Genomic DNA, 56,169 nt, shown 5'->3' with positions numbered 1-56,169 from the left:
CGGTATGGCTGACATGGTCGATGACCAGCCCCTGACCGACTATCGCGCTTTCCACATTGAAGGTGGCGTCGTCAAAGCTGCCGTCAAAGGGATAGGTGACCGCCTCCTGCGCGAGGGCCGGGGCGGCGCAGCAGATCAGAGCGGTAAGGATGAGGGGCTTCATGACGAGTCTCCGTTATGCGGGGTCTGGAAAGTGTAGCAGAAAACCGGGGGAAATGGGAAAGGCCAAAGCCCCGGCCGCGAGTTTCAGCCGAAGATTTCTGCGGCGGGCGAGGGTTTGCCGCAGGTTGCGTGAACCGCCGCCAAGGGGCCTTTCGGCCATTCTTCAGATGAACTTTTCAAAGAACACGCGGTTGAAACCATCTTCTGTCTTTCGCTCGGTCTCCCGATAGCCAAGATGCGGGTAGATCGACAGATTTTCTGTCATCTTCTCATTCGTATAGAGCTTGACCGCAGTTGCGTTTGATCGTTTTGCCTCTGCTTCGCAAAAGGCGATCAGGTGTTTTCCAATACCCCGACCCGCTGCGGTTGGGCGCACGGCGACGTTTTCAAGAAGAACCTGCACACCCTCCTGATAAAACACGATAAATCCGAGCAACTCTGCATCCTGCCCGACAGCAACATGCACCACCCCGGCGGCGATCAGGGCGGCAAAATCGGCGACCATCGGGGCGGGCTTCCTGCCCATTGCCGCAACGTAGCGTTCATAGGCACCTTGGGCGCATTCCCTGACAGCCGTTTCATCCGCGGCCTGCGCCTGCCTGATGTCAAAACCCTTGTCCAAACGCGCTCCATATCGGCTTTGTTTTGATGGTACTGCTGGCACGCAGCGATAGGCAAGGAGCGTTCCAAGCGGCATTTGCCATGGCCCCGTTTGGCGCAGCGGCCACATAAAGCCCCCTGCCCGGCGCAAGCCGGGTCAGTCACCGGCCGACTTGAGATATTCGATCACGGCGGTCAGGTCTTCCTGCTTGTTCAGCCCGCGAAAGGACATCCGGGTGCCTTTCATGTAGCTTTTCGGTGCGGCGAGGAAGCTGGAGAGCTCCGCCTCGTTCCAGATCAGACCCTCCCCGGCGGCAGAGGTCATCGCCCGTGAATACTTGAAACCGTCCACGCCAGCGGCGGCGCGGCCAACCACGCCGGTCAGCAGCGGGCCGGATCGGTTCTTGGCCCCCGCACCGATCTGGTGGCAGGATTTGCATTTGCGAAAGACCTTCTCGCCCGCTTTGGCCAGTTCGGGGTCGAATGCGGCGGCGGCGGCTGCCGGCGCTTCCTCTGCCGGTGCTTCCTCTGCCGGTGCCTCTTGCGTCGCGGTGGCTTTTACCACCCCGGCGGATGTTGCCTGCGCCTCTGCGTCCTCGTCCTGCGGCGTCACATCCAGCACCATGGCGCGCATGGTGACCTTGACGGGCGCATCCTTGCAATTCTCCATGCAGGGCTCGCCCTGCCAGAGGGCATATTCAGTCTTGGCCCGGTCATCGACAATGAAACCACCGGCATTGGGCATTTCGACATCCATCAGGTTCTGGTCTGACAGTTCAAATTCACCGTCCACCAGATCGTTGGAATAGAGGATATAGGCGGTGATCGCATAGACTTCGTCATCGGTCAGCGTGCCTGCATTGCCATAGGGCATGGACCGGCGGATGTAGTCGAAAGCCGTCGTCAGATGCGGCCAGTAGGAACCTACGGTCTTGAGCGGATCGTCGCGGTCGAGTGTGCCCCGGCCCCCGGCCAGTTTCGGCCAGTTGCCGATGCCTTCGGCAAAATCGCCATGGCAGGATGCGCATCTTTCGGCAAAGATCTCTTCCCCTTCCATGACGCTGCCAGCGCCTGCCGGCAGGTCCGCGCCGGCGGGGTCGATGTCATGGTTCCAGGCCGCGATCTCTTCGGGCAGGGCGGGACGGCCAAGGCCAAGCCCCTGTGCCAGACCGGGGCCGGCCACGGTGGCGAGCATTGCAACAAGTGTTGCGGACTTAAGAAACCTCGACATTTTCCGCCTCCCCGTTGGCACGCACCAGCCAGGTCTGGATGCCGTTGTTGTGATAGATTGAATTCAGCCCGCGCACCTCGCGCAGTTGGGTCTTGGTCGGCTGGACATAGCCGGTGTCATCCATGGCGCGCGATTGCAGCATCATCTCCTGCCCGTCCCAGGTGGTGTCCAGGTAGAAACGCGTCAGCGCCATCTTTTCGCCGGGCCTCGCCAGACGCGCGGTTTCCCATGTCATGCCCCCGTCCTTTGAGACGTCCACACGGGTGATCGCACCGCGCCCGGACCAGGCGAGGCCGGTGATCACCAGCGGGCCCGCGCCATGGGCAATCGGGGCCTGCGGGCTGGGGGAGGTGACAACGGATTTCGCATCCATCGCCCATGTCCATTTGCGGCTGGTGCCGTCTTCCAGCGTGTCGGTGTACTTGCTGGTTTCCTCGCGGCTTTCGACGGGGCCATCCGTGACCTCGATCCGGCGGATCCATTTGACCCACATGTTGCCTTCCCACCCCGGCACCACGAGGCGCACGGGATACCCGTGTTCCTTGCGCAGAGCCTCGCCATTGGCCTTGAAGGCCACCAGCACATCGTCCAGCGCCTTTTCCATCGGAATCGACCGCCCGTTGGAGGAGGCATCGGCGCCTTCGACAAAGACCCATTTGTCCTTGAGGTCACCAGCGGCATCCAACCCCGCTTCCTCAAGCAGGCTGCGCAGCGGCACGCCGGTATATTCCATGTTGTGGATCATGCCATGGGTGAATTGCGCGCCGTTAAGCTGTGCGCCGGCCCATTCCATGCCGGAATTGGCCGCGCATTCGCAGAAATAGACGTGATTTTCGCGCGGGAAGCGTTCGAGATCGGCATAGGTGAAGACCAGCGGCTGATCGACCAGACCGTTGATCATCAGGCGATAGTCTTCCTTGCGCAGCTCGATCGCGCCCGAGTGGTGCCGTTCAAAGGCGCAGCCCTGCGGGGTGATCGTGCCGTCCAGCGCGTGGATCGGGGTGAAGTTGATGGAGCTGACGGTATCGGCGGTCAGCCATTCGACATTGCGCCGGATCACGTCACCCTCGAACCGGATCGGCAGGCCATAGGGGGTTGCATCCACACCATCGCCGAATTCCTGCGCCCAGGGCTGGACTTCGGTGATCAGCGGATCGGCCGATTGCGCCCGAGCCGTGCCTGCGATGGAGGCTGCTGCCCCTGCCGCAAAGCCATGCTTCAAAAACGCTCTGCGCGATGTGCGATCTGTCATCATCGTCTCCGTTAGCTTCGTATTCCGGCCCTTGCCCGCGCCTTTCAGGGGCGGATGTAGGCGTAGTTGTCTTCCTGCAGTTCGATCAGCCGCACCACGCCCGAGGGCACGACATTGGCTTCGTCCATCACGGAGATCTCATGGCCCGCATTCTTGCTCATGGCGCGCAGGGTGTTGCCGCAGGCTGCGAATGTCAGGTTTTCCAGTTCCAGCGACATGGCGGAAATGCGGTTTTCCACCGGGCTTTTGCCGGGGATCAGCATGTTCAGGCCGGGGCCATAGGCGACCACTTCGACCACCACGCTGTCACCCTGGGATTCGTAATAGCTGGCGACATTGGCGACATTGTTCAGCGCCATGTTCATCACCTGCGGATCGTTCTCATCCACATGTATGGCGACGTAATGCGTCTTGCCTTCGGCCCATGCGCCGGTGGCGATCGTGGCGGCCAGTGCCGCTGCTGTCATCAGTTTCTTCATTGCCGTATCTCCTTGATCAAGGGTTACGTGCCTGCGACGGTCACGCTGGTATTCGGGTTCAGACTGATGGTGCCCTGTTTGGCGATATGCGCCTCGACCACATCCCAGATCGGCGGGCCTTCGGTGCCTTCGTTGACAGAGGCCCAGCCGGCGACCTGATAGGTCCTGGCCGGGTCGATCAACTCTCCGGTTTTCAGGAGGGTCATTTCGGTGATCCGTTCGCCCTGCGGTTTGGTCACGTCGATGCGGTAGCCCAGCCCGCCGGTACGGACCATGTCGCCGCCCTGCTGGTAATAGGGATCGGGATTGAACAGGTTGTCGGCCACGTCTTCCAGCACCACATGCAGGAATTCGCCGGTCATTTCGGTGCGATAGGCCTGCGGATAGGTCATCGAGGTCACGTTCCAGATGTCCTCGCGGGTGATGTCCTGCCCGGGCAGGATCGACGGGCCCCAGCGCACGCCGGGGCTGAGCGCGATTTCGGCCTCGCGTTCGGACAGGAGCGCATCGCAGATCAGATCGTCCCAGGTGCCGTTGAAATTGCCGCGCCGGTAGAGGGTCTGATCCTCTGCCGTTTGCCCGATCACCTCTGACATTGCGTCCAGATAGGGCGCGCGCTGTTCGTCGATCAATGCGGTCATGGGCGCATCCGGGGTGATCACGTCGGAAAAGATCGGGATCAGCTTGTGGCGGAAGCCCATCATGCGCCCGTCGCGCACATCCAGATCGACGCGGGACACGAATTTGCCGTTGGAACCGGAGGCGATGATGATCGTCTCCCCCACAAGGACCGGTTCGGGCAGGGCGTCATGGGTGTGGCCCGACAGGATCACGTCGATGCCGGTGACCTTGCCCGCCATCTGCTTGTCCACGTCGAACCCGTTATGCGACAGGCAGACCACCAGTTCGGCCCCTTCGGCGCGGACCTCGTCCACCATTTCCTGCATGCGTTCGTCGCGGATCCCAAAGGAGTATTCCGGGAACATCCAGCCGGGGTTGGCGATGGGCATATAGGGAAAGGCCTGGCCGATCACGGCGATCTTCACACCGCCGCGCTCAAAGAACTTGTAGGGCGGGAACAATTCGGCCGGTTCGTCCCATTCGGCGTCAAAGATGTTCTGGCCCAGGGCGGCAAAGGGCAGCCCCTCGACAATCTCGGCCACGCGGTCGGCACCCAGGGTGAATTCCCAGTGGAAGGTCATCGCATCGGGTTTCAGCGCGTTCATGACGTTGACCATGTCCTGGCCTTCGGTCTGATAACAGGTGTAGCTGCCGTGCCAGGTATCGCCGCCATCCAGCAGCAGCGCATCGGGGCGGTCGGCGCGGATGGCATTGACCACGGTCGCCACACGGTCCAGCCCGCCGACCCGCCCATATGCCCGCCCGAGTGCTGCGAAGTCATCACAGGTCAGCGCATAGGCCGAAGGGCTGCCATCGTCGATGCCATAGAGTCTGCGGAAATCGGCGCCGGTGACATGGGGCACGGCCCCCTTGTTGCCGCCCACGCCGATATTGACCTCCGGTTCCCGGAAATAGAGTGGTTTGAGCTGCGCGTGGATGTCCGTGACGTGGATCAGCGACACATTGCCGAAGGTATCGAACTCCAGCAGCCTGTCCTGCGTCAGCAATTGCTGGGCGGCCAGCCGGGACCAGTTGCCAAAGCCGGAAGCGCCATAGATCGACGCCGCAGCCATGGAAGTCTGTAGGAAGTCGCGACGCGAAATCATGGGGGGCTCCTTCATGCAGATATATATGCGCATCTATGAATTTGTCTGGGGCGAAAAACCCCGTGCGGCGCGGCACACGGGGGTCTTCAGTTTTCAGTTGCGGACAGAGGGGCCTTCGACCGAAAGGCCATTGCCCCGCGAGGCCACGTAAAGCTCAAGTGCCACGAATTCCGGGCTGCCCGGCGCATAGGTTTCCGCGCGGGTGTCGCGGATACAGCCCTTGAAGCGGGAATGCGATCCGTTCAGCTTGGTGTTCTTCAGGCGGTAGACCGGAAAACCGTTGATCTGGCCCTGGCTGAGGTGGTCGGCGCGGATCATCCGGCCGAAGTTGTCCTCATGGCAATTGGCGCAGGACAGTTCCAGCTGGCCAGTGCGGGTGTAGTACAGCTCCCTGCCCTGTTCCCAGGTGGATTGCGCCGGACCGTCGATGGCCACGTTGACCGGCAGGCCGCGCGACACGGATGCAAGCGCCGCTTCCATGTTGATCGCGTCGCCCTTGTCGTATTTCCAGGCTTCCGCGCCCATCCGGTTGGTGCGGCAGTCATTGACCTGCATCTGCAGCGTGCGCACCTCGCCCGCGGCCTCGTTCCATTTCGGATAGGTCGCCTTGACGCCTGCCATGCTTTCGATGTCATTGTGGCAGGAGGAACAGGACTTGCCTTCGGTGCCGTCCGCTGTCTCCCAGGCTTCAAGCGCCTGTTCGACAAAGATCATGCCGGGATTGTCGAAATCGTCGGCCTGCATGATCCGGGTTTCGTCACCCCGGAACAGCCATCCCGACAGGATCTCGTCAAACCTGTCCGAAAGATGGGCGGGTGCCGCCGTGCGCGTCACCATTTCCGTTTCATCGTTGAGGATCAGCGTATCGTCAACCGGGTCGGCCTGCGCCGACATTCCCATTGCGATCAGCGCACCCACGCCGGCCATTTTTGCCAGTCTTTTCATTATCCGTCCCTCCCTGAAACGTGTCGTTCAGCCGATCGCGATGGCCTTGGTTTCCTCGTAGACCGAACCGTCGTCGTCATACCAGGTGAACTTGAACTCACCTTCTTCCGGCACGATGGCCTCGAATTCGAAGTAGGGGTTCGTGGAAATCGCCGGCTCCATCTTGACGTCGATCACGTTCTCACCGTTGAAGTCGCAGACAAAGCGGTTGATGATCGAACGCGGAATGGCGTTGCCGTCATCATCCTTGCGCTGGCCGCTTTCCATCTGGTGGCTGATCAAGGTCTTGATCGTGATCGCCTCTCCGGCAGCCGCTTTTTTCGGGACTTTGACGCGCGGTTTTACACCTGATGCCATGATAATTCTCCTTGAATGCCTTAGCCGCCGCAGCCGCCAATTGTGACCTTGACCGTTTTCGACGCCTTGGCGAAGGACCCATCGGCCATCTTGGCGATGGCGACAACCTCCTGCGTCCCGGCGAGGCGAATGCGGGTTGAGGCCTGCTGGGATGCGGCCAGCTTGCCGAATTTGAAGGTGGCCACGGGCGGGGTCGGGTTGCCCATTGCCAGCACCATGATCTCTGTCGCGCCTTCGGCAGAGACTTCGATTGGCACGGTATTGCCGTTTTCCGCGATTTCGGGCGCGGTCAGTTCAATGCCGCCTTCGCCCAGATCGGCACCACCGGTGAAGGCCGCGATTTCCTCTTCGCCCTTGGCGAAACCCCTGATGGGCAGCCCGGCAAGGACAAGGGCCCCTGCCCCGACCGCCAGCGCGTTGCGTCGTGTAAATTCCATTCCGATCTCCTATCGTTCAGGCCGCGCCGGGCGCGGTTCGTTCCGTGAGCGTGCCGCCTGTCGTGCGGCTCAATCCTTGAGCGTCGCGAGGTAGGCGACGACATCTTCGATCTGCTGGGCGGTCAGGATGGGACCAAAGGTGTCATCCGCCGCCTCCCCCGTATAGGCATTGCCCGGACGGATAAATCCTTCGGTCTTGTAGAAGGAGGGCATCATGCTGTCCTCGAACATCACCTTGGCATTGGCGACGATGCCGCGCAGCTCTGCCTCGCTCCAGCGGTCGCCGGCCCCGTCCAGCATCGGCCCGATTTCACCGTGGAAGGGGATCTCAGCCAGATCGCTGACCTGATGGCAGGCAACGCAATTGCCCTTTTTCTTGTTACCAACGATATCGCGCCCCTCGGCAGGGTCGCCGGGCGTTCCTGTCAGGGATGTGGCAATGGCCCCGTCCTCAAAGCTGACATTGGTCGGCTCGATGATTTCCGCCACCGCCACGGATGCCAGCAAGGCCGCGATGCCCGCAGCTGTTCCTAGAATTTTCATGGTTCCTCCCTCGCCCTTCGGCTTTTGCCTTAACGTAGCCCACAGCTTTGTGAACAGGCAACAACAAATTCAAAAAATCGAATGAATATAGGTTTTGATCCTCAAAACCCCTTTGTTCCCAGCCTATTGGCTTTGCTCGGCAAATTTGCGGGCGTGATATTTCTGAAAGCTCTCGTCGCCGTCATAGCCCTTTTCGACCACCCAGTTGAACATGTTGAAGGTGGTATGACGCCCAAAGGCCCCAGGCATGACTGTCACAGCGGCCTGCGCCGCCGTGGCATCCTCCGCCACCGTTTCGGGCATGAAAAGCACGGTGGGGGTGAACAGGACACCCCATTTGCGCACCATCTCCTTTTCGGGCAGGGCTTCACCATCGAAATCGGTCACTTCGATGTCGCCGAACATGTTGATCTGCACGACAAAGAAGTTCTCTTCGATGTAATCGGCGATTTCGGGGATCGGATAGACTTCTTCGTGCATCTTGCTGCAATAGATGCAGCCGCGCTGTTCGACCATGATCGCCATGCGCTTGCCTTCGCTGTTGGCCTCGGCCAGATCCTCCGACAGGTCCTTGAAGGTATCGCGCATCCAGGGGGCCTTGTGCAGCCCGTCGTCGCCCAGGTCCGCGAGGGCCGCCTGTGTCATTGTGATCAGGGCCGCAAGGGCCAGTGCGATTGGTCGCATGTCGTTCCTCCGCTTAGCGCAACGTGCCGATGTCCGGCGCGATCTCCAGCATCCATTGCGCGATATAGTTGATGGTGTTTGTGGCTATCAATATCCCGAACAGGATCAGCATCACACCCATGAGCTTTTCGATCAGGCCAAGGTGGCGGCGGAACCGGGCCATCCAGCGCATGAACGGGCCGATGAACAGCGCGGCGAGGACAAAGGGCGCGGTCATGCCCAGCCCGTAGACGAACAGCAGCAGCGCGCCGCTGCCCGCGGTATCTGCCCCGGCTGCGGTGAACAGGATCGCCGCCAGCACCGGCCCCACGCAGGGTGTCCAGCCAAAGGCGAAGGCCAGACCGATGACATAGGCCCCCAGCAGGCTGACGTTGGAGGTATCGCCCGCATCGGCGCGGAATTGTCTGTAAAGCAGGCCGATCCGGATCACGCCCAGGAAATGCAGCCCCATCGCGATGATGATCGCCGCCGCGATCCAGCGCAGGATATCGAAATATTCGCGCACGATCTGGCCGAATGCCGTGGCCGCCGCCCCCAGCCCCATGAAGATCGTGATCACCCCTGCCGCGAACATGCAGGCCGCCAGCACCGCGCGCCGCCGCACCGCGCTGTCTACGGGAGCATCCGCCGATATCTGGTTCATGCCCACGCCGGCCAGGTAGCTGAGGTAAAACGGCACGATCGGAAGGATACAGGGCGACAGAAAGGACAATAATCCGGCAATCAGCGCGCCAGCGAGGGTGATATCCATCATGTTCCGGGGTCCGTGCTTGAGTAATTCACATATTCATATTAAGTGTTATTTAACGGAAAGGTCAAACCGACATGTTGCTGCGCGCGCTGTTACTGCCTGCCTTTGTTGTCGCCGGATGGGTGCAGGTCGCCTCTGCGGAGCTTGCGCTTGTGATGGTCGAGGAAAAGGGCTGCATCTGGTGTGCCAGGTGGGACCGCGAAATCGCGCCCAAGTACCCCAAGACAGCCGAGGGGCGCGCCGCCCCGTTGCGGCGCTATGACATTGATACGCCGGTGCCGACGGACCTTGCCTTCACAGGTCCGCTGCGCTTCACGCCGACCTTTGTCCTGGTCGAGGACGGGCGCGAATTGTCGCGGATCGAAGGCTATCCGGGCGAAGATTTCTTTTGGGGTTTGCTGGGTGCAATGATCACCCGCGCCGATCCCGGGATCAAAATGAACTGACGGTCCGACTGGCCGCGCCCATGCAGGCGCTGTCCGGTCCGAAACAACGAAGGAAGCAGGTTGATGGGGTTGCCGGTTTTTCACGACGACATGTGTGCGGAAGATATGGACAGGATGGCCGCCAGCGCGGTGCAGGCCTCCAATTTTCTCAAGGCGATCAGCCACGAAGGGCGGCTGATGATCCTGTGCCATCTCACCACCGGAGAGAAATCAGTGACCGAGCTGGAAGAATTGCTGTCTGCCCGACAGGCCGCAGTATCGCAGCAATTGTCCCGGCTGCGGCTGGAAGGGCTGGTCACCCCCCGGCGCGATGGCAAGACGATCTATTACAGCCTCGCCGACGACCGCCCGCGGAAAATCATGGAAGTGGTCTATGACCTGTTCTGCCAGGAGAAATAACTGAGCCTTTTCGATATCCAATGCGTGAAGGGAGCGGTCACGTGCTGAATTATCTGACAGAGCCGCAGGCGGTTGCGCTGATCGGCGGGCTTGGCGGCCTGTTGCTGGGCCTTGCCGCGCGGATCGGAAGGTTTTGCACGCTGGGCGCCATCGAAGACATCTATTACGGCAACTCCAGCCTGCGGCTGCGCATGTGGGGCGTTGCCATCGGGGTGGCGGTGATGGGCACCTTCGGGCTGGCGGCATCGGGGCTGCTCGACCTCGGGCAGACCCTCTATCTTGGGCGCGGCTGGACCCCGCTCGCCTGTGTGGTCGGCGGACTGACCTTTGGCTATGGCATGGCGCTGGCGGGGAACTGCGGCTATGGGGCGCTGGCCCGTCTGGGCGGCGGTGATCTGCGCTCTTTCGTCATCGTGCTGGTGATGGGGTTGGCGGCCTATATGACCCTGGGCGGTCCGCTGTCGGGATTGCGGCTGTGGCTGTTCGATGCCGCCGACACCCCCGGCCCGATGCCGGGGTTTGCAGATGCGCTGTCAGCCCTGACCGGCCTGCCGGTTCATGCCACGGGCATGTTGATCGGGGCGCTGATCCTGCTGCTCACGCTTTTGCACAGGCCGATGCGCCGGGCCTATGCGCATGTGTTCTGGGGGGCGGTTGTCGGTCTCGCGATCGTTTCGGGATGGGCAGGCACACAATGGGTGGCCAATGTCGGTTTTGATGCCACGCCGGTTGTGAGCCATACGTTCTCAGCACCTCTGGGGGAAACCATGCTTTACGCGATGACCTCTTCGGGCAATACCATCAGCTTTGGCACCGGGTCGGTCCTGGGGGTGCTGCTGGGCGCCTTTGCGGGCAGTCTTTTCAAGGGTCATTTCCGCTGGGAGGCCTGTGACGACCCGCGCGAGCTGGGCCGTCAGATCCTGGGGGCCGCGCTGATGGGGTTCGGCGCCGTGATCACCGTCGGCTGCAGCGTGGGCCAGGGGCTTTCCGCATTTTCGGTACTGGCCTACAGCGCGCCGCTGACATTGGCCTGCATCATGGCCGGTGCCGCGGTTGGATTGCGCCAGCTGATCCTGGGATTCGCGCCGGGAGTCTAGGCCGCTGGCCTGCTGCACCGGGGCCGCCAACCTCTACCTTCGTGATCACACCTTGACCATTCATAACCTGCTTTGCGCAAAAAGCCACCGTCGGGCCCGGATCGGATCACCGGATATTGCCAGCGCGGACCGAATATGGGAGTAGTTCGCGCGGTATTAATTGGAAGAAAATTAATGAAAATTGCTGTTTTTGGAATTGGGTACGTGGGTTTGTCGAACGCAGTCCTGCTGGCCCAGCACAACACTGTCACGGCGGTGGATTTGTCGGCGGAGCGCGTGGCGCAATTGAATGCCCGGACCTCGCCGATCGAAGATGTGGAACTGGAACAATGGCTGGCCACGAAGGAACTGGACCTGACGGCCACCATCGACGGCGCGGCCGCCTGCCGGGAAGCGCGTTTCATCGTGATCGCGACGCCGACGGATTACGACCCCGAAACCAACTTCTTCAATACCTCCTCGGTGGAAGCGGTGATCAAACTGGCGCTTGAGGTCAATCCGACCGCGACCATCGTGGTCAAATCGACCGTGCCCGTCGGCTTTACCGACCGGGTGCGCAAACTGTTCGGGAGCGAGGACATCATCTTTTGTCCCGAATTCCTGCGCGAGGGTCAGGCGCTGCATGACAACCTCTATCCCTCGCGGATCGTGGTCGGGTCGCGCCGGGAAGAGGCAAAGGTCTTTGCCGATTTGCTGGTGCAGGGGGCCTTGGCCAAGGATGTGCCGGTGCTTTACACCGGACCGGCAGAGGCGGAATCGATCAAGCTTTTTGCCAATACCTACCTGGCGCTGAGGGTGGCTTTCTTCAACGAGCTGGACAGCTATGCCCTGGCCGAAGACATGAACGCGCGTGAAATCATCGAAGGTGTCGGCCTCGATCCGCGCATCGGCACCCATTACAACAACCCCTCCTTCGGCTATGGCGGCTATTGCCTGCCCAAAGATACCAAGCAGTTGCTCGCCAATTTCTCGGCGGTGCCGCAGAACCTGATGCGCGCGGTGGTGGATGCGAACCGCACCCGCAAGGATTTCATCGCCGAACGGGTCCTGGCGCGCAAACCTCAGGTGGTGGGGATTCACCGTCTGGTGATGAAGGCCGGGTCGGACAATTTCCGGCAAAGTTCCGTGCAGGGCGTGATCCGTCGCATCCTGGCCGAGGGGATCAAGGTGGTCATCTACGAACCGGCCTACGCGCAGGAGAGCTTTCTCAACTGCACGGTTGTGCGCGACCTGGAAACCTTCAAGCAGCAAAGCGACGTGATCGTGGCCAACCGGGCGTCCGATGATCTTTCCGATGTGGAAGACAAGGTCTTTACCCGGGACATCTTTGGCCTGAGCTGAGACCCAACAGGCGTTGCGGGACCGGCAGCGCCCGTGGCAGGTAGCGCCATTCAAACTGACGAGGGACCATGGCAGACAATCACCGCGCCTTCCTGTCCGGGCTGTTCGACGCGGCGGTTGCTGCCGCCGATCCGCTGAATGCCCTGGGCAGCAATCTGCCGGAAGCGCCACGCGGCCGCACCGTGGTGATCGGTGCCGGCAAGGGGGCGGCGCAGCTGGCGCAGGCCTTTGAGGGGCTGTGGGATGCGCCCTTTGAAGGGGTCGTGGTCACCCGCTACGGCTATGGCGCGCCCTGTCACACCATCCGGGTCATGGAAGCGGCGCATCCGGTGCCGGACGCCGCCGGGCTGGCGGCCGCACAGGCGCTGAAATCGGCTGTCAGCGGGCTGGGGCCGGATGATCTGGTCATCGCGCTGATCTGCGGCGGAGGGTCATCGCTGTTGCCCGATCCGCCCGCGGGGCTGACCCTGACCGATCTGCAGGAACTGAATGCCGCCCTGCTGGAATCAGGCGCGCCGATCTCGGTCATGAATGCGATCCGCAAGCGGTTCAGCGGGATCAACGGCGGGCGGCTTGCGGAACTGGCCGGGGGCGCGCGCATCTGCAACCTGATCGTGTCCGATGTGCCCGGTGACGACCCCGGTGCCGTCGCCTCCGGACCCACGGTGCCGGGACGGCCAGGCGCGGCAGAGGTCGCGGCCCTGATCGAGGCGCGGGGGCTGGCGCTGCCGCAGGCCTGCATGGATCATCTGCGCCAGCAGCCGGAAGACGGGGCGGCACCGCACCCCGATGTGACGACAAGGATCATCGCTTCTGCCGCGCAGTCGCTTGAGGCCGCCGCCTGCCGTGCCAGCGCCGAGGGCGTGACGCCCTGGGTTCTGTCCGACCGGATCGAAGGGGAGGCCCGCGAGGTGGCCCTGGTCCATGCGGCCCTCGCGCGGCAGGCCGCAACCGCAGGCACGCCCTATCCTGCGCCGGTGGTCCTGCTGTCGGGCGGAGAGACGACAGTAACGCTGCGCCACAGGGGCAAGGGCGGACGCAACAGCGCCTTTCAGCTTTCCCTCGCCCTGGCGCTGGAGGGGGAGCCGTGGTTTCACGCCCTTGCGGCCGATACGGATGGGATCGACGGCTCCGAAGACAATGCGGGGGCCTGGGTGGACGGGACAACGGCGGCGCGGATCCGTGCTGCGGGTCTCGATCCGTTGCAGTCGCTGCAGCGTGACGATTCCTATTCGGCGCTCAAGGCGGTAAACGGGTTGTTCATGACCGGGCCGACGGGGACCAACGTCAATGATTTTCGGGCCATCCTGATCGGAACGCCCAGAGGCTGATGGCCGGAACGCCCGCGCCCCTGGGCGGGGACGGGCAGCACCGGCTTCCGGACCCTTGAATCACCCCGGCGGCCCGGTGGATTCGCGCGACGCGGGGGTTAGGGCGGACTGCGATCTGCCGCTTTTGCCAAGTATCAACACAAATGAAGACATGTCATTTTTGACATGTCAAAAATGACATGTCTTCATTTGTGCCAGGTTTGGCGTTTGTCAGGAGCGGCGCTCTTGCTGGCGATCTGGATTGCATCTGGTCTGCACGTTCACACCTCGACACGCACCCTGAGTGTCAGGTGCTGCCTGACCTGCAAGTTCCGGTGCGGGATGCCGGTCCGGCCAGACCGGCCTCAATCATCCGGCAAGAGCCAGGCCATATCCGCGACCCGACGCTCCCGGTACGTCCTGATCTGCGCGGCATGTTGCAGCGTCAGGTCGATGTCATCCCAGCCCCGGATCAGCTTTTCCCGCCACATCTCGTCCAGCGCAAAGGCAAAGACCTGTCCCGCCGCGTGGATTTCGCAATTGCCCAGGTCGATGGAAACGCGTGCATCGCCGCCGCCCAATGCGCCCGCAAGTGCCGTAATCTCTCGCTCCTCCAGCCTTGCGGGCAACAGGCCGTTGTTGACCGCATTGGCGGCAAAGATATCGCCAAAGCCGGGCGCGATCACGGCGCGGAATCCGGCGTCGACCAGGGCGTAAACCGCAGCCTCCCGCGAGGAACCGGTGCCAAAGTTCCGGCCCGCGATCAGGATGCTGGCAGGCTCCACCCCATTCAAGGGGAACTCCGGGCGCAGCACCCCTGCCGCATCCCGCCGCATGTCATGCAGCAGGAATTCGCCATAGCCCTGCACACGGGGCGTCGACATGAACCGCGCCGGGATCAACTGGTCGGTGTCCACATTGTCCTGCGGCAGATGGACGGCCCTGCCCTCATGCCTGGTCCATCCCGCCATCAGGTCCTCTCCTGCGTGACTTCGCGCACGTCTGACAGCGCGCCGGTCACCGCTGCCGCCGCGACCATGGCGGGCGACATCAGATGCGTGCGCGCCCCGCGCCCCTGGCGCCCCCGGAAATTCCGGTTGGTCGATGAGGCGCAGCGCTTGCCCGGCGCCACCAGATCCCCATTCATGCCGACGCACATCGAACAGCCCGATGCAGCCCATTCCAGCCCTGCGTCCCGGAACACCTTGTCCAGCCCCTCGGCCTCCGCCTGTTGCTTGACCAGCGCCGAACCGGGTGAAACCAGCCCCGGCACCCGCGCCTTGCGGCCCCGCAGGACCGCCGCCGCCGCGCGCAGGTCCTCGATCCGCCCGTTGGTGCAAGAGCCGAGAAAGACCTGATCCACCGGCGTGCCCTTGATCGGCTGCCCCGGTGTCAGCCCCATGTAGTCATAGGCGGCGCGCGCCGCTGCGGCCTTGCCTGCGCCAAGGCTTTCGGGCGCGGGCAGGACCGCGTCGATGCCGATGGCTTGTTCGGGGCTGGTGCCCCAGGTCAGGGTCGGCGCAATCTCGGCGGCGTCAATGACCACCTCGCGGGCGAAATCCGCCCCCGCATCCGTGCGCAGGGCACGCCAGCCGGTCAGGGCCGCCTCCCAATCGCCGGGCCCGGGCGCATAGGGGCGGCCCTTGATATAGGCGAATGTCACCGCGTCGGGGGCCACCATGCCAAAGCGGGCGCCGCCCTCGATCGACAGGTTGCACAGGGTCATGCGCCCTTCCATGCTCAGCGCTTCGACCGCCGGGCCTGCGTATTCCACCGCATGTCCCTGCGCCCCGCCGGCACCCAGCCGGGCGATCCAGCCCAGCGCCATGTCCTTGGCGGTGACCCCCGGTGCCAAGGCCCCCTCAAAGGTGATCCGCATGGCAGCCGGTTTGCGTTGCCAGACTGTCTGGGTTGCCAGCACATGGGCCACTTCCGTCGCTCCGATGCCAAAGGCCAGCGCGCCGAAGGCGCCGTGGGTCGATGTGTGGCTGTCACCGCAGTTGATCTGCAGCCCCGGCAGGGTCAGCCCCTGTTCCGGCCCGATCACATGCACGATGCCCTGACGCGGGTCGCGCAGCCCGAAGATCTCCAGCCCATGGGTGCGCGCGTTGCCCTCCAGCGTCTCAATCATGCGGGCGATGTCGGGGGCCGTGATCCTGTCGCGCTGCCGGGTCGGGGCATAATGGTCGGTGACGGCAAAGGTCAGGCGCGGCTCTGCCACCGGCTGTCCCCGCGCGGCCAGCTTCGCGAAGGCGTGATGCGACCCTTCATGCACCAGATGCCGGTCCACCCAAAGCAGCGAAGTGCCATCTTCGCGGCGCAGGATTTCATGCGCGCCCCAGAGTTTGTCCAGCAGGGTGCTTGGCTTTTTCATGAAAATGCACATAAATGTCCCAAGGCCCAAATGCAACAGAATGTCCCGCCGCGGCAGCACCCTGTCCGGCGGAGATGGTAACCCGAAGGGGGTGTCGTGCCGGTTGTCGAAATTCACCTGACCGACGGAGTTCCGGCTGTGGTGAACGCCAGCCCCGTCGGACCTGCCGTCAATCCGCGCCACCGCCGCGGCAAGGTCCATGACATCGCCAGGGGGCGCAGAAGACAAGAGGCAGGCCATGGCCGAGATTGACCCGATCACCCTCGCCGTGCTGGCGGGACGGATGGAACAGATCGCCGATGAGATGGACGCGACCCTGTTCCGCGCGGCCTTCAACCCGATCATTGCAGAGGCGCATGACGCCAGCCATGGCCTTTATCACGCATCCACGGGTGACACGCTGGTGCAGGGCAAATCCGGGCTGCCGATCTTTGTCGGGGTCATGGCATTTGCGGTCAGGGCGGTCATCGACAAGGCCGCCGCCGATGGCGATCTGGCCGACGGGGACATCTATATTTTCAACGATGCTCATATCGGCGGCACACATCTGAGCGACATGCGGCTGGTGCGGCCCTATTATCGCGATGGCAAGCTGTTCTGTTACCTCGCCTCGGTCGGGCATTGGCATGATGTGGGGGGCGCGGTGCCGGGCAATTACAACCCGGCGGCGACGGATGTGTTTCAGGAGGCCTTCAACCTGCCCCCGGTCAAGCTGGCCCGCGCGGGCGAGATCAACCAGGACATCATCGACATCCTGCTGCGCAACACCCGCCTGCCGCAATCGGCAATGGGCGATCTGAACGGCCAGCTGGGCGCGCTGGATCTTGGCATCCGGCGGATGGATGAACTGCTGGACGCCTATGGCGCCGACACGGTGCGCGCGGCACTGGATGCCCTGGGCGACCGGGCCGAGGCGCTGATGCGCGCCGAGTTGGAGGGGCTGCCCGATGGCCGCTGGGAGGCCATGGATTACCTCGACAATGACGGTATCACCGATGAACCGCTGGCCATCCGGGTCGCGCTGGAAATCAAGGGCGATGAAATGGTGCTGGATTTTGCAGGCTCCGCCCCGCAATGCGCGGGGCCGGTGAACATCGCCCTGCCCACCACCGTGGCTGCCGCCTATGTGGCGATCAAACATGTCTTTCCGATGCTGCCCGCCAATGCGGGCGTGATGCGCCCCATCGAGGTGCGGGTGCCGGAAGGGTCGATGCTGGCCGCGCAGTTTCCTGCGCCCACCGGCGGCTATACGGAGACGATCCTGCGGATGATCGACGTGATATTCTCTGCTGCCGCACAGGCGGCGCCGGACCGGATCGTCGCCAATGCCTATGGCACGATCAACGCGCTGTCGATTGCGGGCAAGCGCAGTGACGGGCGGCCCTGGGTCATGTTCAGCTTTTACGGCGGCGGGCACGGCGCATCGCTGGAGGGTGACGGGCTGAACCACGGCAATGCGCCGATCTCCACCGCCACCATTCCGCCGTTGGAGATCCTCGAAAGCGTCTATCCCGTGATGTTCCGGCAATGGGCCCTGCGCCCGAACAGTGCAGGCGATGGCAAGCATCGCGGCGGGCTGGGGGCCATCTATGAAATTGAGGTCCTGGAAGAGAATGGCGCGGAAGCCTTCCTGTTTGGTGAACGCGGGCGGTTCGCGCCCAAGGGGATCGCGGGCGGGGCGAACGCGGCATTGAACGTGTTCTCCTATGCGACCGACGAAGGTTTCGCGCATCCGCCGCTGGTCTCGAAGATGCGGGGCATCAAGCTGCGGCAGGGGCAATCGGTGCGGCTGGAAACACCCGGCGGCGGCGGCTATGGCCCTGCCGCCGACCGTGCCGCCGCCGCCGTGGCGCGTGACGTGGCGCGCGGATTGATGTCTGCCGAACATGCGGATGAAGCCTATGGTTTGGCCTGGCGGGAGGTCACCATATGAAGATCGTCGGCGTCGATGTGGGCGGCACCTTTACGGATGTCTTTGTCCTGAACGAAGCGGACGGCACCGCTGCGGTCGCCAAGGTTCCCACCACGCGCCCGGATCAATCGGGCGGTTTCCTGACCGGGATCGGCGAACAGGTGGAAGACCTTTCCGATATTTCGGTCGTGGTGCATGGCACGACGGCGGGCACCAATGCCCTGCTGGAACGCAAGGGTGCGAAGATCGGCGTGATCACCACCATGGGGCTGCGCGACGTGCTGGAAATGCGCCGCCGGGACCGGCCCCGCACCTGGGGCCTGCGCGGTGATTTCGAACCGGTCGTGGACCGGCGGTATCGTCTGGAAGTGCCGGAACGCACCCTGGCGGATGGCACGATCCGCACGCCCGTCGATCTGGACGCCGTGCGCGCAGCGGCAACCACGCTTGCCGGTCAGGGCTGCGCCGCCATCGCCATCCTCTTTGCCAATTCCTATGCCAACCCCGCGAACGAAGCGCTGGCGGTTCAGGCCGTGCGTGCCATCTGGCCCAATGAACATGTCTCCTGCTCCTCGGAAATCCTGCCGGAAATCCGCGAGTTCGAACGTTTCTCCACCACCGCGCTGAACGCCTATCTGCAGCCGGAAGTCTCGGGCTATCTCGACCGGCTGGAAACCGCGCTGAAGCAGGGCGGGTTCGGCGGTGAATTCATGATCGTGCAGTCCAATGGCGGGGTGATGGCTGTCGATACCGCCTGCAAGGTGCCGGTGCGCACCGCATTGTCAGGGCCTGCGGCGGGGGTGATTGCGGCGGGCCATATCGCCTCCACCGCAGGCTTTCCCGATGTGATCACCGGCGACATGGGCGGCACATCCTTCGATGTGTCGCTGATTGCGGGCGGGCAATCCATGCTGTCCCCGCAAACCTCCATCGACTTCGGCATGGTGGTACGTACCCCGATGATCGAGATCACCACCATCGGTGCCGGCGGTGGCTCCATCGCCTGGGTGGACAAGGGCGGGCTGCTGAACATCGGCCCCGAAAGCGCGGGGTCAAATCCCGGACCGGTGGCCTATGGGCTGGGCAATGACCGGCCCACCGTGACCGACGCCAATGTGGTGCTGGGCCGGATCGACCCGGACAATCCCATCGGCGGCAAGCTGACACGGCTGGATGTGGAAGCGGCAGCACGGGCCATCGATGCCCATGTGGGCGCGCCGCTGAAGCTCGACACCCATCAGGCGGCAGAGGCGATCCTGCGCGTCGCCAACAGCCGCATGGCGGGGGCGATCCGCCTGGTCAGCATCGAACGCGGGTTTGACCCGAAACGCTTTGCCTTCATGCCCTTTGGCGGCGGCGGTGCGCTGCATGCGGGTGCCATGCTGGCCGAGGTCGGCATCGCCCGCGCCATCGTGCCGCGGTATCCGGGGGTGACATCCGCCATGGGCTGCGTGATCGCGGACATGCGGCAGGACTTTGTCCAGACAATCAACGCGCTGGTCGATCAGCTGGATACAGCGGTGCTTACCGGTTTCATGCAGGATCACGTCGACCGGGGCATGGCGTTGCTGCGGGCGGCACAAACCACCTTCGAGGCGCGAAAGGTCAGCTTCGAACTGGACATGGCCTATATCGGTCAGACCCATACGGTTGCCGTCCCGCTGGAAGTAACAGTCGGCGATGGCATCGTGCAGCCCCCTGCCAGGGCACAGATCGAGGCCGCATTCGACGCCGCCTATACCGCGACATTCGGGCGGCTCTTGAAGAACGGCGTGCGGCGCGTCCTGAACCTGCGCTCGGCCGTCACGGGCATCCGGCCAAAGTTCGATCTGGAAACGCTGGCCCCCAAGGGCACCAGGATACCTGCCCGCAGGGCCACGCGCCGCGTTCATTTCGGCGATACCTGGCGCGACACGGCGATCTACGACCGGCTTGCCCTGCCTGTCGGCGCCGAAATCACAGGCCCCGCGATCCTGGAACAACCCGATACCACGGTGCTGATCGAACCGGGGCTGAAAGGCCGGGTGGATCGCTTTGGCAACACCATCATCACAGGTGACAGATGACAAAGGCGAAGATGACATGAGCCATCCCGAAACATGGGACCTGACCAGAACGGCCCTGCTGACAATCGACCTGCAAAACGACTTCATCCATCCCGATGGTGCCTATGGCCGCGCCGGTCTGGGCGCAGACAACATCGCCGCCTTGCCCGCCCGCATCGCCCCGCTGGTTCGGGCGCTGCGGGCGCGGGGCGGCACCTATATCTCGGCCCAGTTCACCCTGGTGCCCGGGCCGCAGGGTGTGCCGCTGATCGCACCCCATCTGAAACAGCTGCGCCCCTTCCTGACCAAAGGTGATTTTGCCCCCGGCAGCTTTGGCCACAGGATCGTCGATATTTTGCACCCGGCGGATTACGTGGTGGAAAAGGTGGCCTATTCCGCCTTCTACCAGACCCGGCTGGAATTCATCATGCGCGCCCTTGGCCTGGAGCATCTGATCGTGGGGGGCATCGTCACGAACGGCGGCGTCGCCTCCACCCTGCGGGACGCGCATCTGCGCGATATTGAAACCTGCATGCTGAGTGACGGCTGCGCCGCCTTCCGCGACGATGTGCATGAGGCAACGCTGCTGTCGCTGGGCACGGTGACGCACCAGATGACCTGCGCCGAGGCGCTGAAACTGTTGGAGGACGCATGACCCTGAAATCGCGGCTCGGCACCGGCAAGATCCTTGTCGCCCCCGGCGTCTATGACGGGCTCACCGCCGCCATCGCCCAGGCGGCGGGGTTCGAGGCGCTGTATCTGTCGGGTGCGGCCCTGGCCTATACAAGGCTCGGGCGGCCCGACATCGGGCTGACCTCGGCGACCGAAATGGCCGATACCATGGCGCTGATCGCCGACCGTGTTGAACTGCCGGTGATCATCGACGCCGATACAGGCTTCGGCAATGCGCTGAACGCCCAGCGCACGATGCGGCAATATGAACGCGCAGGCGCGGCGGCACTGCAGATCGAGGATCAGACCTATCCCAAGCGCTGCGGGCATCTGAAGGACAAGACATTGATCAGCGCTGCGGAAATGGCCGGGAAAATCCGCGCCATGACCGACGCCCGCCGCTCCGAGGATACGCTGATCGTGGCCCGGACCGATGCCATCGCGGTCGAAGGGTTCGGGGCGGCGACAGACCGGGCGGAAGCCTATCTGGAAGCCGGTGCTGACGTTCTGTTCATCGAAGCGCCCCAGACCCGCGCGCAGTTGCAGGAGATCACGGCACAGTTCAAGGGCCGCGTGCCGCTGCTGGCCAATATGGTCGAAGGCGGCGCAACCCCGATGCATGGTGCCGGTGACCTGGAAACCCTCGGCTTTTCACTGGTGATCTTTCCCGGCGGCATCGTGCGCGCACTGGCCCGGACGGCGCAGGACTATTACGCCAGCCTCGCGACCCACGGAACCAACGCGCCTTTCGCCGGACGGATGCATGATTTCGACGGGTTGAACGAGGTGATCGGCACCACCGAGATGCTCGCGCGCGGCAAAACCTATGAAGGCTGAGATCCCTGGCAGGCCAGGCCGGGGGCGCTGCCCCCGACGCCGCAAGCGGCGTCTCCCCCGGTATATTTGGGGAACAATGAAACGGACAATGGCGCATCGTGCCACATTCATTGTTCCGTAAATACACGGGGTTTGGGGCAAAGCCCCAAGATTCTTTGGATCGAATGCGGCGCAGCCGCTCCTTATGGCAGCAGCTGAATGTTGCGGAAGGCCGCGTCGCAATTGACGATATCCACCCTTTTGTTGGCGATCCTGAGCGATCCGTCGACCAGCGCGAGGTCGTGTTTCGCGGTCAGCGCCAGCAATTGCTGTTCGTCCAGCCGCGTCTCGACGTAATGCATGAAGGTGGTGGTGACGAAGCTGTCGCCATTCATCTCGTCCACGAAGGGGCGCTGGAGCACGTGGTGGCAGCGGCTTTTGGGTTTCTGGCTGAAGGTGCGCGCGCCGTTGAGGCGCTCCACCCGCAGTTTCAGCATGAAGAGATCCTCATACATCAGCGACGTGACGTTCAGCGGGTCGGTCTGCTGATAATCCAGCGGCATCCAGTAATGGCCGTCGGTCAGCCAGAGCGCCAGCCATTCGGTATAGCGGCCCTCGTCCAGCATCCGTGCCTCATCATAGATGAAGTCGATCACCTGTTCCCTGGTCACGCTCATTCCGCCGCCTCCCGCGCGGGGGTATCCCAGGTCATGAACCGCGCCCATGCGTCGAACTGGTTGCGCATCTGACGCTCGGTCGTGCCGTTCTCCACCACCTCTTCGGAAAAATCCTCTTCGCCCGTCCGCAGCCGCTGGATGTTGACCCATTCCAGGCCGTCGGCCTCCAGCCCCTCCTGCGCGCGTTCGTACATCTCAAGGTCATCATGGCCGACGATGGAGGTGGGCGCGTTGATCATGCGGTTGTACATCGCCGTGCGGGCAGTCAGTTCATCGGGCGCATCGACCAGCCGGTAGATATAGCTTTCCACCAGCGTCTTGTTCGCCGCCAGCGGGATGAAGATGCGCAACTGCTGGATCGGGCCCTTGATCATGATGTTGGGGAAATAGACCGTGTTGTGGCGGTTCTCGTCCAGGATCGCCTTTGCCTTTTCCTCGCCATAGCTTTCCACCATCTTTTCGAAATAACCGGGGATCCGGGAATAATTGGAGTGGATCGAGTGATTCACACCCGTGTGCCCGTGCCCGTTGGGCCAGGTGCGGATGCCCATGTTCTCGAAGAATTCGTAAGGGCTCATGAAGGGCGCGATGATTTCCATCGCCGGGGGTTTGGGCGCGTCTTCGGGCAGGTTCAGTTCTTCGTAGAGCTTTACCGCCGTGCCTGCGGAGGATTCATGGGCCACCATCGGGTGGCAGGTGTCGGTCTGGTTCTCCACCAGCATTTTCCAGTTGCAATGGTGCATGTAGCGCAGCGGCGGGCCTGCGACCTCAAGCCGTCCGGCGGGGGAACGGTCCACCATGTTGTCGAGCGATGACAGGCTGTCGCCGAAGAAATCTTCGAATGAAATGCCCTCTTCGGCCAGACGGGCAAAGATGAAACCGCGGTAGTTGCGCACCGCGCCCACGGCCTTCATGCCCCTGGCGCTCTCCGTCTGGTCAAGGCCTGTGTCGGCGTAGCCTTTCTTCAACGGGATCGCCAACAGGCACCCGTCGGTCTTGAAGGACCAGGCGTGATAGGGGCAGCGAAAGAACTTGCCGGTGTTGCCCTGTCGGTCGATGACGATCTTGGTGCCCTTGTGCGGACAGCGGTTGTAGAGAACATGGATGTCACCCGTTGAATGGCGCACCTGGATCACCGGTCGGTCGCCGATCGAGGTCGCGAAATAGTCACCCTTTTGTGGCGTCTGGCTTTCGTGGCCGACAAAGACCCAGGCATTGGCAAAGACATGTTTCATCTCAAGCCGGAACACCTCCGGGTCGATATAGACATCGCGGTGGACCTGATGGCCCTCGAACAATGCAGCGGCGGCTGCGGGGTTACCGGAATACTTGCCCATCGGGTGCTCCTTCAGATGTCCCGTTTCAGCCGGGCGGATCTGGCCCGGATGACGCAGATATGCGTGACCCTGCCGCTGGCGCTGGCGCATGCCGCCCCGGACAGGTCCAGGGTATCACCGATCTGCGCCGCGATGCGAAATTTGTCGATGCGGCCGGTCAGCGGGGCAACATCGACGATCCTGCTGAACATGGTCTCCATCGGCTGTTCTCTCATGTCAACTAGCATGAAAAATCATATAATAGCCGTCAAGCCCTTTATGTGATCCCTGTGCTCCGCTACATTGTTCCAGGCAGGTTGCTGCTGAACCAGAGTGGCAGACAGGAAGGAATTTTAAGGATGCAGGCACCGCGCGACGAAACCGGCTCAGAGGCGGCACCCGGCTTTGTTTCGGACTATCTGCTGTACCTGCTGGCCGCTGCCAGCGAAGCGGCGAGCGCCCAGTTCCACCAGACCGTCCGCGCGGCGGGTCTTCGGGTCCCTGAATGGCGGGTGCTGGCCTGCCTGCTGGACGAAGACGGCGCGATGGTCACGCAACTGGCGACAGTTGCCCTGGCCGAACAGTCGCGGCTGACCCGGATCATCCTGCAAATGGAAAAGCGCGATCTTGTCGTCCGTCGCGGCGACGCCGCCGACAAGCGGCGGGTCCGGGTGCATCTGACGCCCGAAGGCCGGCGCCTGGCCACCAGGCTGGTCGCCGAAGCCAAGGTGCACGAGGCGGAACTGATCCGGACACTTTCCGGCGGCGACGGCGCGCGGCTGAAACCTGCGTTGCGATCCCTGCTGGCAGCGCTTGAACCGGGAACTTCCGAAACGGCACGGCGCGGGACAGGTCAGAAAACGGGTTCACAAGTCAAAGAAAATATGGATTAATGAAAATGCATATAAATTTCACGACGGGTGAGTCCGGCTTTGTCGGCGACCGCCTGCGTGAAGGAAAAGGGAGTGAGACATGGGAAAGTTTACCAAATTCTTGACCGGCACGGCGCTGGTTCTCAGCATGGCAACCACGGCACAGGCGGCTGAAACCATCACGATCTCAAGCTGGCTGCCGCCCAGCCATCCGATCAACACAGGGATGCTGCAAGGCCTGATCGACATGATGGAATCCGCGACGGGGGGCGAAGTCACCGGCGAGATCAAGATGGGCCTTGCCCCGCCACCGGCCCAGATGGACCTGGTGATGGATGGCGCGGCGGATATGACGATCATCTTCCACGGCTATCAGCCGGGCCGTTTCGTCGGATCGAAGCTGATCGAAGTGCCCGGATACGAAGGCAGCGCCGAAGCTGCCTCGGTGGCCTATTGGCGGGTGCAGAAGGAATACCTCGATGCGCTGGACGAACACCGTGGCACCAAGCTGGTGGCGCTGACAACCCATGGTCCCGGGCAGATCCACTCCAACAAGGAGGTCAAGACATTGGCCGATCTGCAGGGGCTGAAAACCCGTCTGGGCGGCGGGGTGTCGGCCGATGTCGGGGCGGAACTGGGGCTTGTGGGCATTCAGGTGCCGGCGCCGAAAGTCTATGAGACGCTGGATTCCGGGGCCGCTGACGCCGTGGCCATGAACATGGGCGAGCGGATCAGCTTCAAGCTGAACGAGGTCGCCAAGAACGTCTATGAAATGCCCGGCGGCTTTTATCGCGGGTCTTTCGCGGTGATCATGAGTCAGGATAAATTCGACAGCCTGCCCGAGAACCTGCAGGCCGCGCTGGACGAACAGGTCTTTGGTGAAACGGCAAGCCGGATGATGGGTCAGGTCTGGGACGAAAGCGACGCAGAGGCGCGGGCACAGACCGAAGCGGCGGCAGACAATACCATCGTGACGGCCAGCGCAGAAGACCAGGCCACCTTTGCCGAAATGGGGCAACGGGTGCGTGACAAGGTTCTGGCGGAGCTTGAGGCCGCAGGTGTCGATGCGCAGGCGGCCTATGAGATGGTCGTGGCAGAGATGGCCAAAGAAACCAAATGACCGGTTCGGGCAGGGGTTATCCCTGCCCTTCCCTCACCCCTTGAGGTTCTATGCAACAGGTGATCAGATTCGCCCGCCTTGCTGCGGCCCTTCCGATGGCGGTGGCATCGCTCGCCCTGTTTGCGCTGATGGTGCTGACGTTCTGTGACGTGGTGCTGCGGTCGGCGCTGAATGCGCCGATCGAGGCCGCGACCGAATTGACCCGGATCGCCATCGCGATTGTGGTGTTTTCCGCCCTGCCGATCCTGTCGGCCCGCGAAGAGCATATTGCCGTCGATCTTGCCGATGGCCTCTTTGACCGGCTGCACATCGCGCGGCTCAGGGATGGATTTGTCAATCTGATCTGTGGCGTGATGCTGTACTGGCCGGCGCAAAGGGTCGTGGTGCTGGCCGAACGGGGTCGCAGCTATGGCGACATGACAGAATACCTTTCTATCCCCACATTTTACGTGGAATATTTCATCGCCATCATGACCTTTCTGTCGGCGCTGGTGCTGATCATCAAGGGGCTGTTGCACTGGTTTGCGCCCCGCGCGCTGGAGACCCTGCATGATTGAATCCTGCATCGGCTTTGCCGCCGTCTTCCTGCTGGTCCTGTGCCGCATTCCCATCGCCTTTGCGATGGGGCTGGTGGGCATGATCGGCTTTACCTATCAGACCAACTTCACCGCCTCGATCTCGATGGTGTCACGGTTGCTGATCGACACCTCGCAGGACTATGGGCTGTCGGTTGTGCCCTTGTTCATCCTGATGGGCCTGTTCGTGAACAAGGGCGGGATCAGCCGCGAGCTTTATGCCGTCTCCAATGCCTTTCTCGGGCATTTCCGGGGCGGGCTGGCGATGGCGACCATCGTGGCCTGCGGCGGGTTTGCGGCGATCTGCGGATCATCGCTGGCCACTGCCGCAACCATGTCCAAGGTCGCCATGCCCGAGATGCGCAAGTTCCGATATGCCGACAGCCTTTCGACCGCCTCCATCGCGGCGGGCGGCACGCTGGGCATCCTGATCCCGCCCTCGGTCATTCTGGTGATCTATGGGCTGCTGACGGAAACCTCCATCGGGCAGCTTTTCATCGCGGGGATCATTCCCGGCGCGCTTGGCATCCTGCTGTATCTGGTGGCGGTCCGCTATACCGTGGCGCGCAATCCCGGTGCCGGGCCCGCCGGACCACGGGCGGGATGGGGGGAGCGTCTGGCTGCAGTCAAAGGCGTCTGGGCGGTTCTGCTGCTCTTCGGCCTTGTCATCGGCGGACTTTACGGGGCGCTTGATTTCTGGCCGATCCACCTGGCCTTTTCGCCGACCGAAGCGGCGGGCATGGGGGCCGCAGGGGCGTTTCTGATTGCCCTGGCGCGGGGCGGGCTGAACTGGGCCGGCCTGCGCGATGTGTTGCAGGAAACCACGCTGACCACCGCCAGCCTCTTTGCCGTGCTGATCGGGGCCTGGATCTTTTCCAACTTCGTCAACCTCGCGGGCTTGCCCGAGGCCCTGCGCGCGGCTGTCAGCGCCTATGACGTGTCGCCCTGGGTGGTCATGGCGATGATCATCGCGATCTATATCGTTTTGGGCTGCATCTTTGAATCGATGTCGATGCTGCTGCTGACAGTCCCGATCTTCTTTCCCCTGGTGACCGGCCTTGGCTTTGACCCGGTGTGGTTCGGGATCATCGTGGTGGTGGTCACGGAAATCAGCCTGATCACCCCTCCCGTGGGCCTCAACGTCTTTGTGCTGAAGGGTGTGGTGGGCGATGTGTCCACAGGCACCATCTTTCGCGGGGTGACACCCTTCTGGATGGTCGACATCATCCGGCTGATCCTGCTGCTGGCCTTTCCCGCGCTGGTGCTGTTCCTGCCCTCACAAATGTAACGGAGCGCCATCCGAGGGATGACGTCGAAGTGTCCGACCAAGTGACCGGGGTACGCCTGCCCCATCCCAAGTGGCTTTGACCCTGCGGCGGGGCGGGGAAAAACTTTTTGAAAAGTTTTGCCCGGAATTTTCGAAAATTCCGGCCCCCTTGGCGGTCTATTCGCCCAGGTTCGGCAGCCAGAGCGCAATCTGGGGGAAGATGATCAACAGCACCACCAGCAGAATCGCGCAGCCCATGTAAGGCAAGGCCGCCATGTAGATGTCGCGCATTGTGGTGTCAGGTGGTGCCACCCCCTTCATCACGAAGAGCAGCAACCCGAAGGGTGGCGTGGTAAAGCTGATCTCTAGCGCCATCAGGATGATCACCCCGAACCAGATCAGGTCAAAGCCCAGCGTCTGCGCCAGCGGGAAAAAGATCGGCACCGTCAGCAGCATCATGGAAAGCTGGTCCATGAACATGCCCAGCACCAGCAGGATGCAGAACATGATGACCAGCATCACAATGGGGTCGAATTCGAATTGTGTCGCCCAGCGGATCAGCCCCGAGGACGCCCCTGAAAACGCCAGCAAGGCCGAGAAGGTCGCGGAACCGAAGATGATCAGCAGCGCCATGGTCGTCACCCGCAGCGCACCGGTGACGGAGGCCACGAAGCTGGCCCAGGTCAGCTTGCGGTAAACGATGGCCAGCAGCAGCACGCCGACACAGCCGAAGGCGGCGGATTCCGACGGGGTCGCCCAGCCGTTCATGATCAGCAGGATCACCCCGACCACGATCGACATCATCGGCATGATGTCAAAGAACAGCAGCCGCATCTTTTCCGAAAACGCGGTCGGCTCCACCTCGTAGACCGGAGCGGCTGTCGGATCCCACAGGCAGAGGCCCAGGATCAGGATCACATAGAAACAGGCCAGCATCAGCCCCGGCACCACGCCTGCAAGCAGCAGGTCGCCCACATCCAGCGTTGCCAGTGTTGCCAGCAGAACCGCCAGCGCCGAGGGCGGAATCAGCATCGCCAGCCCCCCGGTGCCGAGGATCGGACCGATGGCCATGTGCTTCTTGTAGCCCTTCGCTTCCATCTCGGGCACCATGAGCGAGCCGAGCAATGCAGTGGAGCCCAGCGAGGATCCCGACAGGGTGGCAAAGGCCGTCCCCCCTGCGACGGTGACAAAGGAGAGGCGGCCGGGAATGCGGCCCATCAGTTTCTCGACCGCCGCGAACATCTTGTTGCCAAGGCCGGTGTGAAAGAAAATCTCGCCCATCAGCAGGAACATCGGCACCGGCATCAGGTTGAAGGTGGTCACCGTCGGCAGGGCGTTGTTGACCAATTGCCCGATCCCCCGCGACATCTGCCGCAGCAGGTCACCGTTGCCACCCATGAAATAGGTCGCACCAATCATGTTGGCGGCGATAAAGGCCAGGGCCACGGGGATGCCCATGAACATCAGGAACAGGATCATCCCCAGAAGGAACGACAACGCGTAATACCATTCCATCAGAACGGGCCTTTCGAGTTATTCATGAACGCCCGCCTGCCCGGAATGCAAGGTTTCCGCTCCAAAGACGAAGCGCAGGAAATTCAGGGCCATCAGGCCAAAGCAGACCGGCATGGAGATCAGCAGCATCCATTTCGGCATGTCGAGCGACCGCATGTCCGCATCGCCAAAGTGATAGGCCCGCAGCGTGGTCGCGCCCGAATACCAGACCAGCACGAGGCAGATCAGCACGCAAAGGAGCGCGACAAAGCGTGAAAACGGTTTGCTCACCGCAGCCGGCAGCGCGGCGGTCAGCAATTCGATGAACACATGCCCCTTCAGCCGGACCAGCCAGGGGGAGGCCGCCATGACGATATACAGCAGCCCGTATTCGGAGAAGGTAAAGATGTGTGACGAGCCGGAATGGTTGAAAGACCGTGCCGTCGCCTGGAAGACGATGCCGAACATGATCGCCACCAGATAGGTCCCGGCAAGGATCGCAAGCAGATTACAGATGGCGTCGAGCAGTTTCAGCACAAGCGGCCTCCGACACGAAGAAGGGCGCGAAGATTACGCTCCGCGCCGCTTCGTTGATCTTATTCAGGGTGATAGAGCTTGCGCATGGTCTCGTAGCTGCTGCCATCGTCGCCCATTTCCTGCAACCGGGTCTCCATCCGGCCCCAAGCGGCGTCTTCGGCCAGCTTGAGATAGGCCGCAGCACCTTCATCGGACATGGCCACGAACTGCATCCCGCGTTTCTCCAGCTCGGCGCGATCAGCTTTCACGGTCTCCTGCCGGTCGTTGTAGGATTTCTCTTCCCATTCGATCACGACCTGTTCGATCAGCTCCTGGCTTTCAGGCGTCAGCGCGTCCCAGCTTTCCTTGTTGAAGATCACGCCGATGTCGGTGTTGTAGAAGGGCGGCTCCACCGCGTATTTCATAAATTCGTCCCACTTGAGGTCCATCAGGCCGATCTCTGTCCATGCGGCAGCGTCGACAACGCCCTTTTCCAGCGCGGCGTAAACTTCCGTCGCGGGCATGGAGGCCGTGGTGGCGTTCAGCGCCTCGAAGAAGGCGTGATAGATCGGGTTGTCGCGCAGTTTGACCCCGGTCAGGTCCAGCACGCCGTTTTCGTCGAACTTGGGTTCGGTGGAGGTGTAGATGTGGAACTTTACCCCGCCGTCGATCCAGCCCAGGTGCCGCACGCCAAAGCGTTCCTGGTGTGCCATGTCCATCGCTGCCGCACCGCCATTCGCGCGGGCCTCCAGCGGTGTGACAGTCGCGGCAACCATTGCGTCGATCTCCGGCACGGAGGCGCCGTAGAAGGAACCGGGAATATGGACCATGTCCACCACGCCATCCCGCACGGCGGCGGGTTGCTGGAACATGCCGATCGCCTCGGGGCCGCCGCGCACGTCAATCTGGACGATCCCCTTACCGCGCTCGTTGATGTCATCCACCATGGCGAGGAAAGTCTTTGTATAGACAAGGAATGTCGGGAAAGCATGGGTTGCCGACACCCGATCCTCTGCAAAAGCGGCGGTCGCGGTCAGTGCAAGTGCCGCCACAGCTGTCGTGGCCCTGAAGGCCAACCTGTTGAACATTGTCATTTCAGTACTCCCAGTTGGTCTCGTTTTTATTCTTCCAATATATGCATTTTCATGCAACTAAGACAACGGAAATCGCGAAAGCATATCTGCTTTCAACCGCAGAGCATGTGTTTGCACATAAATTGAAGCCTATCACAAACCATGTGAACAGGAAGGGAGCAAAATATGGAAATTGCAGTTCTTGGAGGCGGCAACGGGTCCGCAGCGGCAGCATTGGACTTTTCTGCCGAAGGACACCGGGTCCGGTACTGGCGGCGCAACGCCGAAGGTGTGGCCGACCTTAACAAGCGCAACAACACCCTGACGCTCAAGGATCACACCGGTGAGAAAGAGGTGCAGATCGCGGTCGTCACGGCCGATATCGAAGAGGCGGTCTCTGGTGCTGCGCTGATCGTCTGCCCCACCCCGGCCACCGCTCAGCCCGATATTGCACGGGCGATGGCCCCGTTCCTGAAAGACGGGCAGGTCATCTATCTGCCGCCGGGCACATTCGGCAGCGTCCTGATGGCGCAGATCATCCGGGACGCGGGCAACAGGGCTGACATCACCCTGGCCGAGGCGGGCACCCTGCCCTACCTGACCCGCAAGCACGGGGCGGATACGGTCGCGGTGACCACCCGCGCGACACGCCTGCCATCGGGCATCTTCCCGCGCCGCAATGCGGAACATGCCCTCAAGGTCATCGCGCAGGCCTACCCCTCGGTCGAGGATTGCGGCGATGGCCTGTCGGGCGCGCTGATGAATGCAGGCCCGATCATCCACCCGCCGCTGATCCTGATGAACGCAGGCCCCATCGAACATTTCGACCATTGGGACATCCACAACGAAGGCACACAGCCCGCGATCCGGCGCGTCACGACACGGCTTGACGGCGAGCGGATGGCGCTGCGCGAGGCCCTTGGCTATGGCGCGCCGCATTTTCCGCTGGCGGACCACTATGACCCCGATGGCGAAGAATGGATGTATGGCAATGCCGCGCATGAAAAGCTGACGGATTCAGGGGACTGGCGCGAAAACCTGGTGCTGACCGAACACCGCTACATGCGGGAGGACGTGGCCTGCGGCCTCGCTTTCCTGGTCTCGGTGGGCGATTGGGCCGGTGTGCCGGTGCCGACCGCGCGGGGCCTGCTGGCCGTGGCCTCGGCCATCTGTGACACGGATTTCGAACAGACCGGGCGAACGCTGGGGTCCATGGGCCTTGCAGACCTGAGCCGCGCGCAAATGAAGGCGTTGTTGCAGGAGGGCCTGTGATGGCACAGCGCGAGGTGATCGCTGCTGTCGGCGCGGGGCGGATGGGCCGTGGCATGGCCATCGCCTTTGCCTATGCCGGGCATGAGGTTGTCCTGATCGACGCAAAGCACCGGGACAGCACCGGATTCGACGCGCTCTGCGCGCAGGTCGACGCGGAATTGCGCGGCACGCTCGGCATGCTCTCGGGGTTCGGCATGTTGAGCGAGACGGAGATTGACAGCGTCCTCGCGCGCATCCGCACGGTTGCCCTGGGCGATTGCGCCTCGGCCCTGGCCGGGGCGGCGGTGATCTTTGAAGGGGTGCCCGAGGTCATGGAGGCAAAGCGCGATGCATTTGCGATGATCTCCGAACATGCCTCGGCGGAGGCGATTGTCGCCTCCACCACCTCCACCATCCTTTCCAATGATCTGCAGGGGTTCGTCACCCACCCGGAACGGTTTCTGAACGCGCATTGGCTGAACCCGGCCTTCCTAGTACCGCTGGTCGAACTGTCGCCCGGCGAAAAGACCGATCCGGCGGTGACCGCGCGGCTGAAGGCGCTGCTGGAACGCATCGGCAAGGTGCCGGTGGTCTGTGCCGCCAGCCCCGGCTACATCGTGCCGCGTATCCAGGCGCTGGCGATGAACGAGGCCGCCCGGCTGGTGGAAGAAGGTGTCGCCTCGGCCGAGGATATCGACAAGGCGACGAAATACGGTTTCGGTTTCAGGTTTGCGATCCTGGGCCTGCTGGAGTTCATCGACTGGGGCGGCGGGGATATCCTCTACCATGCCAGCAATTACATGGCCGGTGCCACGGGCGAAGACCGCTTTGCCGCCCCCCAGATCGTCAGGGACAACATGGCGCAGAACCGCCGCGGCCTGCGCGATGGGCAGGGGTTTCTGGATTACGAAGGGCTGGATGTGCCTGCCTATCAGAACGACAGGCTCAGCGCCTTTGTCGCGATGTTGCGGCATATGGACAAGATGCCGCCCAAGGGCTGAGGTGGACCGCCTGTGCCCGAAAGCTCGGCGGCGGCGCCGCTTGCGCGCGGCGCGCCGGGTATTTTGGGCTTAAGAATGCGGGGGGCCCCGGGGTCAGGCCGGGCCTTCCATGAAGTTCCGGGCGCTTTGCAGCAGAAGGTCGTTCTGATCGGGCGTGCCGAGCGAGAACCGAAGCCAGTCTTCCAGCCCCGCCTCGCGGGTACGGCTGACAATGATCCCGGCGTCGTCAAAGAAATGCACCACCAGCGCCTCTGCTGCCTCGGCGCCTTTGCCGTCGATGCGGACCAGCAGGAAATTCGTTCCCGACGGCAGCGCCGTGATCCCCATATCGGCCAGCGCGGCAGCGACGCGGCGGCGTTCAGCCACGATTTCATCCACACGCGCCTTGACCACCGCCAGATCGGCCAAGGCGGCTGTCGCCGCGGCCTGGGCGAGGCGGTTGACGCTGCCCATGCCCCGCGCGGCGTAGAGGCTGGGCATCATCGCGGCAGGCGCATGGGCCCAGCCGCAGCGCAGGCCCGCCAGACCATAGGCCTTGGAAAAGGTCCGGGTCACGATGACATTCTCGCGTCCCTCCGCCAGCGCATGCACCTCGGCGCAATGATCAAATCCGGTGAATTCGCCGTAAGCGAGGTCCAGCACCACCACCACGTCGGACGGCATCCCCTCGACCAGACGTTTGAGTTCCGACACCGGCAGCACCGTGCCGGTGGGATTGTTCGGATTGGCAAGGAACACCAGCCTGGTGCGCGGCGTCACCGCCCCCAGCAGCGCATCCACGTCCGATGTGAAATCCGCCTCCGCTGCCTTGACCAGGGTCGCGCCCTGTCTGGCGGCAACCATTTCAAACTGGATATAGCCATAGGCCGAGATCAGCACCTCATCCCCGGGCCGCACGAAATTGCGCGCGATGACATCCAATAGTTCCTCTGACCCGTTGCCGCAGATGATCTGATCGGCATCCAGCCCGTTGGCCTGCGCCAGCGCCGCGCGCAGCCCGTCGCAGAGCGGCGTGCCATAGGAGGCGACCTGCGCCGATGCTTCGGCCACGGCAGCCGCAACTTTCGGGCTGGGGCCATAGGGCAGTTCATTGAAGCCCAGGTTGACCAGCGGCAGCCCTTTTGGCTGAGGCTTTGAGATACGCCCACGCAGGTTGAGGGGCTCCAGGTAGGACCGTGGTCCTGATGTGATGCTGTCTGCCATGTCACGCCGCTCCGCTTACATGTTTCTTGATCAGGTCCTTGTACATGCCCTGTATCGTCCGGGTCACGGGCCGGTCCCCGTTGCCGATGGTCTTGCCGTCGATGGAGGCAACGGGTGTCTGCGCGCCGAAGGTGCCGGTCAGAAATGCCTCGTCCGCGCCATAGGCCTCGTAGAGAGAGAAGTTCTTCTGATGCACAGGGATGCCGTTTTCAAGGCAGAGGTCGATGACCTTGGCCCGGGTCACGCCGTTCATGCAATAGTCCCCGGTCGAGGTCCAGACCTCGCCCCGGCGCACGATGAAGAAGTTGCAGGCATTGGTCGTGTTCACGAATCCATGCGGGTCCAGCATCAGCGCCTCGTCGGCACCGGCGGCTTCGGCCTGCAGGCAGGCGATGATGCAGTTCAGCTTGGAATGGCTGTTCAGCTTTGGATCCTGCGCATGCGGCAACCCGCGCACCTGCGGCACCGATGCCAGCCGGATGCCCGCCGATTGCAGGCGGTCGACCGGTTTGGAATGTTCCATGATGATCACCAGCGTCGGGCCGGAGGTGCTGAGGCCGGGATGCTGGAACGGCTTGTCCTTGATCCCGCGGGTCAGCATCAGCCGGCAATGCACGTCATCACTCATCCCGTTCGCCTCTGCCGTGCGGCGCAGCGCCTCGGCGATGCCTGCCTTGTCGGTCCCGACATCCAGGTCGATGGCCTTGCAGGAATTGAAGAAGCGGTCCATGTGTTCGTCAAAGAACGCCCAGGTCCCCTGATAGAGCCGCATCCCTTCCCAGATGCCATCGCCCAGCATGAAGCCCGCGTCATAGACCGATACCTTGGCCTCGTCCCGGTGCACGATATCGCCGTTCACATAAATGCGGATATCGCGGTTGCGGCTGTCTTCGTCCGCCTCATGTGTGGTTTGGGCCATCGCCTGTTCCTTTGTTGTCCCGGCGTAGTGTTAACAGGTTTGCAGCCCTGCACCAGACACGCCGGATAGATGTCGCAATTGGCGTATCATCCCCCCTGAGGCCCCCTATTCTGGATGCAGCAGCAACGCGGAGGCTCTCATGGCGCAAGGCTTGCCAGACCACATCGACCATTTCATCCGCAACCAGCGGACCGAAGAGATACCGCAGGCGGTTCTGGACCATGTGGCGCTGTTATTGCTGGACACATTGGGCATCGCAATTGCCGCCGCCCCGATGCAGGCGGGGCAGATCGCCCGCGAAACCGCGCGGCGCCTTTACGGGTCGGGCAACCGGGACGATACCGCCTGGATGATGTTCGACGGACGCGCGGCCAGCCTGGCCGGGGCGGCCTTTGCAACGGCAAGTCAGATCGACAACCTGGACGGGCATGATGGATACAACCCGACCAAGGGGCATACCGGGGTGGCGGTGGTCCCGGCGCTGGTCTCCCTTGCGCAGCACCTGCCGGATCTGTCGGGGCGTGACGCGCTTGCGGCACTGGTCACGGGATACGAAGTGGCAGGGCGGGCCGCCATCGCGCTGCATGCTTCGGTCAGCGATTACCATACATCGGGGGCCTGGAATGCCCTTGGCGTCACCGCACTGGGGGCGCGGTTGCGGGGCAGTTCGGCGGCACAATTGCGCGAGGCGCTGGGTATCGCGGAATATCACGGGCCGCGCAGCCAGATGATGCGCGAAATTGCGACCCCCACGATGCTGCACGACGGGTCCGGGATGGGCGCGCTGGTGGGGGTCTCCGCCCTGATCATGGCCGAGATGGGATTTACCGGTGCGCCCGCGATCACCGTCGAGGCTGCGGAGGCGCAGGAACATTGGGCGGACCTGGGCCGGTTCTGGCAGGTGCTGCACCAATATATCAAACCCTACCCGATCTGCCGCTGGGCGCATGCCAGCATAGATGCCGTGCGTGAAATCTGCCTTGCGCATGATGTCTCGGCAGAGCAGGTCGCCGCCATCGACATCCGCAGCTTTCACAACGCGGTACAGCTTTTTCCCGGCGTCCCTGAGACGACCTCTCAGGCGCAATATTCGCTGCCCTTTGCCGTGGCGGTCATGATCGCCCGGGGCGACATCCGGCTGGAGCATATCGCGGGCGCGGGGCTGCAGGACCCGGTGGCCGCGCAACTGGTGGCGATGACAAAGATGCGCGTGGGGCCGGAGCATGAGGCACGTTATCCCGCCGGGCGATGGGCCGATGTCACCCTCACGCTGAAAGACGGGCGAATCCTGTCCTCGGGCGAGGTCCATGCGCGCGGCGGGCCGGAACGTCCTTTCGCAGCACTGGACATCACCGACAAGTTCATGCGCTTCGCCGCGCCTGTGATCGGACAACACAGGGCAGAGGCGATCATGGCAGCCTGTCTGGTGCTGCCACGGGCGGGCACATCCTTTGCCAGCCTGCTTGATCTGCTGCAGGCACCGCCCGAGCATCCGGCGTAATCCGTCCGGACCCGTGCTGCTGCCGAAAGCGCCCCGCCTTGAACTTGAATCGCCGATACCGGATGTATCAGGTTAAAGGCGGGACGCTGTAAAGGCGGGGCCACCACCTGCACCTTTGGAAAAATACCTTGAAACGCCCTATCCTCCGGCGCGCCTGCAGGCTATGACGCGGACCATGTCTCAGCTGCCGGAAAGACTGCCATGACCTTTGACCGCTCCGTGAAAATCGCCCCCTCCATCCTCGCCGCCGATTTCGCCAACTTCGGGGCGGAATGCGCCGCGGTGGAAGCGCAGGGCGCGGATTGGATTCATGTTGACGTGATGGACGGGCATTTCGTGCCGAACATCAGCTTCGGCCCGACCACATGCGCCGCGATCCGGCCCCATATCAAGGGGGTGATGGACGTGCATCTGATGATCGCGCCGGTCGACCCCTATATCGACGCTTTTGCCAATGCCGGTGCCGACATCATCACCGCCCATGTGGAGGCGGGGCCGCACATCCACCGCACCCTGCAGGCGATCCGGGGTGCCGGGTGCAAGGCCGGTGTGGCGCTGAACCCGGGCACCCCGGCCAGCGCGGTGGAATACCTGCTGGATGATGCCGACCTGGTCTGCGTGATGACGGTGAACCCCGGCTTTGGCGGGCAGAAGTTCATCCCCCTTGCCCACAAGATCGCAACCCTGCGCAACATGATCGGCGACCGTCCCGTGCATATCGAGATTGACGGTGGCGTGACCGTCGATACCGCCCCCGAATGCGTGAAGGCGGGCGCGGATGTGCTGGTGGCGGGATCGGCGGTGTTCAAGGGCGGCTCGGCCGGTAACCCCGCGCCTTACGGCGAGAACATCCGCGCCATCCGGCAGGCGGCTGTCGGCACTTACGTCTGATTTCTGCCGATCAGTCCCTGATCTGATCGGCAAAGGCGTCGAGCAGCCGGTGCTTGAGGATCTTGCCCGTCGGCGCCGCAGGCAGGCTGGTGCCGACGATGATCTGGCTGGGCCGTTTGTAGCCCGCCAGCCGTTCCTTGACAAAGGCGCGCAGTTCCTCCGCATCGGGGATGTCGCCCTCGGCCACCTGCACGAAGGCAAGAACCTCCTCGTCGCCATCCTTCATCCGGCCGATCACCGCAGACTGGATCACCTGCGGATGGTCGTTCAGCGCCGCCTCCACCTCGGGCGGATAGACGTTGAACCCGCCATGGATGATCAGCTCCTTCGACCGTCCCAGGATGTGCAGACGCCCCTCGGCGTCGATCTTGCCCAGATCGCCGGTGTGCAGCCAGCCGTCCGCATCCACCGCCTTGGCGGTTTCTGCGGGGTTGCGGTAGTAGCCCTTCATCACATGGGGGCCACGGATCAGCACCTCGCCCTGCCCTTCGCCGCCGCCGGGCACGGTTTCGTCGATCATCGCTTCGGTGCCGGGGGTAACGGGCCCCACCGAGGTATCGGGCGAGCCGATCGCATTCACCGTGGCCGAGGCGCCGGAGGTCGTCTCGGTCATGCCGAACCCGTTCTGCAGGGGCAGTTCGTAAAAGGCTTCTGCCTTGCGCTTCCAGGCCGGGTCCAGCGGCGCGCCGCCGGAAGAGACATAGCGCAGGCTGGGTGAGCCCAGCCGATCCAGCCCCTTTTCCTTGGTATATTGCATCACCAGCGCATGCATCTGCGGCACCGCCGGGATGATGGTGACCCCGTCATGCGCCGCCTCGAACAGCTTTTGCGCGGAAAACCGTGCCTCAAGCCGCACATGGGTGCCCGCAAAACAGGCCGCCGTGATGACAGAGACAAGGCCGAAGACATGGCTCATCGGCAGCGCGCCATAGATCACATCGTCATGGGTCATGCTGCGCAGTGCGGCGGAGGCCTGTCCGCCAAACCGCATCCCCGAATGGGTCAGCATCACACCCTTGGGATCGCCTGTGGTGCCGGTGGTATAAAGCAGCACCGCAACGTCGTGGAGGTCGTCATCAGGGTTGCTGGGTCCGGGCGTGGCGATGTGGACAGTACCGAACATCCCGGTAATCTCGCGCGCTTCCATCCGTTCGGCGTGTCGGGCGGCATCCCCGGACACCGCGCTGGTCATCAGCACGGCGGCGGGGGTGGCGTGATTGAGGATCTTCTGTACCTCGCCCTCGGTCTGGCGGGCGTTGAAGGGGATGATCACCGCGCCCAGCTTCCAGGCCGCATGCAGGGCGGCAACGGCGGCGGCACAATTTTCGGCCAGCAGCAGCACCCGGTCGTTGGCCTGCACGCCGGCGTCCTGAAGCTCTGCCGCCAGAACATCGCTGGCCGCGTCCAGATCGGCGAAGGTCCAGACGACTCCCGTGCTGTCGCTGAGCGCCGTGGACAGGGGCGCGCGCGCCACCTGATCGGCGAGAAATTTCTCCACCCGTGCCATTGTCACTCCTCCCCCCGAAACCGCTCAGCGATAGACGGGTTTGCGTTTTTCCAAGAAGGCCGCAATCCCTTCGGCGGCCTCGTCCTTGCCTGACGCCGCTGCCATTGCGTTGCGTTCGGCATCCAGTTGCTCCGCCTCGGTCGCTTCATAGGCGTCGGCAACCAGACCCCGGATCGTGCTTTGCGCGTCGCGCGGGCCATCGGCCAGCGTGTCTGCCAGCATCATGGCCTCTTCCAGTGCCTTGTCGGGTTTGCTGATGCGGTTGACCGCGCCAAGTTCGGCAAAGCGAAGGGCATTCACCGGTCGGCCCATCAGGCACATCTCCATCGCCAGGGGGCGTGGCAGCATCCGTGCCATGGCAGAGGTCAGCCCGCCATCCGGCACCAGCCCCGCCTTGACATAGGCGGCGGTAAAGCGCGCCTCCTCGGAGGCGACGATCAGGTCGCAGGCCAGCGCGAGGGACAGGCCGGCACCCGCCGCACCACCCTCCACCGCAGCGATGACCGGGACCGGGCAGGACCGTATCGCGCGGATCAGATCGTGCAGCCCGTCAATTTTTTCGCGGCGTTCCGCCTCGGGCAGGCCGCGCCGTTCGATCAGGACGTTCAGATCCCCCCCGGCGCAGAAAAACGGACCTTCGGAGGTGAGGATAACCGTGCGAATGCGCCGGTCATGCGCCTGTTTCACCGCCTCAAGGATACAGTCGTAAAGCTCAGGGCTGAGCGCCCCGCGTTTGGCGGTGTTGCCATTCCAGACAATCAGGCGGTCGCCCTTGTCCTCCAGCCGTGCGCTCATTTCAGTTTCTCCTTGGGAACCCGTTTGAAGACCCCCGATGCGGTGGCGATCAGACGGTCGTTTTCATCCACCATATCGGCAGCGATGAACAGCGTGCTGCGCCCGCCGCCCACGACACGGCCCGTGGCGGTGACACGGGTGCCTGCCCGCGCCGGTGCGACGAACTGCACGTTCATGGAAATCGTCAGGAACGGCGCCTTGCCGGTGGCATCGACCGTCAGTGATCCGGTGGTCCCGCAGGCATTGTCCAGCACCGCCGTGGCGATGCCCCCGTGCAGCACATTGTGCCGGTTGGTGTGCTGCGGTCCGATGTCCAGCCAGACCCGCCCCCGACCGTCCGGGTCGCTGACATCGACGACATAGCCGATCAATGTCTGCGTCCCGGTCTCGTTCTCGATCAGATGTGCGGTCTCAGGCAGCGGAGAGGGCAATGAACCGCTCCAGATGGTGGTCGGTGTCGCCAAAGCGGTGGTCCGCCATGACGATCCGCTTGGCGATATGGGCCAGCTCATATTCCTGGGTCATGGCAATACCGCCGTGCATCTGGATCGAATCCTCTGCCACCAGACGGCCCGCCCGGCCCATCAGGTTCTTGGCCGCCGAGACATGGCTTTCGCGAACCGAACGGTCCGATTCCAGATGCCCCGCCGCGTTGATCACGGCAGAGCGCGCCTGCTCCATCTCGATCAGCAGGTCGGACATGCGGTGCGCCAGCGCCTGAAAGGTGCCAATGGGGCGGCCGAATTGCTTGCGCGTTCCCAGGTAATCCTTGGTCAGCCGGGTCGCGGTCTCCATCGCGCCCAGGGTTTCGGCGACCTGTGCCACGGATGCCGCTGCCACCCGCGCCTCGATGGCGTCAAAGGCCTTGCCGGCCGCGCCGAGACGGGCAGAGACAGGGATTTTCACATTGTCCAGCATCACCTCGGCGGCGCGGCCCCCGGCCAGCAGGGCATAGCCCTGAATGGTGACACCCTTGGTATCCGCAGGGACCAGAAACAACGAGATGCCTTCGTTGTCGCCCGGCTCCCCGCTTTCGCGGGCCGAAACGACCAGCATGTCGGCCGCTTCGGCATTCACCACGACAGCCTTGTGACCGTTCAGCACGATGTCGTCGCCATCGGGTTTTGCCGTGGTTTGCACGCGGTTCAGGTCATAGCGGCTGGTCGGTTCGCCATGGGCGAAGGCCAGTTGCAGGCTGCCCGCGATGATCTCTTCCACATGAGCCTGCTGGTCGTCGTTGCCCAGATCGGCGATCAGGCCACCGGCCAGCACGGCGGTATCCAGAAAGGGTTCGACCACGCCCGCGCGGCCCAGTTCCTCGAACACCGTGGTGAGGTCGAAACCCTTGCCGCCGAAACCGCCCTGCTCTTCGGTGAAAAGCGCACCGATCACACCAAGCTCGGCCAGTTCCGCCCAGATCGCGGCACTGTAGCCCGTGTCACTTTCAATGATCTTGTTGCGCGTGGCAGTGTCGTATTTCTCGCGCAGGTAGCGGCGCAGGGTGTCCTGCAGCATCTGGCGTTCTTCAGTCAGCTCGAAATTCATCTGTTATCCTCCCATCGTGACCTTGGCGATGATGCCACGCTGGATTTCGTTGGAGCCGCCAAAGATCGACAGCTTGCGGTTGTTGAAATACTGCGCGGCCACAGGGCCCGCGGACAGCGGATCGGGCAGGCCCGCGTTGGAGCCTTCGATCGCTTCGGAGGCGAAGGGCATCGCATAGGCCCCGGCGGCGCGCCGCGCGAGGTCGTTGATCTCCTGCCGGATGATCGTGCCCTTGACCTTGAGCATGGAGGATTCCACCCCCGGCGCCGTGCCCGCCGCCGCCTTGGAGATGATGCGCAGGTTGGTGGTGGACATGGCCTGCAGGTCGATTTCCACCTGAGCCAGACGCGCCGCGAAATGCGGGTTCTGGATCAGGGGCTTGCCGCCTGCCATCTCGGCCTTGGCGAGGCGCTTGACCGCTGTGAGGCCGGCCTGCGAGAAACCGACGCCCGCGATATTCGTCCGCTCGTGGGTCAGCAGGTACTTGGCATAGGTCCAGCCCTTGTTCTCTTCTCCCACCAGGTTTTCAACAGGCACTTTCACATCCGTGAACCAGACCTCGTTCACCTCGGCCCCGCCGTCCAGCAGCACAATCGGGCGCACTTCGATACCCGGCGTGTCCATGTCGATCAGCAGGAACGAGATGCCTTCCTGCTGCTTGACCTCCTTGTTCGTGCGCACAAGGCAGAAGATCATGTTGGCGTGCTGGCCCAGCGTGGTCCAGGTTTTCTGGCCGTTGACGATGTAGTGGTCGCCGTCGCGGACCGCCGTGGTCTTGAGCGAGGCGAGGTCGGACCCGGCGCCCGGCTCGGAATAGCCCTGACACCACCAGTCATCGCCGTTCAGGATGCGCGGCAGCCAATGGTCCTGCTGTTCCTTCGATCCGAACTTCTGCAGCACGGGCGCCAGCATCGACAGGCCAAAGGGCACGATGCGGGGCGCGTGGTGGGCGGCGGCCTCTTCCTCGAAAATGTGGCGCTGCACGGCGTTCCATTCGGCCCCGCCGAACTTCTTGGGCCAGTTCGGTGCCAGCCAGCCCTGTTCGTTCAGGATGGCATGCCAGCGTTCGATGTCGGCCTTGCCCAGCTCACCGCCATAGCGCACCTTGTCGCTCAGCTCCTTGGGCAGTTTGTCTTTCAAAAACGTGCGGACTTCCTCGCGGAAGGCTTTCTCTTCTTCGGAATAGCTCAGATCCATGTCGGTGCTCCTATCGTGAATTCGCCTGGTGCATGGGGGTCAGTTGGCCTTGTTCAGGTCGTCGAATGTACGGCCCTCGGCCACAAGTTCCTGTAGCAGCGGTGCGGGTTGCCAGAACCACGCATCCTCCTGCGCATAGCCTTCGATGTCGGCCAGCACCTTGTCCAGCCCCTGAATATCCGCCCATTTCATCGGTCCCCCCCAATAGCGTGGAAAGCCGTAGCCGAAGAGCAGAACCATATCGACGTCCAGAGGACGACGCGCGATGCCTTCGCCAACAACCTTGGCCGCTTCGTTCACCATGGCACACATGTAGCGCCGCACAATCTCTTCGTCGGTGAAGTCACGTGGCGTAATTCCGCGCTCCGCCTGTTCCTCGGCGACCAGTGCAGCGATCTTGGGGTTCGGCGTGCCGCCGCGCTTGCCCTTTTCGTAGATGTAATAGCCTTCGCCGGTCTTCTGGCCGAAATGACCCTCTTCGCAGAGCCGGTCGATATAGGTCGGCACACGTTCCGCCGGGTGGCGGTGCGGCGCCTTGCGCTTGCGCGTGGCCCAGCCGATGTCGAGCCCGGCAAGGTCGGCTACGGCAAAGGGGCCCATGGCAAAGCCGAAGTCGGTCAGTGCCTTGTCGATCTGGTAGGGCGATGCGCCGTCCAGCACCATATGGTCCGCGGCGGTGCGGTAGACCGCCAGAATACGGTTGCCGATGAAACCGTCGCAGACGCCCGCGCGCACGCTGATCTTGCCCAGTGCCTTGCCCAGCGCAAAACCGGTGGCAACGACATCCGGCGCGGTCTTTTCCGCCACCACGACCTCAAGCAGTTTCATGACATGTGCGGGCGAGAAGAAATGCAGGCCGATCACGTCTTCGGGCCGCGAGGTGGCGGCGGCGATTTCGTCCACATCCAGATAGGAGGTGTTGGAGGCCAGCACGCAGCCCGGCTTGCACACGGCGTCGAGCTTGCCGAAAACCTCGCGTTTCACGCCCATGTCCTCGAACACTGCCTCGACCACCAGATCGACGTCGCGCAGGCTGTCGTAGTTGATCGACACCTCCAGCCCGGTGGTCATCATCGCATCGTATTTGTTCTGGGAAATCTTGCCGCGTTTCAGCGCGCCCTGAAGATTGCCGCCGATGCGGTCCCGCGCGGCATCCGCTGCCTCCTGCTTCATCTCGATCAGGATGACATTGAGGCCGGCCAACAGGGCAGCAGTGGCAATGCCTGCCCCCATCGTCCCACCGCCGATGACACCAATGGATTGCAGGGCGCGCGGCTCCACGCCCTTGAGTTCCGGCAGGTTGCCCACGGCGCGTTCGTTGAAAAAGGCATGAATCATGCCCTTGCGCTGGTCGGTTTGCATCAGGTCCATGAAATGCGCCCGCTCGCGTTTCATTCCTTCGGCAAAGGGTTGCTCGGCGCTGTCCTGCACCGCGCGCACGGCGGTGGCAGGGCTGATCTGGCCCCGGCCCTTTTTCAGCACCGCGTCATAGGTGGCATCCCAGTCGATGGGGTCCGGGCCGGGCAGTTCGCTGACCGGGCGGCGCGGTGCATTGGCACCGAGAAGCTCTTGCACATAGGCAAGGCCCACCGCTTCGGGATCACCTTCGGCCACTCGGTCGATCAGGCCCATTTCCTGCGCCTCTGCCGCCTTGATCTGACGACCGGAGGTGATCATCTCGATCGCCTTTTCCGCCCCTGTCAGACGCGGCACGCGCTGGGTCCCGCCCGCGCCGGGGATCAGGCCCAGATGCACCTCGGGCAGGCCCACCCGCGCGTCGGGCTGGGCGATGCGGTAATGCGCGCCCAACGCCACCTCAAGCCCGCCGCCCAGCGACACCCCGTGCATGGAGGCCACCACCAGCAGCGGCGATCCTTCGATCCTTGTGCAGAGGTCCGGCAGGAAGGGTTCCTGCGGGGGTTTGCCGAATTCGGTGATGTCGGCACCCGCGATGAAGGCGCGCCCCTCACCCACGATCAGGACCGCTCTGACACCTTCCTCGGCCTCGGCCCGGTCCATGGCGTCGGACAGCCCCTGGCGCACGGCCTGTGACAGCGCGTTGACAGGGGGATTCCGGATGCGCAGGACGGCGATGTCGTCGTGGCGGGAATAGTCGATCTTGTCGGTCATTTCAGGTCTCCTTGAAGTCTCAACCGCGCCGTATCAGCGCAGCAGCATGTCCGGTGTTCTGCTCAAGCGCGCGCACGGTATCGCGCAGGGCGGGGCCGACCTCTGCCAGCATGCGGTGCGTCGGCAGGTCAGCAGGTGATGCGCCACAGGTAAAGGCAACGGATTCACCAAATTCATTCGCAAAATAGGGTACGCTCACCGCGTTGACGGTACCTGTGTAGCGCAGGTCGCGCGGGGTGATGACAAATCCCTGCCCCAGCAGCTGGTCGTAGCCCTGCCTGCGAAAGGACACCAGGGTGTCGGCGTTATCAAGCCCCGCGAACCTGTCGTCATCCATCGAGGCCAGCACTGCCATGCCGGAGGAGGAGCCGTACATCGGAATGCGGTAACCCGGATCCAGCCAGATGGTCGATTTTCCTTCGGGCCGCCAGGTTTTTGCCAGCAGCATCCGCGCACCGTCGCGCACGGCTATCAGCGCCAGCGTGCCGGTCCGGTCCGCGAGCGCCTGCATCTGTTCCGAGGCATGATCGACAAAGCCGACGGAAAGCCCCGCAACAGACCCAAGGGCCACGGCGGCAGGGCCAAGGCGGAACCGGTCGTTGCGCCCGCCATGGACGAGATAGCCCAGTTCGCACAGCGTATAGGTCAGCCGCGAAATCGTCGGCTTGGGCAATCCGGTACGTTTGGCGATTTCTGCATGGGTCAGCCCGTTGTCGCTGGCACGAAAGGCCCGCAACACGCCAAGGCCCCGGGCAAGCGTGTTGGCAAACTTGCGGTCGGTGGTCCCGGATTCTGTCTGACCGGATGTCATTTGCACGGACATGCCCCCACGCTGATGCGAGATGGCCGCAGGCAGGCAACGGCAACGGCGACCAAGCGGGTCACCCCCGGCCTGCGCGGTCTCAGCGGTGCGGGCAATTCCGGCAAAGCAATCCTCCCCATTGCTGTTTCGCATTGCAAAACACTGTTTCGCAAAATTCATCGGAACATAGGTTCACGGTTTCAAAGGCACAAGACCAAAAACAAAGGGATGGGCAAGGACGGGGCGTCATCCTGGGTCTGCCCATGCCGGGACCCTGGGGCCCTGCCTCTGAGCGGGTCAGATTGTGGCCCACCCTTTCAGATGCCGGGCAAGCCGGTTTGTGTCAGAGTGCTGTCGCCAGGCGGGGATGTTTTGGGGCATTGGCATCGCCAAACGGAACGGCGGGAAAGCTCCGGTTCAGGTCGGAAACACCTGGCAGTTGGTGTCGCTTCGCCTCTCCGCATCACAGAGAAGATACAGAAAACCCGTCGCACCGAATGAAACATGCGCGGCTTTCGACCCGCTGTGATGACATGTCATTTTTGACATGTCATCACAGGAGGGTCTTCTGGATGCACGGTCCCATTGGCCCCATCGGCCGCATTGGCGACACTGGCAACATCGGCGACATGTATACGACTGGCGGGGATCATCCTTACCGCAAGTAAATCGACACCGGAACAGGTCCTGTTTTGGATCAACGGCCTTACGCCGGACCGGGGAGCAGCCAGCCCCTAGCCGTAGATGAAACACCGCCCCGGCACCGCCTCAGGCGGCAATTCCTGCTCCTGCAAACGCTCGAAATACATCCGGTCCGATGACACCATCAGGCCACCCGGCGCCAGAAGCGGCTCGATCAGGGGCGAGACAAGCCGCGCGAAAGCATCGTTCTTGGACAGGTTGTGGCCGCCCAGATCGGCATGAATCAGCGCCACCGTCGGCCCGAACCGCGCAAGCGCCTCAACCAGCGTTTCGCGCACATCGCCCAGAATCAGCATCTCGTCGGCCGGTGTGCTGTCAGGATGGGCGGCAACGGCCCGCTCAAACACAAAGATGTCGCGGCCCGGCATCGTCTCGCGCATGTGGTGATAGGTGCGGCCATTGCCCAGCCCCAGTTCGAACACCGGTCCGGGGAAGTCGGCAGTCCGCGCGGCGGCGTGATCCAGACAGGCGCGCTGCGACACCATCCGGTTGATAAAGACATCTAGGCGGCTCATGCGGTACTCCTGTAACATTTCCGGCCCTACATGGCGCAGGTGCAGCACAAAGTGAAGCATTGACGCCTGACGCCGCGCGCCTCTGGACCTGTGGCGCGGAATAGGCTTCACTTCAAGTTCTGTACTCTTGGCCCCGACAGGAACCCGATGACCTCACTGCTCGATGTTGACGCACTTACGATCGGCTTTGGCATGGCCCCGCCGGTGGTCAGCAACGTGAGCTTTTCGGTACACGCGGGCGAGACACTTGCGCTGGTCGGCGAAAGCGGATCGGGCAAGACGCTTTCCTGCCGCGCGATCCTGCGCATCCTGCCGGAGACGGCGCAGGTCCGGGGCGGCGGGATCACCTTCAATCAGCCTGACGGGGCGACCGACCTGCTGACCTGTTCCAGCAGGCAAATGAGGCGCATCCGGGGCAACCGGATCGCGATGATCTTTCAGGAGCCGATGCGCTCGCTGTCACCGCTGCACCGGCTGGGCAATCAGGTTGGCGAGGTGCTGCGGATTCACCGCAATCTCGGCGGCGCCGAGACAAAGCGCCGGGTCCTGGCCCAATTCGAGAAAGTCGGCTTTGCAGATCCTGAACGGGCATGGCGGAGCTATCCCTTCGAGATGTCGGGCGGGATGCGTCAGCGCGCCATGATCGCCATGGCCATGGTTGCCGAACCGGAGCTGTTGATCGCGGATGAACCCACCACCGCGCTGGACGTCACGACGCAGGCGCAGGTTCTGGGGCTGATCCGCAGTTTGCAGAAGGATACCGGCATGGCCGTCATCCTGGTGACCCATGATCTGGGCGTGGTGGCCAATATGGCGCAGCAGGTCGTGGTCATGAACAAGGGCCGTGTCATGGAAAGCGGCGGCGCCAGCGGCATTCTGGGGGCGCCTGCACATGGCTACACGAAAAAGCTGTTTGCCGCCGCGCCGATGATCCCGGAGGTCGCGCAACCCGCGCGGGCACTGGATCGCAAGGACATCATTCTCGACCTCAGGAACGTGTCCAAGACCTATACCATGCGGGCCGGAGGCTGGCGCAAACCGGTACAGATCGCGGCCTGCCGGGACGTGAACCTGCAGGTGGTGCGCGGCAAAACACTGGCCGTGGTGGGCGAAAGCGGCTCGGGCAAGACGACCTGCGCGCGCATCGCCCTTGGCGCGGAACGCCCCGATCCCGGCGGAGAGGTGCTGTTTGCCCCGGACCGGGACGATGCGCCGCTGCCCGTGCACGACATGACGCGCGCCCAGCGCACCGCCTTTCAGCGTCAGGCGCAGATGGTGTTCCAGGATCCCTATTCCTCCCTTTCCCCCCGGATGCGGGTGCAAAGCGCGATGATCGAGCCGATGCAGATCCACAACATCGGCAGCCGCGCGGAGCAGCTTGAAAAGGCGGCGGAAATGCTGCGCTGGGTCGGGCTGGACCCGGACATGCTGCGCCGCTATCCGCATGCGTTTTCCGGTGGTCAGCGACAGCGCCTGTCAATCGCCCGGGCGCTGACCCTCGATCCCAGGCTGCTGATCTGTGACGAGCCGACCTCGGCGCTGGATGTTTCCGTGCAGGATCAGATCCTGACCCTGCTCGAAGACATCCGCGACCGTGCCGCGCTGAGCTATCTGTTCATCAGCCACGATCTGGCCGTGGTCGCACGGATCGCCGATGAGGTCGCGGTGATGCGCGCCGGGGTGATCGTGGAACAGGCGCCGCCCGAAACGCTGTTCTACAACCCCTGCCACCCCTACACCCGGGCCCTGATCGCCGCCCAGCCGGAACCGGACCTTTCGCGCCCCATCGACCTTGCCCTGGTCGCAAAAGGCGCCGGATCACCGGCAAGCTGGCCGGACCGGTTCCGCTTTGAAGGCGCTGACGCACCCATCCTGCGCGAGCTGGATCCCGGACATCTGGTGAGGTGCCATGTTTAGGTGCATCGCCCTCTGCCTCGCCCTGATCACGGGCCTCTCCGCATCTGCCCAAGAGATGCCGGCGCCTCAGGAAAGCTCCTTCTGGCAGATGGAGATCAACCAGGGCCACCTGCCCCCGATTGCAGAGCGTTTGCCGGAAACGCCGCTGATCGTCGATCTGCCCGCCAAGGGGCGCAGCTTTGGCAGGCAGGGTGGCACCCTGCGCACCATGGTCTCGCGTGCCAAGGACGTGCGCCAGATGGTGGTGTATGGCTATGCCCGCCTGGTCGGCTATGACACCAACTACGAACTTTACCCCGACATCCTGCGCGACATCGAGATCGAGGAAGACCGCAGGTTCACCATGCATCTGCGCCCCGGCCACCGCTGGTCCGACGGCGCGCCCTTCACGTCGGAAGATTTCCGCTATTGGTGGGAATATGTCGTGAATAATGAAAAGATCACGCCAACCGGGCCGCCGGAGTTCATGTATGTCGACGGCGTCCTGGGCAGCGTGACCTTTCCCGATGCCTATACGGTGGTATTCGAATGGCCCACCGCCAATGCAAACTTCCTGCCGTTGCTGGCACAGGCGGCCCCGCCGTTCATCTATCGGCCCGCACACTACCTCAGACAGTTTCACGGCGACCTCGCGGATCCCGCCGCGCTGAAACTGGAAACCCGCAAGGCGCGGGTCAAGAGCTGGGCCGCGCTGCACAACCGTCGTGACAGCATGTACAAGTTCGACAACCCGCAGCAGCCGACCCTGCAGCCCTGGATCAACGCCAGCGGCACCACCTCGCGGCAGGTTTTCGTGCGCAACCCCTATTATCACAGGATCGACGCCCGGGGGGTCCAGTTGCCCTATATCGACATTGTCGAGATGAGCATCGTGGGCGGCGGGCTGGTTGCGGCCAAGGCCAACGCGGGCGAGGCAGACCTTCAGGCGCGCGGCCTCGATTTCCCGGACATCTCGATCCTCAAGAAGGGCGAATCCGACGGCGGCAACTACCGCACGCTGCTCTGGGGCAACGGGGCTGCCAGCCAGATCGCGATCTACCCCAACCTCAACTTCAACGATCCCGTCTGGCGCGAGGTGATGCGCGATGTGCGGTTCCGCCGGGCCCTCAGCATGGGCATCGACCGGCATATGATCAACCGCGCCCTCTATTTCGGCCTGGCGCTGGAGGGCGGCATGACCGCCCTGTCATCCAGCCCCCTGTTCAACCGCGCCGATCTGTCGATGTGGGCCACCATGGACATCGACGCGGCCAATGCCCTGCTGGACGAGATGGGCCTGACCGACCGCACTCCGGACGGGCTGCGCAGACTACCGGACGGGCGGCCAATGGAGTTCATCGTGGAAACGGCAGGCGAACGGCAAGAGGTCGAGAATGCCCTGGCCATCGTCACGGACACCTGGCGCGACCTCGGGATCAAACTGGTGATGCGCCCGCTTGACCGCGACATCCTGCGCAACCGTGTTTATGCCGGTGTGTCGATGTCGGCGGTCTGGTTTGGCTGGGACAACGGGCTGCCCTCCGCCTCGACCTCGCCGATGTATCTTGCCCCCACCAACCAGGAATTCTTTGCCTGGCCGAAGTGGGGCCAGTACTTCCAGTCGGGGGGTGAGGTCGGCGAAGCCCCGGATCTGCCAGAGGCGAAACGCCTGCTGGCGCTGTCGGACCAATGGAACCATACCTTCGACCGGGATGAACGCCGCGCCATCTGGGCTGAGATGCTGGACATCCACGCAGAGCAGCAATTCGCGATTGGCATCCTGTCCGAAGCCCCGCAGCCCGTGGTGGTCAACAAGCGGCTGCGCAACGTGCCCGAGACGGCGATCTGGGCGTTTGAGCCCGGCGCGCATTTCGGCGTCCACCGCATCGACGAATTCTACTTTGAAGATGCCCTGCAACAGGTGACGCAATGACCTTTCTCAAATACGCGGTCTATCGCTTTTTCACCATGCTGCTGACGCTCTGGATCGTGTCGATCCTTGTCTTCACCATCATCAACCTGCCGCCCGGCGATTACCTGTCCAACCAGATTGCCGAGCTGCGTGCCACCGGTCAGGCCGAAGGTGTGGCCAAGGCCGAATTCCTGCGCACCGAATATGCGCTGGACCGGCCGATCTGGGAGCAATACCTGATCTGGGTCGGCTTTGCCCCCGGTCCGAACGGGTTTTCCGGGCTGATCCAGGGTGATTTCGGCTGGTCCTTCGAATTCGACCGGCCGGTCGGGGAAATCGTGGGGGATGCGCTCTGGCTGACCGTGCTGGTCAACCTCGCTGCCGTGCTCTTTGTCTATGTGGTCGCCCTGCCGCTGGGCGTGCTGGCCGCTGCCGAGGCAGAGACATGGATGGATTACACCGCCGGATTCGTGGGATATCTTGGCCTTGCCACACCCAACTTCCTGCTGGCGCTGATCCTGTTCTACTATGGGCACAAGTATTTCGACATTCCCATCGGCGGCCTGATGGACGCCAGTTTCGAGGGCGAACCGCTGAGCTGGGCCAAGGTCAAATCCATGGCCACCCATTTGATTGTGCCCACTTTCGTCATCGGCACTGCGGGGGCGGCGGCGATGATGCAGCGCCTGCGCGCAAACATGCTGGACGAGCTCAGCAAACCCTATGTGGAGACCGCCCGCGCCAAGGGGCTGGCACCGGCGCGCCTGTTGGCCAAATATCCCCTGCGGATGGCCTTCAACCCCTTTGTCGCGGACATCGGCAACCTGCTGCCGGCCATGGTCTCGGGTTCGGTGCTGGTGTCGGTCGTCCTGGCCCTGCCGACCATCGGCCCTGCCCTGCTGGCCGCGCTGAAAAGCCAGGATCAGTTCCTTGCCGCCTTCGTGCTGATGTTCGTGGCTCTGCTGACACTGGTCGGCACGATGATCTCGGACTTGTTGCTGGTGCTGCTCGACCCGCGCATCCGCTACGGGAGCCGTGACACATGAGCATTCACCCGGACAACCGTTATGTCGATGCAGAAGCCTGGTCCGATGACACCGACATCAGCGCCCCCGAACGCGCGGACATGGATGCGCCGGCCTGGCTGCTGACCTGGCGCAAGTTCAAACGCCACCGGATCGGGCTGATATCGGGCATTTTCCTGCTGTTGTGCTATCTGATGCTGCCCATTGCCGGTTTCATCTCCCCCTATACCCCCAATCAGCGCAGCGCCGACTATCTCTATGCGCCGCCGCAAAGCGTCAACCTGTGGCACGAGGGGTCGTTTGTGGGGCCTTACGTCTATCCGATCACGGCAAAGGCCGATCTGGTCAATTTCCGCTGGACCTATACCACCGACACATCCACCCCGATGCCGCTGGAATTTTTCTGCGAAGGGGCGGATTACAACCTCTTCGGCCTGATCCCCTCCGACACCCATCTGTTCTGTGCGCCGCCCGGGGCCACGATCTTTCTCTGGGGGTCAGACAGGCTGGGCCGGGACGTGTTCAGCCGTATCCTCTATGGCGCGCAACTGTCGCTGACGGTCGGGCTGATCGGCATCACCGTCTCCTTCCTGCTTGGCATCACCTTCGGGGCACTTGCGGGTTACTTTGGCGGGCGCACCGACTGGATCATCAACCGGGCCATCGAAATCCTGCGCTCCCTGCCGGAACTGCCGCTCTGGCTCGCCCTCTCGGCGGCGGTGCCTTCCAACTGGAGCCCGGTCGCGGTCTTTTTCATCATCTCGATCATTCTCGGGATCCTGGACTGGCCCGGCCTCGCCCGGGCGGTGCGGTCGAAATTCCTGTCGCTGCGCGAGGAGGAATTCGTGAAAGCGGCGGAAATGATGGGGGCCAGACCGGCGCGGATCATCAGCAGGCATCTGCTGCCGAACTTCATGTCGCATCTGATCGCCAGCGCAACCCTGTCGATCCCGGCAATGATCCTGGGTGAGACGGCGCTGAGCTTCCTCGGCCTCGGCCTGCGCGCCCCGGCCGTCAGCTGGGGTGTCATGCTGAACGACGCCCAGAATCTGGCCAGCATCGAAATCTACTGGTGGACGGCCATCCCCATGCTGCCCATCATCATCGTTGTCCTGGCATTCAACTTCCTGGGCGACGGCCTGCGGGCATCGCTCGACCCCTACAAGGGGTGAAAGCCGCTGGTAGAGAACTGAACCAATAATCTGCTAAGACCATTTCTGCCCTCCCAAGACCGTGGAACATTTCCGCAAGAGGCTTTCACCGATACGGAAAACTCCTTGCGGGGTCGGTTTGTCTTGGCCAAAATGAAGCATCGGTCGGAGCACCCTGATCGCTTTTTTTTACAAAATTGAAACTAAATACATCAAGTTACCGAGGAAAACATGTCACAACCAAAAGAAATTCTGCTGCACGTCGGCCACGGCAAAACTGGCACCAGCTTCTTGCAGTCGGTTCTGGCAGCTTCCAGTGACGCATTGCATTTCCGGCAAATATGCTACCCGATAAGCAGCTCTGATCGGGAGCGCGCCGCAAAAGGACTTACGACTTCAGGAAACCTGCCAAACGGTGAAAATTCCTGGGACAGAATGTTGATGCAGGCAAATGATATTGCTGGCATGAGCTTGCTCGTCTCGAATGAGAGCCTGTTTCAACGCCTCTTCGACACCATTGCCGAGGATATTTCTTCGCGGCATCCCGGCGTCCCGGTTTCCGTGTTGCTTTTCGTGCGTAACCCCTTGGAAAATGTCGCAGCGAGCTATAGCCAAGCTGTGAAAAGCGGCAATCTGGCCCTCTCGTTCGAGTACGCTTTGAACAACCCCCATAACGACAATATCTCAAGGGCCATCAAGTTCTCAGAAGCGTGTAAAAAAGCAAATTTCAAACTTACAGTTCACAATTACTCGCATGAACGAAATAGATTGCTGACACTCTTTTCGGACTGGTTATGTCAACCGGAATCCACGTTTGTCTTGCCACCGGTCCGCGTCGTCAACCGCTCACTGGATATAGCCGAGCTGGAAATACAGCGAGCTATGAACAAGTACCTGCCTGTGGATGGTGCATTTCTGGCTCAGACCATGTCGGCGCGCCTTCCGCCGACCGCAAGTTCCAAACCCAAGGCATCGCGAGTAGCTTTGGAAACGTACTGCGAGGAAATTGGCGAGCGGATCAAGCAAGGCAACGCATATTTTGGCCGCGAGCTCTATTACAAGGAGGATATCGAACCTTATGTCGAAGGCCCGCAAGACCAGCAAATCTGCCTAAGCAGGGAACAGCTGGACGTAATGATGGAAACCTTAGCCGCGCGCATACGGATGTTGTCCCGTTCAAGTTGAGGGCCGTTCCCCGCGAAAGCCTCCTTTCGAACCAAACCACAATCGGAAAATGCCGTTGTCAATTGCGGCGCAGTAACACTTAACCCGCTTTGGTGGCACAGATCTTCGTTACCCGCCCCCAGCGTCTATCCTGATCGAGTTTGACAAACCAAAGGCCCAGGCCCATCAAACCACCGTCAGTGCCGAAGAGTTGGCGGGCCCCGGTCTGCTTCGGTCCAAGCAAGCTAGTCGTACCACTTGCCCATCTTCACCTCGACATCCGTGCCCACACGTTTGGCGAAAGCTTCCGGATCCTGGGTGCCGCCGTCCCGGCCGCGGTAGTGGTAGGGATAGACATATGTCGGTGCAAATTCGGACACCGCCGAAGCCGCGGCATTCACGTCCATGGTGAAGGGCAGGTTCATGCAGACAAAGGCCAGGTCGATGTCCGACAGCTGCCGCATCTCGGGAATGTCCTCGGTATCGCCAGAGATATAGACCCGGAACTTGTCGAAGTTCAGCACATATCCGTTGTCGCGGCCTTCGGGGTGAAAATTCTTGCGCTCTTCGGTCATGTTGTAGGCCGGGATCGCTTCGATGTTCATCCCGGCAAACTGCGCCATTTCCGCGTTGGCCACAGCAGTTGCCTTGCCCTTCAGGTCATCGGGCAACATGTCAAAGACGGCCGGGTTGGTGATCAATTGGGTGGTCTCCCCCACCAGAGCGGACAGGGTTTCTGCGCTGTAATGGTCCCCGTGCTCGTGGGTGATCAATACCAGATCCGCGGGCGGGAAATCCGCGTATTGCGCCGCATCGCCCACCGGGTCGACGTAAATCGTGCCCTTGGGCGTCTCCATGACAAAGGAGGCATGGGAGACCGGATGCACGGTGATGGGGCCCGCTTCGGTGTCGAAGGTATCGCCCGCATGGGCTGCGGCACGCGCGGCATAGGGCAAAAGCGTGACAACCCCGGCTGTCGCAGCGGTGGTGACAAGGAAATGGCGACGTGTCTGTGACATTGTGATCCTCCTTCTGGGTCAAGCAGGAGATAGGCGGCTGCCCCCCTTTGTCAAAACCGGGGGAGCGTAAATTCGGCGTCGCGCGCCTAACGGTCATCCCCCATGTCTGCAGCGTCCCCCATGTCCTCTTCCTCGATATGGGCATGTGCCGCCGCAGTGACCGCCTTGCGGTCTTCTTCGCTCAGGTTCTCGACCTTGCCATCGGCCAGGCGCACGGTCACTTCGCGGTGGGCGAATTTGATGCCTTCGCGTTCGAACAGGGCGCGGATGTCCTCATAGACCTTCTTGCGCACCAGCCATTGATCCCCGGGCTTGGTCATGAACTTGACCCGGATGATCATGGCGCTGTCCTGCATCTCGATCACGCCCTGGGATTTCAGGGGCTGGATGAAGTTGTCCCCGATCACCGGGTCATCCAGCAGTTCCTGCCCCAGTTTCTTGATCAGCTTGCGGACCTTTTCCACATCGGTGTCATAGGTCACCCGCAGCGGCAGTTTCATCATCACCCAATCGCGGGAATAATTGGTGATCACCTGCAGTTCACCAAAGGGAATCGTGTGCAGCGCGCCCAGATGATGGCGCAGCTGGAAGGACCGGACGGAGATCTTTTCGACCGTGCCCTTGACCTCGCCCACGTCCAGATACTCGCCCTTGCGAAAGGCGTCGTCGAACAGAAAGAACGCCCCGGCAAAGATGTCGCGCACCAGCGCCTGGGAGCCGAAGCCGATCGCCACCCCGACGATCCCGGCACCGGCAAACAGGGGCCCGACATTGATCCCCATCTCCATCAGCACGATCAGCAGAAGCGTCACCACCACGAGGATCAGGATGAAGTTGCGAAACAGCGGCAACAGGGTCGCAAGCCGGCTTGCCGAAGACCCGCCGCCTTCATCGCCCAGTTCGACTTCCTTTTCATCCCCGGTTTCCTCGGCGATCTTGTTGTCGATCCAGATCCGGAAGGCGTGATAGACCACGTAACCGACAAAGATGATCACCAGGATGTCGAGAAACCGGTCGGCATAGCTTTCGACCATCTGCGCGCCGTCGTTGTCCCAGATGTAGAAAAACGCATAGGCCCCCGCGACAAAGGCAAGAATGCCGGCAACCCGCCCGGCAAGACCTTCGAAGGTGTTCAGCCGGTGGCGCGGTATCAGGCCCATGCGCGCCTCTTCCTCGGCCACGGCGGCACGGGTATCGGCCAGTTCCTCGCTCAGCCGCGCCGCTTCAATTTCGGAGATTTCGGACTGCGCTTCCAGTGCGGCCGCCAGCTCGGCCTCCTGGGTTTCTTCCTCGGCCAGTTTTTCGTTCATGCGGCGCATCGCGCGGGCGCGGGCGAAACTGCGTTCGATCAGATAGTTGATCACACCGTAAACCACGATGATCGACATCATGATGCCGTAGGCCCCCGCGATCAGCGGAATGGAGGACGGGTTCCCAAGGACCAGATCAGCGGTCAGTTCCAGCCAGGCAAAGATGACGTATATGATCATCCCCGGCGCCCATGCACGCGACAGGAACCGCACGAGGAAACTGCATTCCTCCAGAGATTTCCC

Annotated in this window: 54 protein-coding genes (2 of these 54 cut by a window edge); 22 read left to right on the top strand and 32 right to left on the bottom strand. The window is 62.7% G+C overall.

Annotated elements, in window-relative coordinates; all coding sequences use genetic code 11:
- The 12 genes from PVW51_RS06910 to PVW51_RS06855 form a co-directional block, all read right to left on the bottom strand.
- Nucleotides 1–163, bottom strand: partial view of a DUF302 domain-containing protein gene (locus PVW51_RS06910; RefSeq protein ID WP_274574225.1) — the start only. Its footprint begins 266 nt before the window's first position; the window shows 163 of its 429 coding nt (coding positions 1–163); its start codon is at nucleotides 161–163; its stop codon lies beyond the left edge, outside the window.
- 162 nt (nucleotides 164–325) lie between these two features.
- Nucleotides 326–784: a GNAT family N-acetyltransferase gene (locus tag PVW51_RS06905; protein WP_274574224.1), complete on the bottom strand. Its 459-nt coding sequence runs from the start codon at nucleotides 782–784 to the stop codon at nucleotides 326–328.
- A 135-nt stretch (nucleotides 785–919) separates the two neighbouring features.
- On the bottom strand, nucleotides 920–1,993 hold the full coding sequence (locus PVW51_RS06900) for a c-type cytochrome (protein ID WP_274574223.1): 1,074 nt from the start codon (nucleotides 1,991–1,993) through the stop codon (nucleotides 920–922).
- Nucleotides 1,977–3,245 (bottom strand): sulfite dehydrogenase, encoded by a 1,269-nt coding sequence (gene soxC, locus PVW51_RS06895; protein ID WP_274574222.1) that lies wholly within the window; start codon nucleotides 3,243–3,245, stop codon nucleotides 1,977–1,979. Before soxC ends, PVW51_RS06900 begins: the two co-directional genes overlap by 17 nt.
- A 44-nt stretch (nucleotides 3,246–3,289) precedes the next feature.
- On the bottom strand, nucleotides 3,290–3,724 hold the full coding sequence (locus PVW51_RS06890; protein WP_114275005.1) for a DsrE family protein: 435 nt from the start codon (nucleotides 3,722–3,724) through the stop codon (nucleotides 3,290–3,292).
- A 23-nt stretch (nucleotides 3,725–3,747) separates the two neighbouring features.
- A complete protein-coding gene (soxB, locus tag PVW51_RS06885; protein ID WP_274574221.1) occupies nucleotides 3,748–5,451 on the bottom strand; it encodes a thiosulfohydrolase SoxB in 1,704 nt (567 codons plus the stop codon).
- Nucleotides 5,452–5,544: 93 nt separating this feature from the next.
- On the bottom strand, nucleotides 5,545–6,396 hold the full coding sequence (gene soxA / locus PVW51_RS06880; RefSeq protein WP_274574220.1) for a sulfur oxidation c-type cytochrome SoxA: 852 nt from the start codon (nucleotides 6,394–6,396) through the stop codon (nucleotides 5,545–5,547).
- Between the two features lie 27 nt (nucleotides 6,397–6,423).
- Nucleotides 6,424–6,753, bottom strand: coding sequence for a thiosulfate oxidation carrier complex protein SoxZ (gene soxZ / locus PVW51_RS06875; RefSeq protein WP_114275008.1), 330 nt, complete (start codon nucleotides 6,751–6,753; stop codon nucleotides 6,424–6,426).
- A 20-nt stretch (nucleotides 6,754–6,773) separates the two neighbouring features.
- The gene (gene soxY / locus PVW51_RS06870) at nucleotides 6,774–7,190 is read right to left on the bottom strand and encodes a thiosulfate oxidation carrier protein SoxY (RefSeq protein WP_114275009.1); all 417 of its coding nucleotides are present in this window, start codon (nucleotides 7,188–7,190) and stop codon (nucleotides 6,774–6,776) included.
- Nucleotides 7,191–7,259: 69 nt separating this feature from the next.
- On the bottom strand, nucleotides 7,260–7,733 hold the full coding sequence (gene soxX / locus PVW51_RS06865; RefSeq protein WP_269365662.1) for a sulfur oxidation c-type cytochrome SoxX: 474 nt from the start codon (nucleotides 7,731–7,733) through the stop codon (nucleotides 7,260–7,262).
- Nucleotides 7,734–7,856: 123 nt separating this feature from the next.
- Complete coding sequence (locus PVW51_RS06860) at nucleotides 7,857–8,417, bottom strand: thioredoxin family protein (RefSeq protein ID WP_269365661.1); 561 nt, start codon at nucleotides 8,415–8,417, stop codon at nucleotides 7,857–7,859.
- Nucleotides 8,418–8,430: 13 nt separating this feature from the next.
- Entirely contained in the window at nucleotides 8,431–9,171 is a 741-nt protein-coding gene (locus PVW51_RS06855; protein ID WP_114275012.1) for a cytochrome c biogenesis CcdA family protein, read from the bottom strand.
- 71 nt (nucleotides 9,172–9,242) lie between these two features.
- Between PVW51_RS06855 and PVW51_RS06850 the strand changes: the two genes are divergently transcribed.
- The 5 genes from PVW51_RS06850 (at nucleotide 9,243) to PVW51_RS06830 (ending at nucleotide 13,782) form a co-directional block, all read left to right on the top strand.
- Nucleotides 9,243–9,614, top strand: a complete 372-nt coding sequence (locus tag PVW51_RS06850) for a hypothetical protein (protein ID WP_274574218.1) — start codon at nucleotides 9,243–9,245, stop codon at nucleotides 9,612–9,614.
- 63 nt (nucleotides 9,615–9,677) lie between these two features.
- Complete coding sequence (locus tag PVW51_RS06845; RefSeq protein WP_269365657.1) at nucleotides 9,678–10,013, top strand: ArsR/SmtB family transcription factor; 336 nt, start codon at nucleotides 9,678–9,680, stop codon at nucleotides 10,011–10,013.
- A 41-nt stretch (nucleotides 10,014–10,054) separates the two neighbouring features.
- Nucleotides 10,055–11,110 carry a YeeE/YedE family protein gene (locus tag PVW51_RS06840; protein WP_274574216.1) on the top strand — a complete coding sequence of 352 codons (1,056 nt, stop codon included), beginning with the start codon at nucleotides 10,055–10,057 and terminating at the stop codon, nucleotides 11,108–11,110.
- A 174-nt stretch (nucleotides 11,111–11,284) separates the two neighbouring features.
- Nucleotides 11,285–12,451, top strand: coding sequence for a nucleotide sugar dehydrogenase (locus tag PVW51_RS06835; protein ID WP_274574215.1), 1,167 nt, complete (start codon nucleotides 11,285–11,287; stop codon nucleotides 12,449–12,451).
- Nucleotides 12,452–12,519: 68 nt separating this feature from the next.
- A complete protein-coding gene (locus tag PVW51_RS06830) occupies nucleotides 12,520–13,782 on the top strand; it encodes a glycerate kinase type-2 family protein (protein ID WP_274574214.1) in 1,263 nt (420 codons plus the stop codon).
- 344 nt (nucleotides 13,783–14,126) lie between these two features.
- On the opposite strand, the gene leuD is transcribed toward PVW51_RS06830, so the two are convergent.
- A complete protein-coding gene (gene leuD / locus PVW51_RS06825; protein WP_274574213.1) occupies nucleotides 14,127–14,732 on the bottom strand; it encodes a 3-isopropylmalate dehydratase small subunit in 606 nt (201 codons plus the stop codon).
- The gene (leuC, locus tag PVW51_RS06820) at nucleotides 14,732–16,135 is read right to left on the bottom strand and encodes a 3-isopropylmalate dehydratase large subunit (protein ID WP_274574212.1); all 1,404 of its coding nucleotides are present in this window, start codon (nucleotides 16,133–16,135) and stop codon (nucleotides 14,732–14,734) included. The genes leuD and leuC overlap by 1 nt, the downstream gene beginning before the upstream one ends.
- A 238-nt stretch (nucleotides 16,136–16,373) precedes the next feature.
- On the opposite strand from leuC, the gene PVW51_RS06815 reads away from it, so the two are divergent.
- From PVW51_RS06815 to PVW51_RS06800, 4 genes are read left to right on the top strand one after another with little or no spacing between them, the layout of a single operon-like run.
- A complete protein-coding gene (locus tag PVW51_RS06815) occupies nucleotides 16,374–18,068 on the top strand; it encodes a hydantoinase B/oxoprolinase family protein (RefSeq protein ID WP_274574211.1) in 1,695 nt (564 codons plus the stop codon).
- Nucleotides 18,065–20,113: a hydantoinase/oxoprolinase family protein gene (locus PVW51_RS06810; RefSeq protein WP_274574210.1), complete on the top strand. Its 2,049-nt coding sequence runs from the start codon at nucleotides 18,065–18,067 to the stop codon at nucleotides 20,111–20,113. The genes PVW51_RS06815 and PVW51_RS06810 overlap by 4 nt, the downstream gene beginning before the upstream one ends.
- A 16-nt stretch (nucleotides 20,114–20,129) precedes the next feature.
- Nucleotides 20,130–20,747: a cysteine hydrolase family protein gene (locus PVW51_RS06805; protein WP_274574209.1), complete on the top strand. Its 618-nt coding sequence runs from the start codon at nucleotides 20,130–20,132 to the stop codon at nucleotides 20,745–20,747.
- On the top strand, nucleotides 20,744–21,601 hold the full coding sequence (locus PVW51_RS06800; RefSeq protein ID WP_274574208.1) for an isocitrate lyase/PEP mutase family protein: 858 nt from the start codon (nucleotides 20,744–20,746) through the stop codon (nucleotides 21,599–21,601). Before PVW51_RS06805 ends, PVW51_RS06800 begins: the two co-directional genes overlap by 4 nt.
- Before the next feature lie 182 nt (nucleotides 21,602–21,783).
- Here the strand turns inward: PVW51_RS06800 and PVW51_RS06795 are convergent, their stop codons facing one another.
- Genes PVW51_RS06795 through PVW51_RS06785 form a run of 3 tightly spaced genes read right to left on the bottom strand, consistent with a single transcriptional unit; the run spans nucleotide 21,784 to nucleotide 23,821 of the window.
- Complete coding sequence (locus PVW51_RS06795; protein WP_274574207.1) at nucleotides 21,784–22,257, bottom strand: aromatic-ring-hydroxylating dioxygenase subunit beta; 474 nt, start codon at nucleotides 22,255–22,257, stop codon at nucleotides 21,784–21,786.
- Entirely contained in the window at nucleotides 22,254–23,594 is a 1,341-nt protein-coding gene (locus PVW51_RS06790) for an aromatic ring-hydroxylating dioxygenase subunit alpha (protein WP_274574206.1), read from the bottom strand. Before PVW51_RS06790 ends, PVW51_RS06795 begins: the two co-directional genes overlap by 4 nt.
- An 11-nt stretch (nucleotides 23,595–23,605) precedes the next feature.
- A complete protein-coding gene (locus tag PVW51_RS06785) occupies nucleotides 23,606–23,821 on the bottom strand; it encodes a hypothetical protein (protein WP_274574205.1) in 216 nt (71 codons plus the stop codon).
- A 111-nt stretch (nucleotides 23,822–23,932) separates the two neighbouring features.
- On the opposite strand from PVW51_RS06785, the gene PVW51_RS06780 reads away from it, so the two are divergent.
- The 4 genes from PVW51_RS06780 (at nucleotide 23,933) to PVW51_RS06765 (ending at nucleotide 27,428) form a co-directional block, all read left to right on the top strand.
- A complete protein-coding gene (locus PVW51_RS06780) occupies nucleotides 23,933–24,466 on the top strand; it encodes a MarR family winged helix-turn-helix transcriptional regulator (protein ID WP_274574204.1) in 534 nt (177 codons plus the stop codon).
- Between the two features lie 79 nt (nucleotides 24,467–24,545).
- The gene (locus PVW51_RS06775; protein ID WP_269365631.1) at nucleotides 24,546–25,565 is read left to right on the top strand and encodes a TRAP transporter substrate-binding protein; all 1,020 of its coding nucleotides are present in this window, start codon (nucleotides 24,546–24,548) and stop codon (nucleotides 25,563–25,565) included.
- 50 nt (nucleotides 25,566–25,615) lie between these two features.
- Nucleotides 25,616–26,122 (top strand): TRAP transporter small permease, encoded by a 507-nt coding sequence (locus tag PVW51_RS06770; RefSeq protein ID WP_274574203.1) that lies wholly within the window; start codon nucleotides 25,616–25,618, stop codon nucleotides 26,120–26,122.
- A complete protein-coding gene (locus PVW51_RS06765) occupies nucleotides 26,115–27,428 on the top strand; it encodes a TRAP transporter large permease (protein WP_274574202.1) in 1,314 nt (437 codons plus the stop codon). The genes PVW51_RS06770 and PVW51_RS06765 overlap by 8 nt, the downstream gene beginning before the upstream one ends.
- A 156-nt stretch (nucleotides 27,429–27,584) precedes the next feature.
- Here the strand turns inward: PVW51_RS06765 and PVW51_RS06760 are convergent, their stop codons facing one another.
- Genes PVW51_RS06760 through dctP form a run of 3 tightly spaced genes read right to left on the bottom strand, consistent with a single transcriptional unit; the run spans nucleotide 27,585 to nucleotide 30,511 of the window.
- Complete coding sequence (locus PVW51_RS06760; protein ID WP_114272790.1) at nucleotides 27,585–28,922, bottom strand: TRAP transporter large permease; 1,338 nt, start codon at nucleotides 28,920–28,922, stop codon at nucleotides 27,585–27,587.
- An 18-nt stretch (nucleotides 28,923–28,940) separates the two neighbouring features.
- Entirely contained in the window at nucleotides 28,941–29,438 is a 498-nt protein-coding gene (locus tag PVW51_RS06755; RefSeq protein ID WP_274574201.1) for a TRAP transporter small permease, read from the bottom strand.
- Between the two features lie 59 nt (nucleotides 29,439–29,497).
- The gene (gene dctP, locus PVW51_RS06750; RefSeq protein ID WP_274574200.1) at nucleotides 29,498–30,511 is read right to left on the bottom strand and encodes a TRAP transporter substrate-binding protein DctP; all 1,014 of its coding nucleotides are present in this window, start codon (nucleotides 30,509–30,511) and stop codon (nucleotides 29,498–29,500) included.
- A gap of 165 nt (nucleotides 30,512–30,676) precedes the next feature.
- On the opposite strand from dctP, the gene PVW51_RS06745 reads away from it, so the two are divergent.
- Both PVW51_RS06745 and PVW51_RS06740 read left to right on the top strand, forming a co-directional pair.
- A complete protein-coding gene (locus PVW51_RS06745; RefSeq protein WP_274574199.1) occupies nucleotides 30,677–31,762 on the top strand; it encodes an NAD/NADP-dependent octopine/nopaline dehydrogenase family protein in 1,086 nt (361 codons plus the stop codon).
- On the top strand, nucleotides 31,762–32,742 hold the full coding sequence (locus tag PVW51_RS06740; protein ID WP_274574198.1) for a 3-hydroxybutyryl-CoA dehydrogenase: 981 nt from the start codon (nucleotides 31,762–31,764) through the stop codon (nucleotides 32,740–32,742). The genes PVW51_RS06745 and PVW51_RS06740 overlap by 1 nt, the downstream gene beginning before the upstream one ends.
- Nucleotides 32,743–32,835: 93 nt before the next feature.
- Here PVW51_RS06740 and PVW51_RS06735 read toward each other — a convergent pair whose 3' ends face one another.
- Together PVW51_RS06735 and PVW51_RS06730 are read right to left on the bottom strand one after the other, a co-directional pair.
- On the bottom strand, nucleotides 32,836–33,945 hold the full coding sequence (locus PVW51_RS06735; protein ID WP_274574197.1) for a pyridoxal phosphate-dependent aminotransferase: 1,110 nt from the start codon (nucleotides 33,943–33,945) through the stop codon (nucleotides 32,836–32,838).
- Nucleotide 33,946: 1 nt separating this feature from the next.
- Nucleotides 33,947–34,864: an aminotransferase class IV gene (locus PVW51_RS06730; protein WP_274574196.1), complete on the bottom strand. Its 918-nt coding sequence runs from the start codon at nucleotides 34,862–34,864 to the stop codon at nucleotides 33,947–33,949.
- 139 nt (nucleotides 34,865–35,003) lie between these two features.
- On the opposite strand from PVW51_RS06730, the gene PVW51_RS06725 reads away from it, so the two are divergent.
- Both PVW51_RS06725 and rpe read left to right on the top strand, forming a co-directional pair.
- Nucleotides 35,004–36,365, top strand: coding sequence for an MmgE/PrpD family protein (locus PVW51_RS06725; RefSeq protein ID WP_274574194.1), 1,362 nt, complete (start codon nucleotides 35,004–35,006; stop codon nucleotides 36,363–36,365).
- A 201-nt stretch (nucleotides 36,366–36,566) separates the two neighbouring features.
- Entirely contained in the window at nucleotides 36,567–37,256 is a 690-nt protein-coding gene (gene rpe, locus PVW51_RS06720; RefSeq protein ID WP_274574193.1) for a ribulose-phosphate 3-epimerase, read from the top strand.
- 10 nt (nucleotides 37,257–37,266) lie between these two features.
- Here rpe and PVW51_RS06715 read toward each other — a convergent pair whose 3' ends face one another.
- From PVW51_RS06715 to PVW51_RS06680, 8 genes are all read right to left on the bottom strand, one after another.
- The gene (locus PVW51_RS06715; RefSeq protein ID WP_274574192.1) at nucleotides 37,267–38,763 is read right to left on the bottom strand and encodes a class I adenylate-forming enzyme family protein; all 1,497 of its coding nucleotides are present in this window, start codon (nucleotides 38,761–38,763) and stop codon (nucleotides 37,267–37,269) included.
- A 24-nt stretch (nucleotides 38,764–38,787) separates the two neighbouring features.
- Nucleotides 38,788–39,558, bottom strand: coding sequence for an oxepin-CoA hydrolase, alternative type (locus PVW51_RS06710; RefSeq protein ID WP_274574191.1), 771 nt, complete (start codon nucleotides 39,556–39,558; stop codon nucleotides 38,788–38,790).
- Nucleotides 39,555–39,989, bottom strand: a complete 435-nt coding sequence (locus PVW51_RS06705) for a PaaI family thioesterase (protein WP_274574190.1) — start codon at nucleotides 39,987–39,989, stop codon at nucleotides 39,555–39,557. Before PVW51_RS06705 ends, PVW51_RS06710 begins: the two co-directional genes overlap by 4 nt.
- Entirely contained in the window at nucleotides 39,970–41,103 is a 1,134-nt protein-coding gene (locus tag PVW51_RS06700; RefSeq protein ID WP_274574189.1) for an acyl-CoA dehydrogenase family protein, read from the bottom strand. Before PVW51_RS06700 ends, PVW51_RS06705 begins: the two co-directional genes overlap by 20 nt.
- A gap of 3 nt (nucleotides 41,104–41,106) precedes the next feature.
- Nucleotides 41,107–42,300, bottom strand: a complete 1,194-nt coding sequence (locus PVW51_RS06695; protein ID WP_274574186.1) for an acyl-CoA dehydrogenase family protein — start codon at nucleotides 42,298–42,300, stop codon at nucleotides 41,107–41,109.
- Nucleotides 42,301–42,339: 39 nt separating this feature from the next.
- Nucleotides 42,340–44,430, bottom strand: a complete 2,091-nt coding sequence (locus tag PVW51_RS06690) for a 3-hydroxyacyl-CoA dehydrogenase NAD-binding domain-containing protein (protein ID WP_274574184.1) — start codon at nucleotides 44,428–44,430, stop codon at nucleotides 42,340–42,342.
- A gap of 19 nt (nucleotides 44,431–44,449) precedes the next feature.
- Entirely contained in the window at nucleotides 44,450–45,241 is a 792-nt protein-coding gene (locus PVW51_RS06685) for an IclR family transcriptional regulator (protein WP_274574411.1), read from the bottom strand.
- A 725-nt stretch (nucleotides 45,242–45,966) separates the two neighbouring features.
- A complete protein-coding gene (locus PVW51_RS06680) occupies nucleotides 45,967–46,449 on the bottom strand; it encodes a class I SAM-dependent methyltransferase (RefSeq protein WP_269365596.1) in 483 nt (160 codons plus the stop codon).
- A gap of 147 nt (nucleotides 46,450–46,596) precedes the next feature.
- On the opposite strand from PVW51_RS06680, the gene PVW51_RS06675 reads away from it, so the two are divergent.
- The 5 genes from PVW51_RS06675 (at nucleotide 46,597) to PVW51_RS06655 (ending at nucleotide 53,618) form a co-directional block, all read left to right on the top strand.
- A complete protein-coding gene (locus PVW51_RS06675) occupies nucleotides 46,597–48,366 on the top strand; it encodes a dipeptide ABC transporter ATP-binding protein (protein ID WP_269365594.1) in 1,770 nt (589 codons plus the stop codon).
- Nucleotides 48,359–50,278 (top strand): ABC transporter substrate-binding protein, encoded by a 1,920-nt coding sequence (locus PVW51_RS06670; RefSeq protein WP_274574174.1) that lies wholly within the window; start codon nucleotides 48,359–48,361, stop codon nucleotides 50,276–50,278. Before PVW51_RS06675 ends, PVW51_RS06670 begins: the two co-directional genes overlap by 8 nt.
- Entirely contained in the window at nucleotides 50,275–51,303 is a 1,029-nt protein-coding gene (locus PVW51_RS06665; protein ID WP_274574171.1) for an ABC transporter permease, read from the top strand. The genes PVW51_RS06670 and PVW51_RS06665 overlap by 4 nt, the downstream gene beginning before the upstream one ends.
- Nucleotides 51,300–52,454, top strand: a complete 1,155-nt coding sequence (locus tag PVW51_RS06660; protein WP_274574170.1) for an ABC transporter permease — start codon at nucleotides 51,300–51,302, stop codon at nucleotides 52,452–52,454. Before PVW51_RS06665 ends, PVW51_RS06660 begins: the two co-directional genes overlap by 4 nt.
- A gap of 210 nt (nucleotides 52,455–52,664) precedes the next feature.
- Entirely contained in the window at nucleotides 52,665–53,618 is a 954-nt protein-coding gene (locus tag PVW51_RS06655) for a hypothetical protein (protein WP_274574168.1), read from the top strand.
- A gap of 224 nt (nucleotides 53,619–53,842) precedes the next feature.
- Here the strand turns inward: PVW51_RS06655 and PVW51_RS06650 are convergent, their stop codons facing one another.
- Together PVW51_RS06650 and PVW51_RS06645 are read right to left on the bottom strand one after the other, a co-directional pair.
- Nucleotides 53,843–54,616, bottom strand: coding sequence for an MBL fold metallo-hydrolase (locus PVW51_RS06650; protein WP_274574167.1), 774 nt, complete (start codon nucleotides 54,614–54,616; stop codon nucleotides 53,843–53,845).
- A gap of 86 nt (nucleotides 54,617–54,702) precedes the next feature.
- Nucleotides 54,703–56,169, bottom strand: the 3' portion of a protein-coding gene (locus tag PVW51_RS06645) for a mechanosensitive ion channel family protein (protein WP_274574165.1). The gene runs 969 nt beyond the window's last position; only the last 1,467 of its 2,436 coding nucleotides appear in the window; the start codon falls outside the window, past its right edge; its stop codon occupies nucleotides 54,703–54,705.

The sequence above is a fragment of the Sulfitobacter sp. PR48 genome (assembly GCF_028807335.1).
GTDB lineage: Bacteria > Pseudomonadota > Alphaproteobacteria > Rhodobacterales > Rhodobacteraceae > Sulfitobacter.
Note: the sequence above shows the minus strand (reverse complement) of the source record. Positions and strands in the feature narration are given on the sequence as shown.

Bases quoted from the DNA above. Each gene is read 5' to 3' on its own strand.
- PVW51_RS06775 (WP_269365631.1), top strand. From the start codon at position 24,546: ATGGGAAAGTTTACCAAATTCTTGACCGGCACGGCGCTGGTTCTCAGC.
- PVW51_RS06650 (WP_274574167.1), bottom strand. From the start codon at position 54,616: ATGTCACAGACACGTCGCCATTTCCTTGTCACCACCGCTGCGACAGCC.
- PVW51_RS06770 (WP_274574203.1), top strand. From the start codon at position 25,616: ATGCAACAGGTGATCAGATTCGCCCGCCTTGCTGCGGCCCTTCCGATG.
- PVW51_RS06690 (WP_274574184.1), bottom strand. From the start codon at position 44,430: ATGACCGACAAGATCGACTATTCCCGCCACGACGACATCGCCGTCCTG.
- PVW51_RS06815 (WP_274574211.1), top strand. From the start codon at position 16,374: ATGGCCGAGATTGACCCGATCACCCTCGCCGTGCTGGCGGGACGGATG.
- soxA (WP_274574220.1), bottom strand. From the start codon at position 6,396: ATGAAAAGACTGGCAAAAATGGCCGGCGTGGGTGCGCTGATCGCAATG.
- PVW51_RS06785 (WP_274574205.1), bottom strand. From the start codon at position 23,821: ATGCTAGTTGACATGAGAGAACAGCCGATGGAGACCATGTTCAGCAGG.
- PVW51_RS06670 (WP_274574174.1), top strand. From the start codon at position 48,359: ATGTTTAGGTGCATCGCCCTCTGCCTCGCCCTGATCACGGGCCTCTCC.
- PVW51_RS06700 (WP_274574189.1), bottom strand. From the start codon at position 41,103: ATGAATTTCGAGCTGACTGAAGAACGCCAGATGCTGCAGGACACCCTG.
- PVW51_RS06845 (WP_269365657.1), top strand. From the start codon at position 9,678: ATGGGGTTGCCGGTTTTTCACGACGACATGTGTGCGGAAGATATGGAC.
- PVW51_RS06765 (WP_274574202.1), top strand. From the start codon at position 26,115: ATGATTGAATCCTGCATCGGCTTTGCCGCCGTCTTCCTGCTGGTCCTG.
- PVW51_RS06790 (WP_274574206.1), bottom strand. From the start codon at position 23,594: ATGGGCAAGTATTCCGGTAACCCCGCAGCCGCCGCTGCATTGTTCGAG.
- PVW51_RS06810 (WP_274574210.1), top strand. From the start codon at position 18,065: ATGAAGATCGTCGGCGTCGATGTGGGCGGCACCTTTACGGATGTCTTT.
- PVW51_RS06660 (WP_274574170.1), top strand. From the start codon at position 51,300: ATGAGCATTCACCCGGACAACCGTTATGTCGATGCAGAAGCCTGGTCC.
- PVW51_RS06890 (WP_114275005.1), bottom strand. From the start codon at position 3,724: ATGAAGAAACTGATGACAGCAGCGGCACTGGCCGCCACGATCGCCACC.
- PVW51_RS06855 (WP_114275012.1), bottom strand. From the start codon at position 9,171: ATGATGGATATCACCCTCGCTGGCGCGCTGATTGCCGGATTATTGTCC.
- leuD (WP_274574213.1), bottom strand. From the start codon at position 14,732: ATGGCGGGATGGACCAGGCATGAGGGCAGGGCCGTCCATCTGCCGCAG.
- PVW51_RS06665 (WP_274574171.1), top strand. From the start codon at position 50,275: ATGACCTTTCTCAAATACGCGGTCTATCGCTTTTTCACCATGCTGCTG.
- PVW51_RS06830 (WP_274574214.1), top strand. From the start codon at position 12,520: ATGGCAGACAATCACCGCGCCTTCCTGTCCGGGCTGTTCGACGCGGCG.
- PVW51_RS06900 (WP_274574223.1), bottom strand. From the start codon at position 1,993: ATGTCGAGGTTTCTTAAGTCCGCAACACTTGTTGCAATGCTCGCCACC.
- PVW51_RS06835 (WP_274574215.1), top strand. From the start codon at position 11,285: ATGAAAATTGCTGTTTTTGGAATTGGGTACGTGGGTTTGTCGAACGCA.
- PVW51_RS06685 (WP_274574411.1), bottom strand. From the start codon at position 45,241: ATGACATCCGGTCAGACAGAATCCGGGACCACCGACCGCAAGTTTGCC.
- soxB (WP_274574221.1), bottom strand. From the start codon at position 5,451: ATGATTTCGCGTCGCGACTTCCTACAGACTTCCATGGCTGCGGCGTCG.
- PVW51_RS06715 (WP_274574192.1), bottom strand. From the start codon at position 38,763: ATGGCACGGGTGGAGAAATTTCTCGCCGATCAGGTGGCGCGCGCGCCC.
- PVW51_RS06780 (WP_274574204.1), top strand. From the start codon at position 23,933: ATGCAGGCACCGCGCGACGAAACCGGCTCAGAGGCGGCACCCGGCTTT.
- PVW51_RS06730 (WP_274574196.1), bottom strand. From the start codon at position 34,864: ATGGCCCAAACCACACATGAGGCGGACGAAGACAGCCGCAACCGCGAT.
- PVW51_RS06760 (WP_114272790.1), bottom strand. From the start codon at position 28,922: ATGGAATGGTATTACGCGTTGTCGTTCCTTCTGGGGATGATCCTGTTC.
- soxX (WP_269365662.1), bottom strand. From the start codon at position 7,733: ATGAAAATTCTAGGAACAGCTGCGGGCATCGCGGCCTTGCTGGCATCC.
- PVW51_RS06800 (WP_274574208.1), top strand. From the start codon at position 20,744: ATGACCCTGAAATCGCGGCTCGGCACCGGCAAGATCCTTGTCGCCCCC.
- soxC (WP_274574222.1), bottom strand. From the start codon at position 3,245: ATGACAGATCGCACATCGCGCAGAGCGTTTTTGAAGCATGGCTTTGCG.
- PVW51_RS06695 (WP_274574186.1), bottom strand. From the start codon at position 42,300: ATGGATCTGAGCTATTCCGAAGAAGAGAAAGCCTTCCGCGAGGAAGTC.
- PVW51_RS06795 (WP_274574207.1), bottom strand. From the start codon at position 22,257: ATGAGCGTGACCAGGGAACAGGTGATCGACTTCATCTATGATGAGGCA.
- soxZ (WP_114275008.1), bottom strand. From the start codon at position 6,753: ATGGCATCAGGTGTAAAACCGCGCGTCAAAGTCCCGAAAAAAGCGGCT.
- PVW51_RS06675 (WP_269365594.1), top strand. From the start codon at position 46,597: ATGACCTCACTGCTCGATGTTGACGCACTTACGATCGGCTTTGGCATG.
- leuC (WP_274574212.1), bottom strand. From the start codon at position 16,135: ATGAAAAAGCCAAGCACCCTGCTGGACAAACTCTGGGGCGCGCATGAA.
- PVW51_RS06735 (WP_274574197.1), bottom strand. From the start codon at position 33,945: ATGGCAGACAGCATCACATCAGGACCACGGTCCTACCTGGAGCCCCTC.
- rpe (WP_274574193.1), top strand. From the start codon at position 36,567: ATGACCTTTGACCGCTCCGTGAAAATCGCCCCCTCCATCCTCGCCGCC.
- PVW51_RS06710 (WP_274574191.1), bottom strand. From the start codon at position 39,558: ATGAGCGCACGGCTGGAGGACAAGGGCGACCGCCTGATTGTCTGGAAT.
- PVW51_RS06805 (WP_274574209.1), top strand. From the start codon at position 20,130: ATGAGCCATCCCGAAACATGGGACCTGACCAGAACGGCCCTGCTGACA.
- PVW51_RS06740 (WP_274574198.1), top strand. From the start codon at position 31,762: ATGGCACAGCGCGAGGTGATCGCTGCTGTCGGCGCGGGGCGGATGGGC.
- soxY (WP_114275009.1), bottom strand. From the start codon at position 7,190: ATGGAATTTACACGACGCAACGCGCTGGCGGTCGGGGCAGGGGCCCTT.
- PVW51_RS06860 (WP_269365661.1), bottom strand. From the start codon at position 8,417: ATGCGACCAATCGCACTGGCCCTTGCGGCCCTGATCACAATGACACAG.
- PVW51_RS06680 (WP_269365596.1), bottom strand. From the start codon at position 46,449: ATGAGCCGCCTAGATGTCTTTATCAACCGGATGGTGTCGCAGCGCGCC.
- dctP (WP_274574200.1), bottom strand. From the start codon at position 30,511: ATGACAATGTTCAACAGGTTGGCCTTCAGGGCCACGACAGCTGTGGCG.
- PVW51_RS06655 (WP_274574168.1), top strand. From the start codon at position 52,665: ATGTCACAACCAAAAGAAATTCTGCTGCACGTCGGCCACGGCAAAACT.
- PVW51_RS06745 (WP_274574199.1), top strand. From the start codon at position 30,677: ATGGAAATTGCAGTTCTTGGAGGCGGCAACGGGTCCGCAGCGGCAGCA.
- PVW51_RS06850 (WP_274574218.1), top strand. From the start codon at position 9,243: ATGTTGCTGCGCGCGCTGTTACTGCCTGCCTTTGTTGTCGCCGGATGG.
- PVW51_RS06725 (WP_274574194.1), top strand. From the start codon at position 35,004: ATGGCGCAAGGCTTGCCAGACCACATCGACCATTTCATCCGCAACCAG.